The organism is Paraburkholderia sp. BL21I4N1 (assembly GCF_002973525.1).
Taxonomy (GTDB): Bacteria; Pseudomonadota; Gammaproteobacteria; order Burkholderiales; family Burkholderiaceae; genus Paraburkholderia.
In genome coordinates, this window is sequence record NZ_PVEN01000002.1 from 568,701 (window position 1) to 625,697 (window position 56,997).

55 protein-coding genes, 1 tRNA gene and 2 pseudogenes (1 of these 58 cut by a window edge) are annotated in these 56,997 nt (G+C 64.9%); 35 read left to right on the forward strand and 23 right to left on the reverse strand.

Annotation, left to right across the window (positions count from 1 at the left end):
- Positions 1–253, reverse strand: the 5' end (the start) of a protein-coding gene (locus B0G83_RS08905) for a lecithin retinol acyltransferase family protein (RefSeq protein WP_105507060.1). It extends 509 nt beyond the left edge of the window; 253 of the gene's 762 nt are visible here — the first part of the coding sequence; its start codon is at positions 251–253; its stop codon lies off the left edge, out of view.
- 635 nt (positions 254–888) lie between these two features.
- On the opposite strand from B0G83_RS08905, the gene B0G83_RS08910 reads away from it, so the two are divergent.
- Together B0G83_RS08910 and B0G83_RS08915 are read left to right on the forward strand one after the other, a co-directional pair.
- Positions 889–1,152: a hypothetical protein gene (locus B0G83_RS08910; RefSeq protein WP_105507061.1), complete on the forward strand. Its 264-nt coding sequence runs from the start codon at positions 889–891 to the stop codon at positions 1,150–1,152.
- A gap of 563 nt (positions 1,153–1,715) precedes the next feature.
- Positions 1,716–2,144 carry a hypothetical protein gene (locus tag B0G83_RS08915; protein ID WP_105507062.1) on the forward strand — a complete coding sequence of 143 codons (429 nt, stop codon included), beginning with the start codon at positions 1,716–1,718 and terminating at the stop codon, positions 2,142–2,144.
- Positions 2,145–2,320: 176 nt separating this feature from the next.
- On the opposite strand, the gene B0G83_RS08920 is transcribed toward B0G83_RS08915, so the two are convergent.
- The 3 genes from B0G83_RS08920 to B0G83_RS08930 are packed head-to-tail and all read right to left on the reverse strand — an operon-like array spanning position 2,321 to position 4,823.
- Positions 2,321–3,052, reverse strand: coding sequence for a hypothetical protein (locus tag B0G83_RS08920; protein WP_105507063.1), 732 nt, complete (start codon positions 3,050–3,052; stop codon positions 2,321–2,323).
- Positions 3,049–4,587, reverse strand: coding sequence for an HNH endonuclease (locus B0G83_RS08925; protein ID WP_105507064.1), 1,539 nt, complete (start codon positions 4,585–4,587; stop codon positions 3,049–3,051). Before B0G83_RS08925 ends, B0G83_RS08920 begins: the two co-directional genes overlap by 4 nt.
- Positions 4,588–4,589: 2 nt before the next feature.
- Complete coding sequence (locus B0G83_RS08930) at positions 4,590–4,823, reverse strand: hypothetical protein (RefSeq protein ID WP_105507065.1); 234 nt, start codon at positions 4,821–4,823, stop codon at positions 4,590–4,592.
- A gap of 1,867 nt (positions 4,824–6,690) precedes the next feature.
- On the opposite strand from B0G83_RS08930, the gene B0G83_RS08935 reads away from it, so the two are divergent.
- The 6 genes from B0G83_RS08935 (at position 6,691) to mobF (ending at position 17,141) form a co-directional block, all read left to right on the forward strand.
- Entirely contained in the window at positions 6,691–7,176 is a 486-nt protein-coding gene (locus B0G83_RS08935) for a hypothetical protein (protein WP_105507066.1), read from the forward strand.
- Between the two features lie 26 nt (positions 7,177–7,202).
- Positions 7,203–9,797: a hypothetical protein gene (locus tag B0G83_RS08940; protein ID WP_146120193.1), complete on the forward strand. Its 2,595-nt coding sequence runs from the start codon at positions 7,203–7,205 to the stop codon at positions 9,795–9,797.
- A 76-nt stretch (positions 9,798–9,873) separates the two neighbouring features.
- The gene (locus B0G83_RS08945; protein WP_105507068.1) at positions 9,874–10,323 is read left to right on the forward strand and encodes a hypothetical protein; all 450 of its coding nucleotides are present in this window, start codon (positions 9,874–9,876) and stop codon (positions 10,321–10,323) included.
- A 258-nt stretch (positions 10,324–10,581) separates the two neighbouring features.
- Positions 10,582–13,152, forward strand: coding sequence for a type IV secretion system DNA-binding domain-containing protein (locus B0G83_RS08950; RefSeq protein ID WP_105507069.1), 2,571 nt, complete (start codon positions 10,582–10,584; stop codon positions 13,150–13,152).
- 89 nt (positions 13,153–13,241) lie between these two features.
- Positions 13,242–13,610, forward strand: coding sequence for a hypothetical protein (locus B0G83_RS08955; protein ID WP_105507070.1), 369 nt, complete (start codon positions 13,242–13,244; stop codon positions 13,608–13,610).
- A gap of 132 nt (positions 13,611–13,742) precedes the next feature.
- Entirely contained in the window at positions 13,743–17,141 is a 3,399-nt protein-coding gene (gene mobF, locus B0G83_RS08960) for a MobF family relaxase (RefSeq protein ID WP_105507071.1), read from the forward strand.
- A gap of 61 nt (positions 17,142–17,202) precedes the next feature.
- Here mobF and B0G83_RS08965 read toward each other — a convergent pair whose 3' ends face one another.
- Together B0G83_RS08965 and parA are read right to left on the reverse strand one after the other, a co-directional pair.
- Positions 17,203–17,643, reverse strand: coding sequence for a hypothetical protein (locus tag B0G83_RS08965; RefSeq protein ID WP_146120194.1), 441 nt, complete (start codon positions 17,641–17,643; stop codon positions 17,203–17,205).
- A 10-nt stretch (positions 17,644–17,653) separates the two neighbouring features.
- Complete coding sequence (gene parA / locus B0G83_RS08970; RefSeq protein ID WP_105507073.1) at positions 17,654–18,361, reverse strand: ParA family partition ATPase; 708 nt, start codon at positions 18,359–18,361, stop codon at positions 17,654–17,656.
- Between the two features lie 389 nt (positions 18,362–18,750).
- On the opposite strand from parA, the gene B0G83_RS08975 reads away from it, so the two are divergent.
- Positions 18,751–19,257 carry a hypothetical protein gene (locus tag B0G83_RS08975; protein WP_105507074.1) on the forward strand — a complete coding sequence of 169 codons (507 nt, stop codon included), beginning with the start codon at positions 18,751–18,753 and terminating at the stop codon, positions 19,255–19,257.
- Positions 19,258–19,314: 57 nt separating this feature from the next.
- Here B0G83_RS08975 and B0G83_RS08980 read toward each other — a convergent pair whose 3' ends face one another.
- Positions 19,315–19,746, reverse strand: coding sequence for a hypothetical protein (locus B0G83_RS08980; RefSeq protein WP_008647852.1), 432 nt, complete (start codon positions 19,744–19,746; stop codon positions 19,315–19,317).
- Positions 19,747–20,248: 502 nt separating this feature from the next.
- Here B0G83_RS08980 and B0G83_RS08985 point away from each other — a divergent pair.
- From B0G83_RS08985 to B0G83_RS09030, 10 genes are all read left to right on the forward strand, one after another.
- Positions 20,249–20,641: a hypothetical protein gene (locus B0G83_RS08985; RefSeq protein ID WP_105507075.1), complete on the forward strand. Its 393-nt coding sequence runs from the start codon at positions 20,249–20,251 to the stop codon at positions 20,639–20,641.
- 21 nt (positions 20,642–20,662) lie between these two features.
- Positions 20,663–21,415: a hypothetical protein gene (locus B0G83_RS08990; RefSeq protein WP_105507076.1), complete on the forward strand. Its 753-nt coding sequence runs from the start codon at positions 20,663–20,665 to the stop codon at positions 21,413–21,415.
- Positions 21,416–21,470: 55 nt separating this feature from the next.
- On the forward strand, positions 21,471–21,704 hold the full coding sequence (locus B0G83_RS08995; RefSeq protein ID WP_069745000.1) for a hypothetical protein: 234 nt from the start codon (positions 21,471–21,473) through the stop codon (positions 21,702–21,704).
- 57 nt (positions 21,705–21,761) lie between these two features.
- Positions 21,762–22,016 (forward strand): hypothetical protein, encoded by a 255-nt coding sequence (locus B0G83_RS09000; protein ID WP_105507077.1) that lies wholly within the window; start codon positions 21,762–21,764, stop codon positions 22,014–22,016.
- 575 nt (positions 22,017–22,591) lie between these two features.
- On the forward strand, positions 22,592–23,095 hold the full coding sequence (locus B0G83_RS09005; RefSeq protein WP_146120195.1) for a hypothetical protein: 504 nt from the start codon (positions 22,592–22,594) through the stop codon (positions 23,093–23,095).
- 43 nt (positions 23,096–23,138) lie between these two features.
- On the forward strand, positions 23,139–23,618 hold the full coding sequence (locus B0G83_RS09010) for a hypothetical protein (protein WP_105507079.1): 480 nt from the start codon (positions 23,139–23,141) through the stop codon (positions 23,616–23,618).
- A 76-nt stretch (positions 23,619–23,694) separates the two neighbouring features.
- Positions 23,695–24,015, forward strand: coding sequence for a hypothetical protein (locus B0G83_RS09015; RefSeq protein WP_105507080.1), 321 nt, complete (start codon positions 23,695–23,697; stop codon positions 24,013–24,015).
- A 660-nt stretch (positions 24,016–24,675) separates the two neighbouring features.
- Entirely contained in the window at positions 24,676–25,005 is a 330-nt protein-coding gene (locus B0G83_RS09020) for a hypothetical protein (protein WP_105507081.1), read from the forward strand.
- Positions 25,006–25,062: 57 nt separating this feature from the next.
- The gene (locus tag B0G83_RS09025; RefSeq protein ID WP_105507082.1) at positions 25,063–25,401 is read left to right on the forward strand and encodes a hypothetical protein; all 339 of its coding nucleotides are present in this window, start codon (positions 25,063–25,065) and stop codon (positions 25,399–25,401) included.
- Positions 25,402–25,464: 63 nt separating this feature from the next.
- Entirely contained in the window at positions 25,465–25,758 is a 294-nt protein-coding gene (locus B0G83_RS09030) for a hypothetical protein (protein WP_105507083.1), read from the forward strand.
- 90 nt (positions 25,759–25,848) lie between these two features.
- On the opposite strand, the gene B0G83_RS09035 is transcribed toward B0G83_RS09030, so the two are convergent.
- The 6 genes from B0G83_RS09035 to B0G83_RS09060 form a co-directional block, all read right to left on the reverse strand.
- The gene (locus tag B0G83_RS09035) at positions 25,849–27,024 is read right to left on the reverse strand and encodes a DUF3396 domain-containing protein (RefSeq protein WP_105507084.1); all 1,176 of its coding nucleotides are present in this window, start codon (positions 27,022–27,024) and stop codon (positions 25,849–25,851) included.
- 9 nt (positions 27,025–27,033) lie between these two features.
- The gene (locus tag B0G83_RS09040; RefSeq protein WP_105507085.1) at positions 27,034–27,771 is read right to left on the reverse strand and encodes a VRR-NUC domain-containing protein; all 738 of its coding nucleotides are present in this window, start codon (positions 27,769–27,771) and stop codon (positions 27,034–27,036) included.
- Positions 27,768–28,289, reverse strand: coding sequence for a PAAR domain-containing protein (locus tag B0G83_RS09045; RefSeq protein WP_105507086.1), 522 nt, complete (start codon positions 28,287–28,289; stop codon positions 27,768–27,770). Before B0G83_RS09045 ends, B0G83_RS09040 begins: the two co-directional genes overlap by 4 nt.
- A gap of 188 nt (positions 28,290–28,477) precedes the next feature.
- On the reverse strand, positions 28,478–29,173 hold the full coding sequence (locus B0G83_RS09050; RefSeq protein ID WP_105507087.1) for an SOS response-associated peptidase: 696 nt from the start codon (positions 29,171–29,173) through the stop codon (positions 28,478–28,480).
- A 73-nt stretch (positions 29,174–29,246) separates the two neighbouring features.
- Positions 29,247–29,624 (reverse strand): helix-turn-helix domain-containing protein, encoded by a 378-nt coding sequence (locus tag B0G83_RS09055; RefSeq protein ID WP_105507213.1) that lies wholly within the window; start codon positions 29,622–29,624, stop codon positions 29,247–29,249.
- A gap of 280 nt (positions 29,625–29,904) precedes the next feature.
- Complete coding sequence (locus tag B0G83_RS09060) at positions 29,905–30,909, reverse strand: hypothetical protein (RefSeq protein WP_105507088.1); 1,005 nt, start codon at positions 30,907–30,909, stop codon at positions 29,905–29,907.
- Between the two features lie 331 nt (positions 30,910–31,240).
- Between B0G83_RS09060 and B0G83_RS09065 the strand changes: the two genes are divergently transcribed.
- Entirely contained in the window at positions 31,241–32,944 is a 1,704-nt protein-coding gene (locus B0G83_RS09065; protein WP_105507089.1) for a hypothetical protein, read from the forward strand.
- Positions 32,945–32,991: 47 nt separating this feature from the next.
- On the opposite strand, the gene B0G83_RS09070 is transcribed toward B0G83_RS09065, so the two are convergent.
- The 5 genes from B0G83_RS09070 to B0G83_RS09090 all read right to left on the reverse strand — a co-directional run bounded on the left by B0G83_RS09070 (position 32,992) and on the right by B0G83_RS09090 (position 37,403).
- Positions 32,992–33,174, reverse strand: coding sequence for a hypothetical protein (locus B0G83_RS09070; RefSeq protein WP_146120196.1), 183 nt, complete (start codon positions 33,172–33,174; stop codon positions 32,992–32,994).
- 36 nt (positions 33,175–33,210) lie between these two features.
- On the reverse strand, positions 33,211–33,798 hold the full coding sequence (locus B0G83_RS09075; RefSeq protein WP_105507091.1) for a hypothetical protein: 588 nt from the start codon (positions 33,796–33,798) through the stop codon (positions 33,211–33,213).
- A 185-nt stretch (positions 33,799–33,983) separates the two neighbouring features.
- On the reverse strand, positions 33,984–34,496 hold the full coding sequence (locus B0G83_RS09080; RefSeq protein WP_219849010.1) for a hypothetical protein: 513 nt from the start codon (positions 34,494–34,496) through the stop codon (positions 33,984–33,986).
- 511 nt (positions 34,497–35,007) lie between these two features.
- Entirely contained in the window at positions 35,008–36,306 is a 1,299-nt protein-coding gene (gene lplT / locus B0G83_RS09085; protein WP_105507092.1) for a lysophospholipid transporter LplT, read from the reverse strand.
- A 293-nt stretch (positions 36,307–36,599) separates the two neighbouring features.
- Complete coding sequence (locus tag B0G83_RS09090; protein ID WP_105507093.1) at positions 36,600–37,403, reverse strand: inositol monophosphatase family protein; 804 nt, start codon at positions 37,401–37,403, stop codon at positions 36,600–36,602.
- 333 nt (positions 37,404–37,736) lie between these two features.
- On the opposite strand from B0G83_RS09090, the gene B0G83_RS09095 reads away from it, so the two are divergent.
- The gene (locus B0G83_RS09095) at positions 37,737–38,579 is read left to right on the forward strand and encodes an RNA methyltransferase (protein ID WP_105507215.1); all 843 of its coding nucleotides are present in this window, start codon (positions 37,737–37,739) and stop codon (positions 38,577–38,579) included.
- A 199-nt stretch (positions 38,580–38,778) separates the two neighbouring features.
- Positions 38,779–39,633 (forward strand): serine O-acetyltransferase, encoded by an 855-nt coding sequence (cysE, locus tag B0G83_RS09100; protein WP_105507094.1) that lies wholly within the window; start codon positions 38,779–38,781, stop codon positions 39,631–39,633.
- A 137-nt stretch (positions 39,634–39,770) separates the two neighbouring features.
- Here the strand turns inward: cysE and B0G83_RS09105 are convergent, their stop codons facing one another.
- The 4 genes from B0G83_RS09105 to B0G83_RS09120 form a co-directional block, all read right to left on the reverse strand.
- A complete protein-coding gene (locus tag B0G83_RS09105; RefSeq protein ID WP_105507095.1) occupies positions 39,771–40,568 on the reverse strand; it encodes a UDP-2,3-diacylglucosamine diphosphatase in 798 nt (265 codons plus the stop codon).
- A 68-nt stretch (positions 40,569–40,636) separates the two neighbouring features.
- A complete protein-coding gene (locus B0G83_RS09110; protein WP_105507096.1) occupies positions 40,637–41,131 on the reverse strand; it encodes a peptidylprolyl isomerase in 495 nt (164 codons plus the stop codon).
- Positions 41,132–41,255: 124 nt separating this feature from the next.
- Positions 41,256–41,837, reverse strand: coding sequence for a peptidylprolyl isomerase (locus B0G83_RS09115; protein WP_035546312.1), 582 nt, complete (start codon positions 41,835–41,837; stop codon positions 41,256–41,258).
- Between the two features lie 48 nt (positions 41,838–41,885).
- Positions 41,886–42,689, reverse strand: coding sequence for a tetratricopeptide repeat protein (locus tag B0G83_RS09120; protein WP_105507097.1), 804 nt, complete (start codon positions 42,687–42,689; stop codon positions 41,886–41,888).
- 232 nt (positions 42,690–42,921) lie between these two features.
- On the opposite strand from B0G83_RS09120, the gene cysS reads away from it, so the two are divergent.
- From cysS to B0G83_RS09160, 10 genes and pseudogenes are all read left to right on the forward strand, one after another.
- The gene (gene cysS, locus B0G83_RS09125; protein WP_105507098.1) at positions 42,922–44,319 is read left to right on the forward strand and encodes a cysteine--tRNA ligase; all 1,398 of its coding nucleotides are present in this window, start codon (positions 42,922–42,924) and stop codon (positions 44,317–44,319) included.
- 47 nt (positions 44,320–44,366) lie between these two features.
- The gene (locus tag B0G83_RS09130; RefSeq protein WP_105507099.1) at positions 44,367–45,431 is read left to right on the forward strand and encodes a DNA-3-methyladenine glycosylase; all 1,065 of its coding nucleotides are present in this window, start codon (positions 44,367–44,369) and stop codon (positions 45,429–45,431) included.
- Between the two features lie 130 nt (positions 45,432–45,561).
- Entirely contained in the window at positions 45,562–46,533 is a 972-nt protein-coding gene (locus tag B0G83_RS09135; protein WP_105507100.1) for an acetyl-CoA carboxylase carboxyltransferase subunit alpha, read from the forward strand.
- Positions 46,534–46,581: 48 nt separating this feature from the next.
- On the forward strand, positions 46,582–48,159 hold the full coding sequence (gene tilS / locus B0G83_RS09140; RefSeq protein WP_105507101.1) for a tRNA lysidine(34) synthetase TilS: 1,578 nt from the start codon (positions 46,582–46,584) through the stop codon (positions 48,157–48,159).
- Positions 48,160–48,535: 376 nt separating this feature from the next.
- Positions 48,536–49,786: an aspartate kinase gene (locus B0G83_RS09145; protein ID WP_105507102.1), complete on the forward strand. Its 1,251-nt coding sequence runs from the start codon at positions 48,536–48,538 to the stop codon at positions 49,784–49,786.
- A 180-nt stretch (positions 49,787–49,966) separates the two neighbouring features.
- Positions 49,967–50,060, forward strand: a tRNA-Ser gene (locus B0G83_RS09150).
- Positions 50,061–50,712: 652 nt separating this feature from the next.
- A pseudogene (locus B0G83_RS39545) lies at positions 50,713–51,444 on the forward strand (phospholipase D-like domain-containing protein); the annotation flags it as partial.
- 143 nt (positions 51,445–51,587) lie between these two features.
- Positions 51,588–51,827: pseudogene (locus tag B0G83_RS39550) on the forward strand (hypothetical protein); the annotation flags it as partial.
- On the forward strand, positions 51,790–52,212 hold the full coding sequence (locus B0G83_RS39555; protein ID WP_374954904.1) for a phospholipase D-like domain-containing protein: 423 nt from the start codon (positions 51,790–51,792) through the stop codon (positions 52,210–52,212). The pseudogene B0G83_RS39550 and the gene B0G83_RS39555, both read left to right, overlap by 38 nt.
- A 185-nt stretch (positions 52,213–52,397) precedes the next feature.
- Positions 52,398–53,060, forward strand: a complete 663-nt coding sequence (locus B0G83_RS09160; protein WP_105507104.1) for a DUF2278 family protein — start codon at positions 52,398–52,400, stop codon at positions 53,058–53,060.
- 46 nt (positions 53,061–53,106) lie between these two features.
- Here B0G83_RS09160 and B0G83_RS09165 read toward each other — a convergent pair whose 3' ends face one another.
- On the reverse strand, positions 53,107–54,093 hold the full coding sequence (locus tag B0G83_RS09165) for a helix-turn-helix domain-containing protein (protein ID WP_181156787.1): 987 nt from the start codon (positions 54,091–54,093) through the stop codon (positions 53,107–53,109).
- Between the two features lie 446 nt (positions 54,094–54,539).
- Here B0G83_RS09165 and B0G83_RS09170 point away from each other — a divergent pair, with 446 nt between their 5' ends.
- The 3 genes from B0G83_RS09170 (at position 54,540) to B0G83_RS09180 (ending at position 56,996) form a co-directional block, all read left to right on the forward strand.
- Complete coding sequence (locus tag B0G83_RS09170; protein WP_105507106.1) at positions 54,540–56,042, forward strand: hypothetical protein; 1,503 nt, start codon at positions 54,540–54,542, stop codon at positions 56,040–56,042.
- Between the two features lie 72 nt (positions 56,043–56,114).
- Positions 56,115–56,432 carry a hypothetical protein gene (locus B0G83_RS09175; RefSeq protein WP_105507107.1) on the forward strand — a complete coding sequence of 106 codons (318 nt, stop codon included), beginning with the start codon at positions 56,115–56,117 and terminating at the stop codon, positions 56,430–56,432.
- 15 nt (positions 56,433–56,447) lie between these two features.
- The gene (locus B0G83_RS09180) at positions 56,448–56,996 is read left to right on the forward strand and encodes a hypothetical protein (RefSeq protein WP_146120197.1); all 549 of its coding nucleotides are present in this window, start codon (positions 56,448–56,450) and stop codon (positions 56,994–56,996) included.
- The last annotated feature ends 1 nt before the right edge of the window (position 56,997 follow it).

Below are 56,997 nucleotides of genomic sequence, written 5' to 3' on the forward strand. Positions count from 1 at the left end.
TGCGTTGCCGGGCCCGTCGAACGCTTTCCAGGCGCCCGTGCAGGCGATCCGGGTGATCGACGAACCGGACCTTCCGGTCCTTGGCGAACGTGTGGAGGGGCACCTCCTCGATCACACCGGTGTCCCACAGCCCGTCCTTCCCCGAATACTGAATGACCGTGTCCCGCCCCGAGGCGAGGCCGTGATGCTCGTAGCCCAGGCGCTGCACCCACAGGTGGTCCCCGGTGCGAATCTGGCGTTCGTCGTCGCTCATGCTGGTCTTCTCGCTTTTTTGTGTTCGTGTTGTCGGTCCCTGCTCTACGGCAGCGCACCGCTGAACTTTACAGCAGCACGCCGGCGCGCGGGGCGGTGGGCACCACCAGGCCTGGCCGACCGGACCGGGCGGTGAGGGGAAAGGCGGGGAGAGGTGGGCACCCGGGGAAAACGCGGCGGCCATCGACAACCCCAACATCCCTGGGCCCGTGGCCCCAGGTCAAAGCGGTGCTGACGCCGATCGGCGCGGGCCAGCTCCGTTTCGCACCCAGGGCCGGAGGCGGGGTTCCCCGCCCACCCTCCGGGTGGCGTGTTCACGCGGTATGGACGTACCCCAGCTCGCCAGCGACACCACCACGATGACGACCAGCACCATCCGCCTCCATCGGTCGGGCTCGGCGGTCCACCGGGGTCACCACCGGTCACGCACGACCGTAGGCCCATGGGCGGATCCGACCTCACCCCATCGGGCGCGGATGTCCCCACGCCCCACGCCCCAGGTCGTGTACGTCGCCAGCCCCAGGTCGTGGATGTCTCCTCCGGGCCCTAGCCGACCGCTTGACGAAGCCGCCTGACCCGCTAGGGTGGCCTGCAGCGGTCCACGTCGAGGCCCGCACCGACGAGAGGAGAAGGACGATGAGCGAGCGCACGGCGTTGCAGTTGAAGGAGCCGAACCATGACGACCCGAAGGTGGTCCGCCTGACCAACGTCATCGCACGCAAGCACCGCGTGAACGGGGTCAACGCGGCCGGGGAGCGGGTGGCGTACGAGTGGGACTGTGTGACCGGCGAATGGCGGAGGGATTGGGAGTACGGTTCGACCGGGCCAGCTCGCCACACGTTCGGCGACGAACTCCCCCTGGGGCCTGACTTTCGGTTCGACCGATTCAAGGAGGCGTGACCGCTGAACGCGCGAGCGCCACCCCGCGGGTTCCTGCACCACCGCCTGACCGGTTGACCCGTGGCAAAGCACGGACCCACCAGGAGCAACGCCCACCCCACGGTGGGCGTTGTGTTGTGCGGTTGTGCGGTAGGCACAGGGCCGGACTCCATCGCGCTGATCTCCCCCCGCGACGCGCACGACGCACACCACCACCGCGACACCCCGGGCCTCGCCGGCCCCGGCTGCATGCGGGCATGTGTCGCTGCTGCTCGCCGGGCTGGCGCCCGGCACCCCCCGGGGGTACGGTCGATCCGGTCCCATGGAAACCCGCCGGGGCCGGAGGCCCCCGCACTCCAACACAAACCACCACCAGACCTCACCTTGCACCATCCCAATCTCCCAATCCGTGCCCTGGCACCCCGGTTCGACCGCTCGTCGCAGAGGGTCGACCGTTCGTCCGAAAGTCAAAAAATACTTGCAAACGGGTGTCCCAAACAGTTGACCGGCCTGAGTGGTCTTGTATATTGGAAGTATAGGGAACGCGAAAACACCGCCGACCCACCACCTGCCGGAGCAACACCATGAGCACCCTGACCTCGAAGCTGAACAGCCGCATGATGGCCGCCGTCATCCTCGACGACGCACGCGACATCCGCCGTCTCGCTAAGGACGGACTGGACGTGACCGGCGTCAACCTGAACGGGGACACCTGGCTCGACGTGGCGGTGGCCCGGAACTGCATGAAGGCCGCAGCGGCGATCATCATGCTGGCCGGCAGCAAGACTACCCTGATGAACACTGTGGACACCAACGGTGACACCGTGCTGGACAAGGCGGTGGGCGTGGTGAGCGAGAAGTTCCTGGTCATGCTACTGAGCGCGAGCGACAAGCTGGACCTGCTGCGGAAAAACCGCACCAACGTCTCGACCCTGGACCGCCTGATGAAGCTGAACAGCAAGGCGGTGAACGACGCCCTGGCGCGCAACTGGACCATGGCCCTGGCCGCCTGACCATCGAACCGCACAACCGAGGGCCACAACCCTGGACCGACAGAGACCGACAACAACAGGAGGAGCAGGGCCTCGGGGGAGGCGGGGCCCTGACAACATCGAAGGGAAGTACGGAGGAAAGGGAGGAGGTAAAGCGGTGCCACCAGGCGCCGCTTTTCACATGGCCCCTGGCCGGGTCACACGAACACGCACCGCTCCTGCTGAACCGGTTGCCACGGACAGGGAGTCCGGGTCACCGCGTGCACCATCGGGGCCGCGTAGCGCGGGTCGTCTACCGGGAACTCCACACCGTCGCGCTTCCAGGAAAAGGCCGACAGGACCGGGACGATGAGCCAGTCCGCCTCCGAGGCGAGCATGTCCGCGAACGCCTCGACCTCCACGCGGTTGGACCGGAACACCCGGTACTTCCCGAACTGGGACCGCTGCGCGAACGTCCCATCGAGCAGGCACGTCCGCTGGGCGTGCAGCTCCTCGTGCGTCACCAGCCCGTGCTTGCGCATGGTGCGGACCTGCAGGCGCTCCCGGGCTAGGGTGCGGCGGTCGTACTCCGGGTCCTGCGCATGCTCGGCGATGTCCGCCTCCATGGCCTCAACCACGTCCATCCCGTCGGCAGATCCGCGCACCAGCAGCGCGGACCACCGCTCGCTGGGCACGGTGAAGTAGAACGCCACCCGGAATGGCTCCGCCGGTTCCGCATCGCCCGGGCCCCGGTTCGACCCACCACCGGTAACCGGGGGCGGTTGGAGCCACGACACGTCCTCGACCCACTCCGGAACGAACACATCGTTGTGCGGCAGGCGGCGGCCGGCGAGATCGTCCAGCCAGCGGTAAATGTAGAAGTGCGGATCCAGTGTCCGTTCCAACAGGCGAATCGGACGGCGTTTCGCTTTCGTGCTCGTCGTGCTCATGCAGCACCTCCATGGTCGGCAACACCCTCAACACGCACACCCGGTTCGACCGCACCCCAGGGAGCACCACCCGCTCGCGCATCGCCCGTCCGGCCCGTGGCCGCGGTGCTCGTCGTCGGGGTGGTCGTGCTCAACCGGGCGGTCAACCGCTCCCGCATCGCCACCAGGCGGTCCTGCACGTCCCGGGGCAACGGAGCGCGCGTCGGCTCCGCCTCGACCGGGGCCACCGGTTCGACCTCGCGCGGGGGCACAGGCTTCCCCGCACGCAGGGCATCACGGAACGCCGCGTGCCGCGCCACCATCTTGTCGTGACGCTGGGCCCGGGCCGGATTCGACGGGCGGGGACCCAAGACGGTCGAACCATCGGCCAGGCCCGTGGGCACCGACGAACCGGCACCCACCAGGTCCGCACCGGGGGCCAGCCCCGTACGCTCAGTAGGCACGGAGGCCGGGGCCCGCTTTCCCGTGCGCAGATCGTCCAGGTTGGCGGCGAGGCGGGCGAGGGCATCGGTCAACGGCTTCTCGCGCAGCACCTGGCGTTGCTTCGCCAGGGCCACCCGCTGACCAGGCTTCGCCTGCACCGACCACCGGGCGACGCGTCGTGCCTCCTGCACCCACCGGTCGCCGGTGAGCAGCACGTGCCACCGCTCGTAGTGCTCCGCCCACCCGTCGTCCGCCAGGCTGGCCCGGTCCTCGCGGTCGAGATGCAAAGGGCTGAAGGGAGGGAAGGCGGCCCGTTCCCGATCGGTCATGGTCGGACGGACCAGCACCGCGTTTTCCTCCACTAACGACCAGGCCGCCTCGAACCACCGGGCGATGGGCACCTCGTACAGCGCGAACCGGCCCTGCGACATGTCGCGCCCGCCGAACTGAAAACGCAGGCGGGCCCGCACCTCACCGCTCCGCCCGTTCGGCAGACCCCGCAGGTCCCAGCCGAAATACCCGACTTCCCCGAAGACCTGGGCGAGGACACGGAAGCGGGGGAAGGCCCAACGCCGCTCCAGCACGTCCATCGCGGCGACCTTCCCCTTCACCGCGAGCGGCAGCACATGGTTGGCCGCGTCCAGCAGGGCTTCGCGACGGCGGGCCAATAGTTTGACTGGGGCGGTCGCGCGACCGAACCCCAGCCAGTCCATCCCGCCCTTGGCGTTCTGGCATTCCGCGCAGCACAGCACGCGGTTCTCCTCCAGCGCGGACCCGCCCAGGGCCAGCGGCACCAGCAGGTCCGCCATGGCGCGCGGCGCACCGTCGATCCGCTTTCCCGTGACCGACAGGGTAAGACCGCAATAGGCGCACACCCCGTCCTGCTGGTCCGCGAGGTACCGCACCATCCACGGCTCGGTGTGACGCATGGAGTCGCGCAAACCTTCGACGAGCTGGGAGAACAGAAAGTCTTGCAACGACCCGGGCACCACCTGGACCGGCGGAACGTCGACCTCTTGGCCCAGGCCGTCCTCGGCGTCGTACTGCTCGTCGAACCCGTCGTCGTGGTCGAACGCGGTCAGGGTGGCGGGACGCTTGAACAAGCTCGCCATGATCAGCCCTCGCTGGATTCGACAGAGGTAGCGCGGCGCAGGCCCGCACCGTGGACACGCTCGCATGCCTCGACGATGGCGTCCGGCACGCTGATGCCGTTCAGCTTCGCGTACGTCACCAGCAGCGCGTCCAGGTCCAGGGGGACCATGAGGCCACGCCGCTTGTGGGTGGCTTTCGCACGTTTGGCCCAATCGGCGTACACGGCGGCTCGGCGTTCAGGGTTTTTCGACGGCATGGGTCTCCTCCGGTTCGTTATCGAGGCTCATCGCCTGCGGCGTCGGCATGACCCCAACCTAGCAGCGCCGAGGATTTGCGCAAGTCCTACGGACGTGCCCTGGCACACCTCTACAGTCCACAGGGTTCGCCGGACGGCACCTGGAGCTTCGCTCCGGCCTCGCCGGCCGGGCTGTCGGTCGTACGTTCGCGCTCGCCGCGCGGGCGGCTGAAGGTTCCGACCGTTGAGAGAAGATGAACCCCGGATCGGTTGGATGGGTCTGTACAGATACAGGGACACGACGGCTAGGGCCGTGTGAAGGTCTTCCATCCGGGGGAGGGTCGGACGTGCGGTTGGCCCGTGGCGTTGTACCGGGGATCGGGGGTGAAGGGGATGGCCCAGGCGGGCGCTGCTCGACGCGCCGGGCGCGATCGGTTGAGCGCCATGGAAGGAAGGAGGGCACCCCGCGCACGCACGACCGGTCCTGGTCCAGCATCACCGGCACCGCTGCGCGGGCGGGGGACGTGCGTTCGCTTCGCGGCACCTGCGCGGACGGCGCAACTCCTCCCGGTTCCCGGCCCCTGACGGGGCTCGGATACCGGTCGCGTTGACGCCCCATGTCCACGCGACGGTGCCGCTCCGCGACCATGCGCGCTCGACCACCACCACCGGGCAGACGTTCGACCCCAGAGCGACGGCGAGGCTCACCGGGGTACGGCGACCCACGGAACCCGCACCGTCGTACCGCACCGAGGGCGCGTCCCGGTCGTGCGTGCGCACGCCTGGAAAGGGTGACGGAAGGCGAAGGGCATGCGGCGGACGGGGTGCAGGCTTACCCGTGCCAATGCACATGTCATACCGGTCAACGGGGCGTGACCGGGGGCGCTGCGCGCGGGCGCGGTTCGACCAACCCCAGGTCGCACCGCACGACCCGTCCACGCGTTGCGTTGGTGAGAATGCCAGCGTCATACCGGGCACAGGGGCATGACCCGGGGGTGCTGCGGGGCGCGAGCGTCCGGTGTACGTACACGCGGAGCGACGCACCCGAACCCCCGACAGACGGAGGCGGACCCCCTCGCTGACGCGAGCAACCCCAACACCGTAACGTCCGCCCGGACCCGGCGACGCGTCGCCACGACCCGATGGGGCAGGGTCGCGCTGCACGCTGCGCGCGCACCGGCACGTCCAGGCAACGGCGCACAGCCACCCCGGACCCCCACCGTCGTACCGCGTCGGCGTCACGCTGGGCGTTCCGTACCGCACGGCGACGGGCACCCCCACCGGGCAGCGGAGCAACGCTCCCCGGTACAGCAACGGCGCACCCCAACGGCGAGCGTTCGTTCGAGAGGCAGGGGCGGGTCCGAACGCTGAAGGCGACACCGAACGGCGAACACCGATGGAAGGAGGCTGTCCCAGGTGCGAGAGGAAGGGGCGGGCACAGGGACAGCGGAGCGCACAGGTAGAGCGAGGATGTGCGCTGGGGGGGGGAAGCGAGGGGGTACTGCGAGAGCGGAAAAGCGGTGAAGCGTCGTGCGGAGCACTCTGGTTGCGGGGATTGCGACGTCACTCCTCCTCGAGTGGAAAAACGTGAAGACGTACTCGGGGGAGAGACTGCGCAAATCCTGCAACGACACACCCTTCGCACCGTTGGTGTTTAAGAACCTACCCCTAAAACCACCGCCATCGCCTTGCTGGGCTTGGCTCGGCTGCTTATGCAACGCATAAGCAAAAAGCGCAAAGCACCACGCAGAGCCCCGTCCAGCAAGGCTCAATCTGCATAAGGTGCTTATGCAAGTCGACCGTTCGTCGGCTGGTTTCGCCAAACGCTGGACAAACGGCTGGGACCTGCCATGTTGGGTCATCACCACTTCCAACAGGAGCGCCCAACATGCCTCGCACCCGCACCGTCCGAAGCCTCGCTGAAAACAGCCAGAGCGATCGCAGCGCGACGCGCAACGGCAAGACCCTCGGCATCTACGTCTCCAACGCGGAGGCCGCACGTGTCGAGGAGGAGCGCCAGGCGGCCGGATTCGACAGCACGAACCGTCTGTTGCGCGACTTGCTCTTCGGCTACCTCGACGGTCGCGACCAGCTCGAAGGGTTGCGTGCAGATCTGCTGGACGTGGTGACCCACACGATCGAGGGGGCGGTCCCGCTGATGTCCGATGCCGTTTCCTCCAAGACCGAGGAAAGCGTCCGCGTGGCGTTGGGCGACACCAGCCGTTCCGAACGGGACGCTCGGGCCAAGCTGCAGCTCAAAGTCGAAAACCTGTCCAACACCGTCGTGGCGGAGATCGAGAAGATCGACGCGAAGTTCAAGGCGATCAACGACACGTTGGTGGCGATCCAGAAGGCCCTGGCCGCCAAGGCCTAACACCGGCGACATCACGGAGGAGACACGTGAAGACGATCGCACTGGCGGTACTCAAGATGCTGGGCGTTCCCAAAGCCCAGCCCCCGAAGTCAGCAGAACCCCAACCCGTCCAGCCCGTCTTTCCGTTGACGGAAGACCGTGCCCTGGCACCCTTTATCGTTCCCGCCGAGATTGACCTGACCAAACCGATGGCGGGTCAGGTGCTCCTGGCGTACACCAAGCCGGGCTCGGCGGACGGGAAGAACCCGCCCGTCGAACTCCTCCTGACGTTTCGAGACGCGACCACCTCGGTCGCCGTCTTGGGCGGCACCGGGACGGGCAAGACCACCGGCGCCGGCATTCCGCTGCTGAAGCGGCTGCACGACGCACGCGTGGCCATGCTCGTGACCGACGTGGTGAAGGGCGACTACGCGAACGTCTGCCGACGCCTGGACCGCACCGTGATCCTGGGACCGGCCAGCGACACCATGCCCTGCAACCTCCTGGCGGGCTGGTCCGACCAGAAGCTGCGCGACTTCCTGACGCTGTACAGCTCCAAGGTGAAGGGCGGAGAGGCTTACTGGGGGAGCGAGGGCGTGACCGACGCGGTGCTGATCGCACGGTTCATCCGGAACGTGGAGCGCCGGGAGCCCACCTTGGCGGACCTGTTCCACTACCTCAACGAGCCGTTGAAGTTCGTGGCGCGCTACAAGCTGGCCCATCGGTTCCAAGCGCTCTACACCACCGACGAGCAGCGCGAGGCGGCGGCGGACACGCTGGCGGCGCTGCGTTCCCGGGAGACCGGGGCTTACGTGTTCTCGATGCTGCACTTCGCCAAGGACCCGTCGGCGAAGAAGGGCAAGACCACGGACATCATCACCCAGGTGGGCAGCGCATCCCCGACCAAGGTTTCGATGGTGACGACCGACGACGCCAAGATTTTCGAGCAGTACGCTTGGCACGTGGCCAGCCTGCTGACCATCACCCGTCCGTTCTACGAGAACCCGAAACTGCGGCGGGCCTTCTGCGCGGACGTGGCCACCGGGATCGACTGGTTCGACCTGGTGTACGTACAGCAGCAGTTCATCGTCCTGGAAATGCCCACCCACACGTACGGCGACGCGGCGCTGTTCGTCGCCGAGATCCTCCGGATGCAATACCACGACGTTATCCGGTCCTCGCAGGACTTCCGGGACGCCCTAGTGGTGGAGGGCAAGCGCGTGGTGTACGGCGTGGACCGTTTCACCGGCGAGCTGCACGACGAGTTCCAAAAGATCCTCACGGCGGACGGGTCCAGCATGGACGACTCCAACTGGATCGACATTTCCCGGGGCTACGGCCACATCAACATCGTCCTGACCCAGAGCATCACCTCGCTGCACGGCAAGGCCAGGAACCACTTCGCGGTCGAGGCCTTCGTCCAGAACTGCTGCAACGTGGTGTGCCTGCCGACCATCGACGAGCGCACGCTGCACTACGTCGAGACCTTGGCCGGGCGCGCGGCGACCACCGTGCGCGAGCACCTGGTGACCCGCACGGGCCGCGAGGCGTTCGTCTACTTTGCCAGCGCGTCCATGAACGGCGGCGACACCTGGTCGGGCCTGGTGGAGATCGGCACCTCGCGGTTCCCGCACATGCGGCACACCGTCATGCAGGAGATCATGGGTCGCCCGACGCTGATGCGCGCGGCGACTACTGTTCCGGTTGCGCCGATCGAGGAGACCCGGGTTCCCCAATCGACGGACGAGATCACCGGCCGGGTGTTTTGCGTGACCACGGCGGCGATCAACTCGGACGGGTTCCTGGACTTCAAGAAGCGGTTGACCAGAGGCGGCCATACGATCACGGACACCGTCCGGATGAAGGCGGCGAAGGAGGGCGTGGACTCCAGCGGCCACCTGGCGGAGGCGCTGGACCGGCTGGACGCGCTGTATCTGAACAAGGGCGACATCGTGGCGATCGTGCGCGGCGGCGGGGACGTGAAGAACGGGCAGTTCGACACCTACAACGCGCCGGACAGCGTGGCGGCCCTGGAAACCCTGCGCGAACGCGGGGTCTTCGTGGTGGTCGGGGTCGGGCACAGCGCCAACGACGACTGGGCGATCCACCGGGCGTGCGACCACGTGTGCGACGTGCCCTACCACGCGGGCGAGGTGGTGGCGCACCTGCTCGACAAGCTGCAGTCGGCGTCGAACGAGGCGAACGTGGTGCTCGCCCGGATGGGCGGTATCACGCTTACCAAGGGCGTCGCCAGCGACACGCCGGAACCGCAACCCAAGCCGCTGGTGAAGCCGTTGGTGGGCGACCAGGCAGAGGCTGCGGCGGAAAGCGCGCCGGCCACCGCAGCGGTCGAGGAACCCATCGACCCGCCGTGGGACCCGCTCCCGCGCGTCGGGGCGGTGCAGAACGTCCGGCCGGCGGTCCAGCCCGATCCGTTCGACGAACCCGGCGCCCCGTCCGTGTCCAGCCCCGTGGCGGCCCGTGCGGCAGCGGCACCGTCCGTTTCGGCGGAATCGCCCCGTGCCCTGGCACATGCTAAGGTGAAGAAGCCGAGCTGGTACGCCGGGGTGGGCTCACGGGACGACCAGGACATTCAGCGGATCATTTCCGAGCTGGACGACCCGGTCGACGGCAACGACTGACCACCCACCGGCAGGGCGCCCGCTCCCGCGTCCTGCCGGTTCGACCCGGGAGCGTACCTGTACAGGAGGTGTTGCGATGGGCATGTGGAAGAGCAGCGAGCAGGAGGGGCTGTCCGAGGTGCCGACGGAGGGGGAGAGCCCGTCGGTGGTTGAGCTGGAGCACAACCTGGCGGCGCAACTGGGCACGTTGCCGGAGGGGAACCGGAAGGCCACCGCGTCGTTGCTGCTGAACGCGATTCGGACCCGGTCCACGGTCGTGCGGATCCGGGCGTTCGTCGCGATGGGCAAGGAGCACTGGATGGGCCACGACGACCACGTGCGGATCACGCGGGCCCGGTGGCGCTACTGGTCGTTGCCGCGCGACGTGGTGGGGCGCCACGACGAACCGATGACCGTTCAGGACGTGTCCGAACCGTCCGATCGCCAGGCGGAGGAGAGCTGGGCCCACCTGCTGGTGCGGTGCTACGCGCTCCCGATGGGGGTGATCGTGCTGGTGGCGACCCTCGGCTACCTCGCGCTCCGCTGATCCCGCCTTGGTACGGCTGAATCCGTGCCAGGGCACACCTCCCTCCCGTGACACCCCCAACCCCATCCCGGCGCGGGGGCTGGTTTCAAAACCCCTGCTGACGCCCGTTTCCGGCGACCGATGCTCGGCCCGGGCCCATGGGCGTCAGCGGGATCGCCCGGTCCCGACCGGGTGGGGTTTCACCGCCTCCGGGGGTAACTTGCGTAACGCTCCGCGGCGGCTACCCTGGATCTTCCCATACGGCAGGAGGACCAGGGCATGGCCAAGATCGTTCACTGGGCGGCGTTCAAGCCGCCGGCCAACCTGGCACCCGACCAGCCGTACCGTTTGATCGGCAGCGCCGTCGTAGGTGGTGCGGTCATCGGGACCGTGGCGGGGGCTGTGTCCATGGCCGTGGAATGGTTGGTCGCGACCAAGACCGGCGCTCTGGGCGGTGTCAGCCACATGGGCCTGGCCAAGCACGCGCTCTACTGGTTTGAAACCTTTCTGCACCGCGAACTGGGCAACCACCCGTTCGCTGACAACGTGGCCGCCTACCAGGCCGGGCTCGACCAGATGAACTGGTGGTTCATTAAGGGGAAGGCGGCGCTGGCGGCGGTGCCTGGCCTCGCGGTCGGCGCTTACATCACCGCGAAGATGAGCACGATCTACTGCAACAGCCGGCACCTCACCGGCATGCAGTTCCACGACGGGAAGGATGCGGTGAAGCTCGCCGAGCAGGCGGTGCTCGAACTGAACGGCGACCAGCCCCCGTTCCTCCCGCTGCACCCGGGCCTGACCTGGCTCAGCCAACAGGCGTGGAGCACGTCGGCGATCATCATGGGCGCTGCCGGCGCCGGTAAGAGCGCGATCCTGGCCCACCTCACGTACGAGGCGATGGTCCAGAACGTCTTCATGGTCATCATGGACGCCAAGGGCACGCAGTCCCATGTGATCCAGACGATCAACAAGAAGCTCGGGCGCTCGTCGGCGAACGTGGCGACCATCAGCCCGTTCTCCGACCGCGATGCGGCTTGGGACATCGGACGAGACCTCGTGCGGGAGGAAGACGCCACCGTGTTCGCCAACGCGTACGTGCCGGCGTCGAAGGACCCGATGTGGTCCGAGGGCGCGCGGGGCATCCTGCGGGCCATCGTGTTGGCGCTGATCGTCGAGTACCGCGTGGCGTGCGCCCGTGCGGAAGAGCTGGGCGTCGAGAAGCCCAAGCCCTGGCACTGGGGCCACCTCTCGTTCCGGATCATGTCGGCGATGAAGGACATCTACGCCTGGGCGGCGGAGCACGACCCGGGGACCGCCCAGCTCATCGCCGACTACGAGAAGAGCAACACGGTGAAGAGCTTCGAGGTCACGTTCCGCACGTTCTGCCAGGACATCCACAAGCTGGGCAAGGCGTGGGGCGAACCGGCGGAAGGTCAGCCGAAGCGCCGTCGCGTGTCGCTGCGGCTGTTCGTCGACCGGGTGGAGCGCAAGGGCCGCAAGGGCGTGCACCAGATCGTCCTGCGCAACAACCTGGAATACAAGTCCCTGACCAAGGGCTACCTGCTGGCGATGCACGCGTTTCTGACGGCGAAGATGCTCAGCCTGAACGACAACCCTACGGACGGCACCGGCCGCACGCTCCTGTTCATGGAGGACGAGTTCACCAGCCAGGGCAAAAAGGAGTCGATTTTCGACGCGCTCGAACTGGGCCGATCGAAGGGCATGGTCCACGTGATCGCGGTGCAGACTGAGGACGCGTTGATCGAGCTGTACGGTCAGGAGGGCCGGGGCCGGATCTCGGGCAACACCACGATCAAAATCCTGGGACGGGCAGCGGCGCCGGAGATGGGCGCGCAGATGGCCGCCAACTTCCCGAAGCGCACGGTGCAGGTCACGCACCCGGGGCGTCCTGCGGCGAAGGGCCAGCCGGAGACCCCCACCACCTACGAGAGCGTCGAGGTGCCGGTGATCCGTCCGGAGGTGTTGTCGTCCACCCGGGACATGGGCAAGCAGCGCGCGTCCTGGCTGGGCAGGCGCCCGGCCGGCATCAAGGCGGTGGTGCGGATCGGCGCGGACCTCTACCACCTGTTGTGGCCGTTCATCGAGAAGGACAAGATGCCGTCGGCGTCGGACGCGAGCACGCCCCCGTTGGCCGCCTGGTTGGTGGGTGGAAAGGTGCCGGCGTTGAGCGACTACAAGCCGATGATCCAGGTCGAGAAGCTCAAGGCGGACCGCGACGCGGCAGCAGCAGCGACCGCCGAGATTCCGCCCGCCACCACGAGCACCGCTTCCGGTGGTGTGGACCTCGACGCGATGCTCGAGGGGAGCATGGCCACCCAGGGCGAGCGCGGCCCCGAACTCACGGGATCGAGCGACCCCGATTCGACCACTACCCTGGCGTACCGCCCGCTGTCCCCGATGGAGCTGTACGAGCTGGAAATGCAGCGCAAGAAGGAGACGGTGGTGGAGACCGTGGAGGTGGACGTCGAACGCGACAGCGAGGAGTACCAGCACGCCATGGTCGACGCCGCGAACCTGCAGCGGGAGCAGGAACGCCGCGGGGACTGGCACGACCCGGGCGAGATGGACGAGTCGGCCTCCCTCCTGCTCGAAGCGGTCGCGGGCCAGGTGGCGGAGGCGGTGATCCCCGGTGGGCACCTGGTCCTGGAAGGCTTGAAGCTCGCCGAGGGCGCGCAGGGCCCGGCGAAAAACGTGGAGAACGTGATCGACAACCAGACGGGCGAGGTCCGCACGGTGACGGTGGTCGCGCCGAAGAAGCAGATCACCACCGTCCGGCAGGTGTCGGTGCGCACGCAGGCCCCGGAGAACGAGCCCGAGCGCTCGCTCTGAGGCGGGTCGAAAAATCCCCGGGTGCGGGGTTGACGCGCCTGGGGGACCCGCTAGGTTTGGGTACATCCCAACCACCGACGGAGGCGACCATGGCCACCTGGCATCTCATCAACCTGTTCCTGCTGGGCGTCGTCCTGCTGCTCAGCGTGGCGAGCCTTGTGGTCGAGTTCAACCCGAACCAGGAGTACGGGGTCGACACCGACGACGTGCAGCGCATCGTCAGCATTGCGGCGTGCAGCGTGGTCATGGCCTGGTTCAGCCACGGGTGGTGGCAAGCCCCGGTGTCCGTGGCCCTCCTGGTCATCGCATTCTTCACCTACGCATTTCTGGAGAGCGACGTTCGGGCGCTGCGCAATCGGAAGAAGCGCGTGGCCGAGGCGTGGGCCAAGATCCGCGCCGGTCAGGAAGCCCACGAAAGCGCTGCGCAGCATCCGGACGAGGCGACCGAAACCGACTGATCCAGCGGGGCGGGCTCGCGCATGGGGGGCGCTTGACGCCCTCATTTTCGTCAGTAACCTGGATCCAACTCGGCGATTTTGGCCTTCGAACCATCCGTGCCAGGGCACAGACATACTATATAGGAGGGAAGCATGTTTACGTCGACGTCGCTGAGCCCGAAGGGCCATGACAAGAACGGTAACAACATCATCAACTACTTCATGGCGAAGGAGGCGGTCTACTACATCACCGCGGACGGCAAGGAGAAGAACCAGACCGCCTGGTTCGGAAAGGGGGCTGAAGCGCTTAGTCTTACCGGGCACGTCGACCGGGACATTCTGCTGAACCTCCTGAACGGCAAGCTCCCGGACGGGACGAAGGGGGTACAGAACAGCAGCAAGCGAGGGCGCCGGGCGGCGAACGACTTCACGGCGACCGCAGAGAAGGGCGTGTCCATGTTGATAGCGGACCCGACCAACTCGCCGGAAAAACGTGAGGCGATCGTCGAGGCTCATCAGGAAGCGGCTCGGGCGGCCATGCGGTTTGTCGAATCGGAGATCTACACCCGCGTCGGACAGGGCGGTAAGGTGGTTGTCCGCGACGTGGGCATGATCGCGGCCGAGGTGACCCACTTCACAAACCGGGATCTGGACCCGAACCTGCACACCCACTTCATCATCATGAACATGGTTCATTGGACGGATGAACACGGTGAGCAGCACATCACCACGCTCGAACAGAGCACGCTGCTGGCGATCAAGCATGCAGCGGGGGCGGTGTACCGCAACGAGTTGGCCCATCGAATGCAGGAGATGGGTTTCCAGGTCAACAAGCACCTCCAGCTCAATGCGAAGGGCCGTGAGACGGGCGATGTCTTCTACCGCATCGCCGGCATCGACGAGGTGAGCCGGAACGCGCACAGCAAACGTCGTCAGGCGATTCTTCAGTACATGGAAGAACACCCCGAGGTCACCGAGGACCAGGCCGCCGAACGCACCCGCAAGGATAAGAACGAGCCGTCCATCCAGGAGCTGCGGGAAATCTGGACGCAGGAGTTTGAGGAGCGCCGCCGCAACAACCCGGACGCTTACCAGTCCGTCGACCAGTTGCTGGCACCCGGCGTGGTGTCGAACTTGGGCCACAAGGACCTGGAACCCGTGAAGGGCCAGGAGAAGCAGCAGGACATGACCCCGAAGTCGGACGACGAGATCCTCAAAACCGTCCACGTAGCGTCGTCCCTGTTCAACCGCTACGAGCTGATGAAGCAGGTCGCGTTCGAATACGTGGGCCGGCTGGACATGCGCGGCGTGATCGAGAAGACCGACGCCATCCTGGACGACGTGAAACGCGTCCTGGCGTTCGAGCACGACCCGAAGACCGGCATCGCACGGTACGCCTCCCAGGCCATGGTGGACCTGGAGGCCGGAATCATCAAGAAGGCCGGGGCTCGCGCTGACGAGCAGTCCATCCGACTGACCAAGGAGCAGGTCGACGCCGGTCTGGCGAAGTTCCAGGCGAAAAACCCGGGCCTGAAGCTCAACGCCGAGCAGGAAGGCAGCGTCCGCTACATCTGCTCGGACACGGGGGGCTGCGCGATCATCTCGGGACGTGCCGGCACGGGCAAAACCACGTCCTTCACTGCCACGAAAATCACGTGGGAAGAAGCTGGGGGCAAGATCATCGGCGTGTCCGAATCCTGGAAGGCCGCCAAGAAGCTGCAAAGCGAGAGCGGGGTGGAGAGCTACTCGACCCGCACGACCCTGCACCGGATCAAAAACGGCAAGCTCCCGCTGGACAGCAAGACCATGCTGATCATCGACGAAGCCGGCATGCAGACCTCCCAGAGCATCGCCGAAATGCAGGACTTGTGCGACAAGGCCGGGGCGAAGCTCGTGCTCATGGGCGACCACCTGCAGTTGCAGCCGGTGGGGGCCGGGTCGGGCTTCCGGATCATGCAGGCACGCATCAAGGAGCATGCGCTCAAGGAGATCCGCCGGCAGCGCGAGGAGCGCGACCGGATCACCGCCAACATGCTGTACGACGAGCGCGACGGCTCCAGGATTTTCGCGCGATACCTGGCCAACGGTCACATCCGCACCTCGGAGACCGAACCCGAAGCGCGGGCCCTGCTGGTGCACGATTACTTCAAGACCGAGGGCCTGGGCGAGCCGGAAACCGTCAAGCTCATGGTGGGTGGTGAACTGCGCGACGTGGACATGTCCGTTCGTGACAAGGTGGTGTTCGGCGTGGGCGACAAGGCCTTGGGCATCCACGCGAACGACACCGGCGTGGTGAAGGGTATGGAGCTGAACGAAAACGGTGAGGGGTTCCTCGTCGAGGTCGAGGTTACGCCCGCCGATCTGAACCAGAAGAAGCACACGGTGTCGATCGACACCTCCCAGTTCAACGATTTCAACCGGGACTACGCGCAGACCATCGTGATCTGCGGGACCAACCGCGAGGTGCAGCAGATGAACGAGGACATCCGGCAGGGGTTCAAGGAGCGGGGGCTCCTGGGCGAGGACCAGCGCGTGCGGCTGATCGTCAACGACGAATGGCGGCAGGAGATCGTGGCCACCGGTGACAAGGTGCTGTTCACCGAAAAGCACGACGACCTGGGCGTGTCGAACGGCGAGGGTGGGATCATCACCCAGCTTCGACCGTCCGACGACAAAAAAAGTCACCTGATGACCATCCGGTTGGTGTCGGACATCCCAGAGCAGAACGGGCGCTACGTGTCGTTCGACACCAAGGACTGCCCCGACGTCATGCTGGCGTACGCCGGCACCGTCCACAAATCCCAGGGCCAGTCGATCGACAAAGTTCTCCACTTCGTCGGTCCGGCTGGTTTGCACATGGTGAACAACCAGTCGGCGCTCGTGGCGATGACCCGGATGAAGTCCGAGTACGGCATCTACGGCCTGGACGAGGACCTGCTGGGCACCATCGACGAGGACGGCACCCGCCGCGGCGGGATCGCCCAGGCCCTCACCGAGCAGGCGCTGAACGTCACCACGATGGATGTGAAGCAGATCACCCGCGAGGAGGCGAAGGAGATCCGCCCGCAGCAGCGTGGGGCGTCCCGTCGTCTCGAACCGATCAAGATCCCTGCTCATTTGGTGGAGGCGGAGCAGGCCGCGGCTCGGACCGAGGAACGCGAGGCGCTTAAGGCGCGCGGGATCTCTCAGGCGGCGGAGAACGAGGAAGCGTCGCGCCGTCGTCTGGGCGGCGAACCGCAGCATGCGGCGGAGCTGCGCGCCCGTGACGCGGTGAACGAGCGCGAGGCGACGGCCACCCAGGCGCAAAGCGGGTTCGTGGCGTCCATGACCCAGATCAACGCCCGCAAGGCAGCGGCACGGGCCGCGTACGAGGCACGGCAGAAGGCGGAGGCCCTGGCGGTGGCGAAGCGCGCAGCGGAACAGGCGGTGCAGCAGGCGGCGACCCGTGCGCTCCCGCCGACGCCGGCGCAGGAGCAGCAGCGCAAGCTGGAAGCGGATCGCAGCCTGCGCCGGGAGCGGGATTACGACTACGAATACGGGCGTTCCCGCTGATCGTCCGCCCCATGCAAAAGGCCCGGTTTCCCGGGCCTTTGTCGTACAGGGGCGGTGCGCGTCAGCGACGGCGCGCGCTGGCCATCAGCCGCTCGATCAGCCCCACGGTCACGTCGGTGAGGCGGTGCCCGTCGGCGCTGACCTTGGCCTTCACCTGGCGGTAGAGCGGCGTGGGCAGGTCCAGGCTCAACCGTTCCCGGTCCTCGGTGGGCGCGACCGAGGGCACGGTGACGGTCACCGTTCCGGCGAGCCAGTCCTCCAGCAGCCCACGGAACAGCGTCGTGAGCGTGGACCCCGACGCCTCCGCCCGTGCTTCGACGAACCGCTTGTGCGCGATCGGCAGACGCACGTGGAACCGGGTGCTCCCTGCGGCGTTGTTTCCCTTGCGTTCCTCTTCGGGGGTGCGGACCAAGCGCAGCGCGGGCGGGGGCACCACCACGGCGGGCTTCTCGTCCTGGGCCTTGCGGGCGCTGGGGCGTTGAAACGAAAGCGTCGTTTTCACAGGCACCCCCTCACGCCGCGGCCAGGCCGGCGCGGTCGGTGCCATGGCACGTCGCCAGCATCGCCAGGACCTCGCGCGCCACACCGCGCATTTCGGCCTGGGCCTGCGCGTCCGAGTGCTGGAACACCGTCACCCCGTTGGCCGCCGCTTCGACGTAGCTCTTGCGGGCGTGCATCACCGTGTCCAGCACCGGGATCCCCGTTTCCTGCAACGCTTCCCGGGTCAGGCGGGCTAGGCGCGAGCGCGGCGACGCCTGGGTGATCAGAAACGCGGCTTTCGTGCGCCCGTCCGTGATGTCCATCCGGGTGCGCACCAGGTCGACCAGCTTGGCGTTGGCCCACATGTCGAACGCCGACGGCTGGATGGGCAGCAGCACGAAATCGGCGGCACGCACGGCGGCGATCGTCGCCGGGTTCGAGGCCTCGATCCCCGGGCAGTCGAACACCCGCAGATCGCGCGGCTCGCGCACGGTCGCCAGGAACTGGTCGAGCGTGGGGCGCGGGCATGCCAGCACCGGGAACGGACGGGCACCGGCGCCGGCGGCCTCGTGCCATTCGCTCGCGGACATCTGGGGGTCCAGGTCGAAAAGCTGCGCGTCGAATCCGGTGCCCAGCTCCACGCCCAGCTCCTGGGCGATGGCGTCCGGCAGGTTCACGCACGTGGTGGTTTTGCTCGTACCGCCCTTGGTGCTGCATGCAACGATGGTCATCGGTTTCATGAGGGTATCCTTGTTTTTGGGTGTGCCGTGGCACGTCTTAACCGAAACGGAACCGTGCAGTGGCACGGATGAGTCGCATGTAACCACGGGTACGGATATGATGTCAACATGTGCCGTGGCACGGATTAACATGTTCCGAAAGCCTTGAGGGGAAAGGGATTGCCGGAAATGGCGGGTCCGCGTCGCGTGTACGTGAGCGGGAACCCGTGGGTACGCGATGATGGCCGAAGGCGGAGGGATCGGGTGGTGTCCGAGGTTTTGACGCCACGCGACGGTGAGACCGTCATCGTTACGTTTGCAAAAACGGATTTGTGTGCAATCCTGGAAAAACAGTAGGCCCCTGGGCCAGCTCAACCACCTACCCAAACCACCTGTTGGAGGTATTTGAAATGTCGCGTCTTTCGTTGTCGCGTGTGTTTGTTCTTCCCCCGGACAAGGGGCTCGTGGACCTGAACGGCTGGACCCTCGACCAGTGGGACCGGTACGGATTCACCGGCTGGGACGACGGCTGCGCGTCGTACTTCCTGACCCTGCACCCCAGAAACCGGGACATGCCGGCCTGGTCGTTCGGTGATCGGGCGGCGGAGTTCGGCTCGCCCTGGGTCCTGCAACAGGTCCTGCGTGTGCTGTTCGACGTCGACCAGGCGGGCGTGGACGCGGGCTGGTTCGCGTTCAAGCCGGGCATGGCCGAGCGCTTGGCGCAGGATCGGGACACCTACTTCGACCGGCACCCGGTGGCGGAGAACGCCCGGGAGGCGGCGGACGACCTGATCCGCTCGTTCCACGAGGAGGACGCGTCGTTCCAGCCGTACGCGGCACCGCATCCGCTGGACGAGGCGTGGCTGCTGGCCCACGCCCTGGTGGAACCGGCACCGCGCGAGGCGGTCCCGGTATGACAGCGCGTCGGGAGGAGGGCGCACCAAGAACAAAGCGGGCTACGGCCCGCTTTGTCGTTACTGGTGCTCCGCGTTCCAGCGCTGGATCAGCGCGGACGTGACCTCGATCATCGAACAATCGAGCTTCACGCATTGCAGTTTGAAGCGCTTGTACACCTTTTCCGGCAGGTCCGCCACGAACCGCACGCCCACCTTGGCGTTGTTCGGCTTGGGCTGACGGCCCGGCCAGTCGTCGCGCGGCGTCTTGAAGTCCGGCAGCTCGACCACTTCCAGCTCGAACGCCCCGGACAGCCACCGCTCGACCTCCCGGGTGAACGTTTCGGTCATCTGCAGACCGTTCTGCGCCGTCAGGTGCGCGAACGCGTCCTTGTCCTTTTTCCACATGTAGCCGTGGACGCGCTTCACGGGGATGGGCTGACCCCGCGGTGCACGGGTCCGCTTGACAGCCCCCTCGTCGGCCAGGTCCATCGCTTCCGTTGTCGTCGCCATCCCTTGAAATCCCGTTGGTGCTGAAAGCCCGAGCTTCTCAAGATTCGCGGGACGACGCAAGCACTTCTTACGTGCCGTGGCACCCCTTGGGCACGCGCAAGCACCGGCAACAGCAGGGCGGGACCAGCCGGGCCCCTGGTGGGTTCCCGGTGGCCTGGATCCGTGCCACAGCACGGGCAGACCCTACCCCGAACGGCTGACCCCCGAACGGCTCAACGTCCCGCGGCGTTGCTCGCCGCGCCGTGCCGGTCTCCCCCGTGGGCGCGTGGTCCACACCTTTCCGCGGTCGCTGCCCGGTCCGCCTTGAACCGACGTCTAGCCCAACACCGTGCCCCTGGTGGGGCAAGGCACCGCTGCGCTCGTCGTCCTCTCCCGGTCCTTCCCTCCTGGTGGTCGGTCAGGCGTGCGGCATCCGGCGACGGCCTGGCCCCGGGTCCCGGCAGGGCTTGTTCGACGTCAGGCGGCTCCAGACAGCAGAAACCCACGGAAAGGACGAACAGCCATGACCACGACGAACCCACAGACCGGCACGAACAGCGCAAACCGCGACGGTTCCTTCGCCTCCCAGGCTCACCAAACAGCAGGTGTCACGGCAACGGCGCAACCGTTCAAGAACGGGTGCTACGCCACCGAGGTGATCGACGGCACCCCCGAGCGTTTCGACGCCATCGAGATTCAGGGCGTCCGCGAGGAAATCGACCTGATCGACCCGGCGAAGAGCTGCTGCGAGGTGGACAACCAGAACCCGCAGTTTTTCTCCGTCTACCTGCACGAGGTGGAGGGCGGCGTGGCGTGCGTGGCGGACCTTGCGACCCACGAGCTGGCCGTGGCCTACGCCGAGCAACTGGCCGGCCGCTACGACTGGGCGATCTACGACTACCACCTGACCCACTGACCACATTCGAGGACCACGACCATGACGACCACCACCATCTCCGCCGTCTCCCCGACCCGTGGCTGGGTTTTCGACGGCGAGGTGCGCGAGCTGACGATCGACGGCCACACCTACCGTTTCCGGGTCAACGTCGAGAACGACGACGACAAGGGCGCCCCGTGGGACGAGGAGGACGGCCACGGCCCGGTGAGCGACTGGACCACGCGCGACAAGCGCCCGGGCGAGTGGGTCCTTTCGAGCGACCACGGCAGCAAGCGGTTCTACGACGTGGCCGAGGCCAACCGGATTGCGAAGCGTGAGGGCTGGGGCTTGTCCGAGGCGCAGCGTCAGGCGTTGATCGCCCGGCTGGCGAAGGACCGCGTGGTGCGCCGCCCCGTTGGCAAAGCGACCGTGTCCCACCGTTTCGGCGGCCTGATGCAGGAGCACCGCCGCGCGACGGAGACCGTGACGGTCCCCGGGCGTGACCCGAGCAAACCCCTCACCGAGGGCGAGGTGCGCGCCGAGGCGGTGCGTCTGGACTTCGAGCACCTGCGCCGCTGGGCCGCAGACCAGTGGAACTGGGTGGGCGTGGTCGTGACGTTGCTGGGCGACGACGAGGACCTGGACGGCCTCGTGGCGAACGACTACGGGCACGCGTTGTGGGGCATCGAGAGCGACGGCGACGCGTACCTCGAGGGCGTGGCCATCGAGCTGATGACCGAGGCCGCCACCGAGGCGCATCGGGAGACCGAGGAAGCGGCGCACTGGGCATCGCGCGACGTGCAGACCCACTGATTCACCCGGATCCGTGCCACGGCACGGGTCCACCCATCCAACAACGGAGAACACGATGGCACGCAAGAACGCACGCACCACCCGCACGCAGGCCATGCTGGACGACTTCCGCGGCTCCGCCAACGAGGCCCAAATGCTGGCGGGCGTCCTGACGATGGCCCACAAATGGCCGGACGCGGACCGCATCCGGTTTTACCGGACGGTCGACACCACCATGGTCGCCAACCGGTTGATCGAACTCAACCGGCACGCGATCGGCGACGGCACCGCGCCGGCCGCCACCGCCTGACCCCCACGGTCCCCGCGACGGCGGGGGCACCGCACCACCAACCACGAGGACGACCCCATGGCACGCAAGAGCGCACGCACCGCCCGGACCCAGGCCCTGATCGACGGGTTCCGGGGCAACGACAACGAGTTTTCGATGCTCAAGGGCGTGCTTTGCATGGCCCACGGCTGGAGCTACCCCGACACCCAGCGTCTGGGCACGATGATCGACAGCGCGCTGATCGCGCAGCGGATGGACGAGATCAACAACGAGGCCCGGGCCCGCATGCTCGCCGAGCTGGACGCGATGAAGCAGGGCGGGCAGAAGACCTGACGACGGGCGCCCCGCGGTGCGGGGCTGCTGAACGGCGCGGGCAGGCGATTCGGCCACGGATCGCTATCGACGCCACTCCGGTGCTGCATACGCTCAACCGCCGGAGCCCGCGGAACCCAGGGGCGGCCGGGACGGCCTGGTGAGGCGGAACGGCGGCGCTCGAACCGTCCAGCGCGGAGGGCCGCTCCGAGCGGTGAGGCGAAGCATCCGGTCGGTGCTCCGCTGACGTCAACGACCAACCGCTGGGCAATGCAGCGCCCAGCAGCGCCGTGCCAGGGCACGTCGGCGGTGGTGTCAAACGTGGCGCGGTGATCCCTGGGCTCAGGGGTGTTGAAAACGTTCGTTGCTCCCCGGTCCGCCTTTCTCCGACGCATAGGCCAGCCTGTCCACCTGGTAGGGCAAGGGTGCTGCGCAGCGTTGCCACGTCCTCTCCCGTTCCCCTTTCTCCCTCCGGTCGTGCGGCGCGTGCGGCATCCGGTCGTGCCCTGGCCCTGGTGGCCTGTCCGTCCTGGTTATGCGTCAAGGCGGCTCCGAAGAGCAAACGAACTCAACCCACCCTGAGAAGGAGAAACACCATGGCTCACCTTACCGACACCACCGCTACCAACGCACAAGCCACCCCGCGCCGTTCCTCGCGCCCCAAGGCTTCCAAAGAGCAAGTTTCCAACGTCAACACCCAGGAGCAGACCATGACGACCAGCACCGCAGCAGCACCGGCAGCAGACACGACCTTCGCCGACGTGGCGGACGCCACCGCAGGCACGACCGGCACCCCGGGTACGAGCGCTCCCGAAGCGCAACCAGCGGCAGCACCGAAGGCGAGCACCACCGACGGCTACGTCAAGGTCCGCGTGTTCGTCCTGGCGACGACGCAGGACGGCACCCCCGAGTTCTTCACGGCGATGGTCGGCACGACGGCAGAAGAGATCGCCGCGAAGAAGCACCACGGCAAGGCCGCCCGCAAGGCCGCGAACGAGGGCTACAAGTGGCCCATGATGGTCTTCGACCAGAACAGCACCGCTGGGCGTCAGCTCGAAGTCATGGCCGGCCGCCAACGCGATGCGATGAACCGCGCGTAAGGCTTCCCGGCGGGGTGGCGACACCCCGCTGAAGATCAACAGCATGACCACCAACGAGGCGACCAAGCCCATGAAGACGTTCGACATCACCATGACCGTCAAGGTGACGGACCCGAAAGCCCTGCTCGAAGCCGCCATCGCCAGCGCGGTGCGCCCGGGCCCGACGGGGCAGGTGTTCTACGCGAGCCCGGAGGCGGCGCGCGAAGAACTGACGGAGGAGGACGGCACGCCGAACTTCGAGGCGTGCATCCAGGAGCTACTGGACCCGGGCGTGTCGCCGGCGGGGCTGAACATCGAGGAGTGCACCGTCGAGGCGTGGGACGTGCCGCAGGATCAGCCGGACGGCGAGACCGAAACGGCGGACGCGGCGGCGCGCACGGGCGACGATCCCCGGCTGATGCCCCGGGCCGACTGGCAGACCCAGTCGCGCGGCAGCAACGACGCGGAGTACGAGATCTACAGGACGAACGCCGAGTCGCTGGGCTGGCGGGTGAAGTCTTACGACGAGTGGCTCAACAGCTAACCCCAGGCCGTGCCCAGGCACGGCCCGTCCCCGCACGCTACGGTTTGACGGGGACGACCACCACCAGGAGAAACCGATGACGACCAACAGCGCCAAACGCCTGCCGGACGGCACGTACGCGATCCAGATGTACGTGCTGGCGACGAACGCCGAGGGCAAGATGCAGTTCCACCTGACGTGCCTGCGGGGCGTCCCGGAGGAGGACCTGATCGCCGAGAAGCACCACCTGCAGGCGGTGCAGGGCGCGCACGAGGCGGGCCTGACGGGCACGTTCATGGTGTTCGACCAGAACGAGCCGGCCGCGGCACAGCTTGGGGTGCTGGCGCGGCACCAGCAGATGGCCGGTGGCCCCTTGCTGGACCCCAGCCTCTACGTGGACGCGGTCTGGTCCACCTGATCGGAAGCATCCGGCGGCCGGGCGACCGGCCGCTACCAGGTCCCGTTGCGGGTGGGCCTTGGCAGCGGGGGAGCGGAACGCGGGGCGTCCCGCCAACGTCAACACCGCCCGGGGAACCGGGCACGGAACGGCAGGCCTTCGGCCTCGATCGCGGGCACGACGTCATCCCCTGGGCGAGGGCGCGTGAGCGAGCTGCAGGGGCCTCCGGCCCCGGGTGTTCCCCTCGGGTCCGGCACCACCCTCGGACGGGTCCTCGTTCGGCTCGCCCAGCATGACGGCATGCCCGGCCAGGCGTCACGCTGGAGCGCGTTGCAAGGCGTTGCGCCGTGCCTGGGCACGGCTTGGCACCACCACCCCGACCAGCTTTCCACCGTGACCCGGCACGGGCGCACGACCACGGCGTTACGGCATCGCGATTCGTTCCCACGCTGGGTGCGGGTCCATTCCCCTGTTGCGCGACCGCTCCCGTTTCGCCTCCCGACCGACGTGTAGCCCAGCCCGTTCCCCTGTTGGGGCAAGGCACCGCTGGCGCTCGTCGTCCTCTCCCGTTCCCTTCGGGCATGCGGCATCCGGCGACGGCCTGGCCCCGGGTCCCGGGCTGGGCTTTTCCCACGTCACGGCGAAAACGGGAAGCAGAACCCACTCAGCAGGAGAGCAGACATGACCCGCACCCAGCAACGCATCGCGACCACGAACGTCCTGGCCCAGGACGTTCCCTTTTCGATCCCGGCTCAACAAAAAGCAGATGTGGTGAAGCTCGACCGCGACACCTGCCTGCGCTACGACCTGACGGGCGGTCCGGTGTATGTGACTCGCGAGGCTGCAGAAAGCCCATACATCGAGCGGGGGCTGGAGTGGTTCACCGACTGCCCGGGCAGCATCGAGACCGGCATGACGGTGGTCATCGCCCCGGGCCTGGAGTGCCTCTTCGGCTTCGACCCGCACGCCTCGAATCGTGACGCGTTTTTCCTCTACATCTGGAAGAACTGATCCCCGGCCGGGCGCCGCGGCGTCCGGTCCACCCCGACCCCTGACAGACCCACGACCATGACCATCCAGTTCCTTCCCCGCATCACCGTCGAGCTGAGCGCCGACGCATGGGACCTCTACGACAACCCGGGGCGCGACGAGGCGGCGCGCATGCTCAGCACGGCGGCCGGTGAAGCATTGACCCAAGCCTGGGCCTTGATGTCGGGCCTGCACCCAGTGTCGATCATCGACGCGCACCGCTACGCGTTGGAGCAATGGGAGAAGGTGGCCGACCGCCTGGACGGCGTGGGCGCGTCCGACACGGAACCCCGTGCGGTGATGGCGACGCTGGCGCGGGACTACCTGCTCGAAAGCCCGGCCAAGGCGCTGGACCGGCAACGCCGGGCGGCGTGCTGATCGCCGGCACCCAACCATCCCCCCGGGGACGTGCTCCCCGGGATTCATTCGAGGACAACGACCATGACCACCAAGACGACCCGCACCCCCAAGACCCGGACCCTGTACTCGGTCCGCTACTACCGCACCGGCCAGGTCATCGGCACCACCGTCGGGCACAAATGCCGGCTGGTCCCGCTGCGGATCGCGCGACGCATCGCCCGCCGGCTGCGGCGCTGCGGGCTGGAGGTGCAACTGGCGCAGATGGTCGTGCGCGTAACGCCCGAGCAGGTGGGCCACCTGGAACGGCGGTACGGGTTTGCATGGATCAGGGGGAGCCGTGCCTGGGCACGGCTTGACGAGGACCTGCGCCCATGAGAGCCTGGTCGTACAGCAGTGGACCGGCGACCTCCTCCCTCCGGTTCGTTGCTCGAAGGGCCAGCGAAGCGCTGGCCCTTCCCATGGGTGCTACGTGGAACGTCCAGGCAGGCCCATCCGCTCGCGGAGCTTGTTGGTCAGCTCCTCGATCGCGGCGCGCTCGTCGGTCACCTTCGGGGTCTTGTGCAGCTCGACCCACCAGGCGTTGATCTGGTCCTCCGGCACGTCGAACCGGCGCAGCCATCCTTCGGTGGCCACCACGGTGCTCAGGAGCGGGGCGGTGCTGTCGAGCGTCCCATCTTGCAACGTGTCGATCGTGTCGGCCACGATCGGGCGCAACGCCTGGTTCAGGATCACGTACGCGGCCGGGGGCAGGACCGGCTTGCCGGGGCCGTCCGAGATCCCGGTCTCCGGTGCGGCACCCGCCTGGATGATCAGGCCTCCATCGCCCAAGGGCTCGCGGATGAACCAGTCCGGCGGCAGCGCGAGCGACGACGCACCGCCGACCTCGCGGACCAGCTCCGCGTCGAGCGCGTTCAGCCAGTCCACCGTTTTGATCCTGGTGTAGAGCTTGCGGACGTTCGAGCGCATGGGGTCGCCCACGTCGATCCCGGGCCCGAAGCGTCGCGCGTAGAAATACTCGCTGGCTTCGTTGGGCCGGCGACCCATCGGGGGCACGTTCACCGCGAACCCGGCGTGGCCGTGCACGATGGGCAGGGCCTGGGCGAACGCGTTGAACATCGCCTGGAACCGGGCGGGGCGGTGCACGAGGAACGCGCGGGGCACCGTGAAGGAGACCCCGTCCAGACCGCGCTTGCGCTCGGCCTTCCAATCGCTCAGCGCGAACACCGTAAAGTCGTAGAACCCGGTGGCCAGCTTGTGGTCCGCGCTGGTCAGGGCCACGGCCAGGGTCTCGTTCGGGGGCACCGACTTGGCCAGGCGCTCGAATCCCGACGGCTCGTAAGCGGTCGGGTCCTCACCCTCCGCGTAGAGCCAGCGCAGGGGGCCGGTCTTCGACGGTTCCTGGCCAGCGGCCACTTCGCTGGCGTGGTGGTACTCCTCGATCACCGCGCTGTACTGCTCGAAGCAGCTCACCAGGGCCTTGCGGACCTCGGGGCTGGAACCGTTGCGGAAATACAGGACGCCCCGGACCACGAGCGCTGCGCCGGTGATCCCCTTGCGGTGCGGGGGCTCGTAGAGCCCGTAGGGCATGGTGTCCGCGCGGCGCGGATCCTTGGCCCATGCTTCGATTTGATCGTTCGTCATGGCGTCAACTTACCAGAGGGGAGCAGGGAACGGGGCAGGGCCTGGCGAGACCGGCGCAAGCGGTGGGCCTCCCGGCGCGTTGCTGCCACCACCGTACAGCTCGTCGAGGTCGGACTGAGGGGCGCGTTGCTTCGACGAGGACGTTTGCTTTTCCCCGTCGTCGTCGCCGCACCCGCACTCGGTGGCACCGAGGTGGGCGAACTTCGAATGACCGCCCGCGATTTCAACGTAGTCCGCTTCCTGATCCGGACCATACCGGTCCCCGGGGAACTTCATTTCGACGACCGTCTTGATGTTCGATTGTACGGGCGGCTGGGTCGGGTCGTTGACGATCACCACGTCCGGCCGGCGCACGTCCCCGGACTGGTAAGCCTTGCCCTTGCTGGGCCACACGTCCCGGATCCACTGGCGCACGCTCGGGTGCGGCTCGAGCGGGGCGCTGTCGTCCATGATCGGGGACGGCGGGTCCGTGGTCATGTCGTACGGCTGTTCCGGGCGGTATTCCGTCGGGGCACCCGTTTCCATCTTGGACACCTCGTTCGCTAGGCCCAAGCGCTGCTCGACGCACCGCTGCCGCTGTACGCGTCCGGACTTGGTGGCGACCCCGATCTGTCGGCATTTGCAGAACGTGCGGCACAGGACCTCGCGGTCCTTCGGCGAGAGGCGGGACGCGCCGGCGCCGACCTGGGTGGTCTGGCCGTCAGGGCTCATTCCACCGGGCGCCGACCCCGAGGCGTATCCGGTCATGCCTCGGTCCCCGGCTGGTGGAACGACAGGGCCGAGGCTTGGTGCCCTTCGAGCCAGTCGGTGAACCCGTTGGCGTCCGTCTTACCCTGGACCACCCGACCGTCGGAGGCTGTGACGGTGTAGGGATGGCCGGCGAGCGGCTGACGGGTGGCGTCGTCGATCACCTGGAAGCGTCCGCGCTGGGTGGCGTCCTGGCTGGCTTGCGACAGTACGCTCTTGCCCCCGCCGATGGACCCGCCTGGACCGCTGGTGGGTTCCGCGGTGGCGGTGCCCTGGCTGGCGATGAGCGAGGCCCCGCAGGCGGTGGTGTCGCCTTCGGAGGCGACGGGGCGACCGTCGAAGGTCATGCCCAGGTTTTTCACCCCGACGATCGGGTAGACCCCTCCGCACCTCGGGCACGACACCTGGTCACCCAGCAGGGCGAGTGGGCGGCCATCAACGATGTTGGTGGGCGTGCAGGCGAGAACGCGGCCGCCGTGCGAGGTCGTATCGCCTTCACGGATGAACGCAAAACCCATGCAGCATACCTCCCTTCCTTTTGGTCGGAGGAATGTAGCACAGCGGGTTTTCCCGGGGCCATCCTGTCAACCTAGACAGGTATCGCACCGGTGTGGGAAAGTCGCAAACGCGGCGCGAACAGGCCCGGTTCCGCATGGAAGGGCTGCTGCAGCGTGATGAAGGCCGGCATTGTGCCGGCCTTTGTCCGTCAATCGTCGATCGGATCGTTGAACGTGGGGCTGTCGTTCCCGCCACCGCTGCGATTCATCCCGGGCGTCACTTTGTGCCACCGGAACGCTTCCGAGGGCTTCACCGCGTTGTTCGCCAGGTGCACGGCTTCCTCGTAGGTGGTGGCAGGGTCTAGCCACACCTTCGCCTCTTCCAGCGTCAGGACCAACGGGCGCCGATCGTGGATGTCGCCCAGGAGGCCCGAGGCGGCGTCCGTGACGATCACGAACCCGTCGACCACTCCTGGCGAGCTGGGCGGTGGGGCACCTTCGCGCACGCTGGACAGCCCGGCGAAATACGTGGGCGGACCGTCCGTCGTCTGGATGAACCACGGCTGCTTGCGGCCCGGGTCGCCCGTCCACTCGTAATAGCCGTCGCAGGGCACGAGCACACGATGGGCCTTCCACATCCACTTCCAGGCGGAACTGGACGCTTTGTCCAGGCGTGCGTTGATGAGCATTTTTTGCTTGCGCTCGACCGCCCAGGCGGGACGGTAGCCCCACGTTTGCAGACGGGGGCCGTCTGGGGTGATGACCGGCTGCTGGCTCCCGGGGGACACGTTCCAGCTCGGCCGGAAGATGTCCGCGTTACCGCGCAGGCGTGGATCGTTCTCGTCCGTCGCGAGGGGCACCACGTAGAAGAGGTCGCCCTGACCTCGGCTGTACCGTCCGCACATCGCACGACCTCCTGGGGGGCACCGGTTCAGCCGACAGGGTAACGCGCTCGCGCCGGTGCTGCGCGGGTCGGGCTCAGTCCCGGGCGGGGTCCTTCTCTTTTTTCAGGAGCGCCGCCAGGTGGTGGGCGGATTTCAGGACGATCGCGCGCTGGGCCGGGGCCAGCCCTTTCAGCGAGGCGATGAGGGTGCGGGCCTCGTCGGTGGGGTGCACCGAGGCAGAGGTCAGGATTTCCTCGATCGGGACGTCGAGGACGTCGCAGAACATGACCAGCCGTTCGATCGACAAGGCGACCTTCCCGCCCTCGAGGCGCGAGACGCTCTCCTTTTCCAGACCGAGCTTGTCGGCGAGCACCGCTTGGGTCCAGCCGCGGGCGCGACGAACAGCGGCCAGCCGCTGACCGATCCCCTGGACCATTTCCTTGGTGCTCCGCTCGTCAACCGCCTTAGCCAAACCAGAATCTCCCACCACGTCATCGGATGACGTGAAGTGTGGCGTCTGGCCAGGCGTTTGTAGATGACCCAAACTGTAACTGATGACTCAATCTGCATTTTACGGGCGATTTGCGCGAAAAAAAGGTGCAGAAACCCGCGCCCTGGCACGGGCGGCCGGATCGGGACGGGGCGGGGCTGTGAACCGGCCCCACGGGTCGGGTCTGGATTCACCTGGGCAGCACGTTCACCGGGATTGGGGTGAGGGTGCCCTGGCACAGGTTGCCGGCGGCGTGGCGGGATCAGTGCAGGTTGTTGGCGGCCTGCCAGATGGTGGCGAGCTGGGCGTGACCGTGCGCCTTGGCTTGGGCAGCGGCGGCGAGCGCGTTGTGCAGCGGGGGCAGCACCGCGTTGTAGGCGGCGACGGCGCGGGCCAGGCCCTTGCAGGGTCCCATGTCCGGGATCACGTCACCGACCTTGACGGCGCTCCCGTCCAGGCAGGAGCCACGCCACTGGGCGATGCGAGCGTTGAGGGTGTTCTCCGCGGTCGTGGCGTCGGTCTGCACGCGTTCGATCGAATCGTCCGCGATCGAGATCTGCGACTTGTCGACGCCCATCTGACCGACGATGACGCCGGCCTGACCCTGCGCGACACCGTTCCCGGTGGCTTCGAGGCGCTGGGCGCGATCGAGCTTCGCCTGCTCGATGGTCACCGCGTGATCGTAATAGGCCTGGGCCTTGGGCAGGCGTTCGAGGTGCTGGTGGGCGCTCGCGACAAAACCGTTCAGGCTGTCCGTCAGGGCGTTCACCTGGCGGTTGAGCTGACCGACCTGTTGGCCCCGCTGGCGCGCGGCGATGATCGGCTGACCCGCCTGGTTGAGCTGGGTCACCACGGCGTCGAAATCGGAGGGCTGACCCTTGGCGAAGCGCTCGACCCCGGTTTGGGCACCGTTGGCCACCGTGAGGTCGATCCCGCTTCCGGTCACCGTCCCGCTGAAGTCCTGCCCGATGGGCAGGGGCGTTTCCAGGACGGTGAGGGTGAGGCTGTTCCCGTCCACCGAGCCCGACACGTTCGCGCTGCTCGACGTCAGGGTGCCGTCGTTCTTCAGCCCAGCATGGCGGAGCGTGCCGGTGAAACGATGGTCAGGTGTTTCGGTGATTTGGAGGAGGTCGGCCTGGTTGCCGAAGTGGGCGACGTACGACCCGGAAACGGAGCGGTCACCGCACCCGGCGAGGAGCAGGGTGCTCCCCACGATCGCCGTCAGGCACGTGGCCAGGCCCCGGCCTTTGCGTTGCTGGTCCTTCATCCCCGCCCCCGATGTCGATTGTTCCTTCGTGTTGTACGCACAGTATAGCGACAGCGTGCGGCAGAAGGACGCGGATAGGGGGCCTGCCTTGATGCGCAGATACCGATGAACCATCGGCGTATGTGAGCAGGCCCTGACCTACCTGCCCTACTTTGCGGTGCAAAAAGCATCAAGAACTTGGGACTTTCGTGATCGACTAACGGCGGCCCGCGGGCCGCCGTTTTCATATGGCCTGCGGTCTATCGGCCAGGCTGTTGCGCAATCCTGGTAGGCCATTAAACTGGATTCAGCAGTCACATCATCAACCCCTCATCTCCCAAGGATTCACCCCATGGCCTGGAAAGACAAACCGACCACCCCGTCCGAGTTCCGTGATCTCGCCGGCGAAGTTTACGACGACATGCACCTCGGGCAAGAAGAAGAAGCGGTCCGCCAAGCGGCCGCCGGGGGTGAACAGATTCGCACCACTGTCCGGGCCACCAGTCGCAAGAAGACCGAAGAAATCATTATCGAGAGTGGTGCAACGCCCGAGAACGCCAAGGCCATCGTCGGCGTTGCCGTGAAGGATCAAACGCCTCCGCCCAGTTCGCTGTTGTTCGCCCTGATGGCGCGCACGTTGGAGGAACGGAAAGATTTGACCTCCAAGGCCATGCGTTCGCACGAGATGAATCGCTGGATCGACGACGCGAACGGCCAAGATAAAATTTCGATGCTCGATTACAGCGAACTGCTGGAACAAGCAAAAACGGTCGGCGACATCTATACCTGCTTCCTATACGCCTTGAAAGCGTCGAAGCGTGTGTTCAAATCGGAGCTCGGACTCGCGGCTGGTTTATATGCGATGTCTGTCGATTTCGAGCGTGACCTCGAACTCGTCAAGACCGGAAAGGCGCACGTGGGGGTGAGCAACGTTTTCAAGTTGTTGGACAAAGTGATTTCGGACGAGGCTACGCCGAAAGAGATTGACCTTTTCGTGACGTCTCTGATCGCACGAGTCGAAGAGGTCAACATGATGAAGCCGGGCGACCTGCACAAAGCAAGTCGCAATGGAGCCGATGCCAAGGTGTGGTCTCGCACTGCTGATGGCGAACCGCTGCTGATCGCTGGCTACATGACCATGAATGGCACGGCCGAGAAAGCCGAGCAAACCGCCGAATCGCTCACCCGCCATTACCGGGAATACCTGGAACTTCTGAAACAAAGGCCGGGCGCAAAGTTGCAAGTGATCTCCGCAGGATCGACGCCGATCCAAGAGATCGGACGGATGCGCGGCGAGGATGTGAGCCTTCTGGTGACCCAGGCGGATGACCTGGCGGTGATGCGCCATGCGAGTATGCTCTTCAGCGTCATGGACCCTATGCTGATGCAGGATCTGAAAAAGGGGTCAACCCTTTTGACGGCATGGCACTTCGGGGCTGAGGAGATCAACTTCGAAGGGAAAATGGCGCGGGAAATCAAGGGGTCGATCGACCGCCTGATGAAGGCCGGTTACCCTGCGGATGACGAGCGTGGTCGTAAAGTCATGAAACACGTTCTGTTCACGCTGAACGCATGGGCAAGCAACAACCCCGAAACGTTCCCTTACTTCGGAAACCAGAAGGTTATCGACTGGGTAGATGAGTGTCCGATTTTCATGGACAACGTAGAGAAGGCTTTGACGGCCACGTCGGCCCTGCTTCAAGTCCCGAAGGAAAACGCCATTCTTCGGGCTGAAATGAAACGCACAAATCGTGACTCGGCACTTACTCGCCAACATGAAACGAAGACCCCGAAGGGTCATCCGGATGTTGTTGCTGATTTGGAAAAAATCGCCAAGAAAGCAGGCATCCTTGATAAATACCCGCAGGGATCCACCAGCGGGACCGAGCTTCGCAACTTGATCAAAGTCGGGGCGGATTACGCCGTTCGACGATGCGCGGACAAAGTTAATCCCGCCAATCCGCGGACGGAGTGGAAAGCATGGCAGGCGGAGCACCAACTTGTTCAAGATGTGCCGACGGAAACCAAGGTAAAAAACGGGCGTAAGCACCGCTGATTCCAGCCCACCGTCACTACGGCCCACCCACGCGGTGGGCTTTGTCGTTACCGTAGGTCGTAACCGTTCTTCCAGGCTACCCATAGCCACAGGTGATCGCGCAATCCGTCGATCGTTTTTGAGGTGGTCCATGTTTTCCGACCGAGCCGGGCCAGGTCGTTACGCATCTTCGCGAACGTGTGGTTGATCGCGAACAACGGATCGAAACTATCGTCGTGCGGCGTGCTCAACGTCGTGTGCCGCACACCGGGCAGGTTCGCCTTGATCTATTTCCGGTAAGAGGCGTTGCCGTCGGTGGCGATCGTAGCGCTTGGCGCGAGCGCAGGTCGAATCCGAAGCAGAACGCGACGCATGACCTTCGGTCGCTCGTCCACGTGCCACTGGTAAAGCGTCCTGCCCTTGGGCTGATTGCTCGGCTTGCGGGCCACGTCGAACGCCAGCACCTCACCGGTCTTGGCCCGGATCACCATCGGGACGCTCAACTGCTTCATGCGCGAGTGCATGAACGTTTCCAGTTCGTCCATCATCACGTAGGTGGTCTGGATTGTGGCCAGGTGGTCCTTGTGGACGGCCTCGGCCTGTCTCGCCAGGTAGCGGATCTTTCGTGTGATGGTTACTGGGTGGCAATCGAGGATCAGCGCCATCCGGCGGAACGTTACGCCCGAGACCGCCATCTGAAGGATCCGGCGATTCAAGTCCGGCCGGTGGTGCTGCTTGTGCGGCTTGGTCCGAGTTGCGCAGAACGACGTGAGGCAGGTCTTGCACTGGTAGCGAGGCACCTTCTGCCCGTTGTGCTTGGTGACCCGGTAACCCTTCTTCCAGTAGAAATCGGCGGGCGCATCCGTGTGGTTCACGCACGCTTCGTTCGGGCAGGTCGGTCGAGGGTTCCGCATGATGCCCACGATAGACGATGCGGGGCACGATTTCGAGCGGATTTTATCGAAGTTGGCTTAAAAATCTCCAACAACGCTAACCGCCTCGGGTCTTACAACTGCTTTCTTGCACCGCAAAGTAGGGCAGGTAAGGCCCTGACCACCGGTCAGTGGGTGCGGAAGGTGTTCCAGGTGTCCGTGTCGAAGTGCATGGACGCCATCACTTCGAACATGTACAGCTCAAGGTCGTTGTCGATCTGGACGTAGGCGACCGACATTTCCCGCAGGCGGCCTTGGACCGTGAGGAAGACCTCACGGAACTGGTCGTCCTTCATCGCCTGGTCCCGTTTCATTTCGTGCGGGAAATCCTCGCTGGCCATCTTGTAGACCAGGCTGGCGGTGAAGTGCGATTCGAAGTTCAGGTGCTGCACCAGACGTTTGACCACACCGCGCGAGATCCCGACATACACCGGGCGTTCCCTGTCGATGAACACGTAGCAGCCGGGGAAGTCGGTGGAGTGCCCGAGTTTGGCGAGCAGTTCGCGGCGGGCGCTTTTGAACCCCACGAACTCGGTGGCCGGCATCGGTGATTGGAGGGCGGCCTTCAACCGTTCCAGGTGAGCGGGAAGGACCTTGGCGGCCAGTTCGTCGAAGGTGTGGATGCAGTTGTCGATCGGCATGCGGGATCAGCGTGGTGGAGGGGAGACGCCGATCATACCCGGGCGATCGACCGGTCTGAGTGCCCAGTCGGGACACCACCAACGGCTTCGGGGTAATCCGTGATTACACGATTCGGGGCGTGGTTACAAGGCTCACGGCCCCTAAAGTAATCACGGTGGGTTGGTGATTACGGGCGGCGTGGGGCGGAAAACAGCGCCAGGTCCGACCGGTGGGCGGTTCCCGTTTCTCGCCATCAGCGGCCAGGTGGTTGTAACCACGGCGTATTCACAACCAAAATACAGGGGGTGAATACTAGAGAAAATCCTTATAAATCAACGATGAATGATTTTACACCCTGATAATGCTGCATCATCGGCGTGTGTTGTGCGACCTCGCCGGCCGCTGCGCTTTGAATACCCATCCGTGGTGTCTTTTTGCGTTAGCTGTTCAGGGCGTGAGTTTAACCCGCCGACGGGGCGAACGGACCCTGGCCGGATGGCCAATCCGCGCGGCCGGGTCCGCGCGCCGCGCTCACTCTTCCACCATCGCCCGCATATCCACCTTGCGCTCGTTGACCGCGCTGCGCCGTTTCGCAAGCCACATCATGAACGTGATGAAGCAGCCGAACACGACGATGATCCACTGCGCCGGCAGCTTCGCGGTCAGCAGCAACGCATAGACCCCGAGCATCAGCAGGACGGCCAGATTCTGGTTGAAGTTTTGCACCGCGATCGAATGCCCCGCCGACAGCAGTGTCGCGCCGCGATGCTGCAAAATCGCATTCATCGGCACGATGAAAAAGCCCGACAACGCGCCGAGCAAGATCATCAGCGGATAAGCGAACAGAATGTAAAACGGCAGCACATAGGTGCCGATCCGAATGCCCGAGCCCGCCGGGAACAGATCCTTGTTGTAGAACGCTACCGCGATCGCCACCGCGCCGGTGAGAATACCCACCGGCAGCACCCGCAGCGATTTGCGCAACGGAATCAGCGCCGCCGCGGCCGCCGCGCCGACCGCGATGCCGAGCCCGGTGACGCCTTGCATCACTGCCGCCTTCGACAGCGACAGCCCGAGATTCACGTTGGCCCATTTGAGCACCAGCAATTGCAGCGTCACCGCGCCGCCCCACATCAAGGTCGTGACCCACAGCGCGATCTGCGCAAGCTTGTCGGCCCACAACACGTTGAAGCAGTGATAGAAATCGCCAACCAGCTTCTTCGGCTCGGTGAGGCGGTTCGGATAACGCGCGCCGGTGTCGGGAATGAAAATGTTGATCGCGGCGGCGATCGCGTAGGTGACCATGGTCGCGAACATCGCCAGATCGGCGGACGAGCGGATCAGCGGCCAGTGCGCATGCGCGACGAATTTATCGGCGACCGTGCTGATCAACGCGCCGCCGACCATCGTGCCGACAATGGTCGACAGCACCGTCGCCGATTCGAGCCACGCGTTCGCCTTGACGAGTTTGTCGGCGGGCAGCAGCTCGGTGAGGATGCCGTATTTGGCGGGCGAATACGCGGCCGCGCCGAATCCGACCACGCCGTAGGCGATCATCGGATGCACGCCCGCGATCATCATCAGGCAGCCGCTCGCCTTCAACGCGTTGGAGACGAACATCACGTGCCGCTTCTGCATGGCGTCGGCGAAGGCGCCGACGAACGGTGCGAGCAACACGTAGGAGACGGTGAAGAAAATCTGCAGCAGCGGGGTGACCCAGGCGGCCGAGCGAATCACGGAGAGCAGCGCGATGGCGGCGATCAGCAGGGCATTGTCCGCGAGCGACGAAATGAACTGCGCCGCGATGATTGTGTAGAAGCCTTTTTTCATGAAGCGGATTGGAAGCGGTGCGCCAGGTTCGACGCACGGCAGGGCGCAGCGAAAAACGCGCAAAACGCAACCGGCGATCGAGCGGGCCGGCGCGGCATCCCGCTTTGTAGCACGAACGCCCGCGCGATGCAGGCGAGCCAAACGAAAAAGCGGCCGAAGCCGCTTTTCGTATTTCATTGGGTGTGGCCCGAGCCGACACCAAAGACAGGTCGGCCGCGTAATGACGCGGACCTGGCGCGTGAATCTGGCGGCTCAGGCTACGGCATTCGCACCGGATTCAAGCCGTCTTTCGCTTAACCCGCTTGCTGGCGGGTCCGGCTGTAGCGCGACAGGATCGGGATCATCTGCGCGTAGATCTTCGGGTTGCCCGCGACGATTTCGCCAACGTGCAGGAAGTCCGAATCACCTGTGTAGTTGCCCACCAGGCCGCCCGATTCCGTGATCAGCAGGCTGCCTGCGGCGACGTCCCACGGATTCAGACCTTGCTCGAAGAACCCATCCATGCGGCCGGCGGCGACGTTCGCCAGATCGAGCGCAGCCGCGCCCGGACGGCGCAGGCCGGCGCAGGCTTCGGTCATTTCAGCGAATTGGCGGCCGTAGGCGGCAAGGCCGTCGGTTTCGCGGAACGGGAAGCCGGTGCCGATCAGGCCGTCGGCCAGACGGTCGCGCTTGGCGACGCGGATACGGCGGTCGTTCAGGAACGCGCCACGGCCGCGCGAGGCGGTGAACAGGTCGTTGCGGGTCGGATCGTAGACCACGGCTTGCGTCACGACACCCTTGTGGGCAAGCGCGATCGACACGCAGTAGTACGGGAAGCCGTGAATGAAGTTGGTGGTGCCGTCGAGCGGATCGATGATCCACTGATATTCGGATTCGTTATCCGACTTGCCGGATTCTTCGGCGAGGATCGCGTGATCGGGATAGGCGGTCTTCAGCGTGTCGATAATCGCCGCTTCGGACGCTTTGTCGACCTCCGTGACGAAATCGTTGTGCTGTTTCTTGCTGACCTGGATCAGATCCAGATCGAGCGACGCGCGGTTGATGATCTGGGCTGCGCGGCGCGCGGCCTTCACAGCAATGTTGAGCATGGGATGCATGAGACTGGATCCTTGTGCCGGGGCAGCACGGCTGCCGGCCGGTAAATAAGCGCTAAACCTGCGCTGACAGGGCGCCTGCGAGGCGCGAAAACAGCACGGAACGCTCGCCCGGTACAGGACCGGTGCGCATTCCGCCGACGGAGACGAATTGGATAAGAACGAGGCGCCGGAGCTTTCGTGGACAGACGAAAACCGGACGCGAATCTCACTATTTTACCTGAATTTTGCCCAGATCCGGGCGGCGAGGCGTGGTTTGCCCGGATATACAGGTAAACCGGACCGCTGCCAGGCTTGGCGCTACCATACGCGTCTTTAGTCTTGCAAAACGCCATCGTGGACCACACTCACCATTCCTCCGATCCCGCCGTGGCCGAGTTGCGCGGCGGCTTCACCTCGACCCGTTTCGTCCTCGTCGAGCCGAGTCATCCCGGCAATGTCGGGGCGGCGGCGCGCGCGCTGAAGACCATGGGCTTCTCGCGGCTGGTGCTGGTATCGCCGCGCGTGCCGAACGTGCAAAACGATCCGGAAGCGATCGCCATGGCGAGCGGCGCGGACGACGTGCTGGCCTCCGCGCACGTCGTGCACACGCTCGCCGACGCGCTGAGCGGCGTGCACTGGTCCGTCGCGCTGACGGCGCGGCTGCGCGAATACGGGCCGCCGCAAGGCACGCCGCGCGCCGCGGCCGGGCTCGCGCGCGACCAGGCGGCGCACGGCGAGATTGCGCTGGTGTTCGGCAACGAACGCACGGGCCTGTCGAACGAAGACGTTGAACGCTGCAGCGCGCTGGTGCATATTCCGGCCAACCCGGCCTACAGTTCGCTCAATCTCGCGCAAGCCGTTCAGGTGCTGGCGTATGAGTTGCGCACCTCGTATCTGTCGGCGGACGGCGTGGTGTCCACGCCCATGCAAACGGCTGCCGCGCAAGCTTTCGCGGCGTCGGGCGAGGTAGCCGAACCGCGCGCGGCAAGCGACGAAATCGAAAGCATGTTCACGCATCTCGAAAGCGCGCTGGTCGCGCTCGAGTTTCTCGATCCGGCCAATCCGAAGAAGCTGATGTCGCGCCTGCGTCGGCTGTTCGCGCGGTCGGGGCTGGAGCGCGAGGAAGTGAACATCGTGCGCGGCATCGCCAAGCACATTCTGCTGAAAGCCCGCCACCCGAACGGCGACGCCTCTTAAGGCCGCGTAAAGCTACGTAAAGCCGTACGTTCCAATCGACGACCTTGCCGGCAGCGTGGGCTTCCGGCAGGTTTCGCGCAATCGACCTACAATCGCTCGAAACGTTCTAAGCAAAGCTGCCGGTCTTCTATGCGGCAAGCATGCCGCCGCATGGGGTGTTCCACATCGGCGTTATTTTTCCCACGACACTATCCCTGCCATGTTCACGAGACTTCGCGAAGACATTGCCACGATCCGCGAGCGCGATCCCGCCGCCCGCAGCGGCTGGGAAGTCATCACGTGTTATCCCGGTCTGCACGCGCTCGTGCTGCACCGGCTCGCGCATGCGTGCTGGCGCGCGCGGCGCCGCTGGCTGGCGCGCTTCGTGTCGCAGATGGCGCGCTTCATGACCGGCATCGAAATTCATCCGGGCGCGACGGTGGGGCGGCGCGTGTTCATCGATCACGGCATGGGCGTGGTGATCGGCGAAACCGCGCAGATCGGCGACGACTGCACGATTTACCAGGGCGTGACACTCGGCGGCACGTCGCTCACGCGCGGCGCGAAGCGGCATCCAACGCTCGAGCGCGGTGTGATCGTCGGCGCGGGCGCTAAGGTGTTGGGCGGTTTCACGATCGGCGCGGAAGCGAAGATCGGCTCGAATGCGGTGGTCACGAAACCGGTGCCCGCGCGGGGGACGGCGGTGGGTAATCCGGCGCGCATCATCGTGCCGGCGGCCGCGGCGGTGTCGGCAAGCGGGGTCAACGCGTCCGGCGCGGCGCAAGGCGATGCTGGCGCAGACGCGGCGCGGGAGGCGAAGCGCGCGAGCGCGAGCAGTGCGTTCTGCGCCTACGGCATTACGCCGAACGCGGACGATCCTGTGTCGCTCGCCATTCATGGGCTGATCGATCACGCGGCCACGCAGTCGAAGCGCATCGACGAAATCGTCGGCGCGTTGGAGCGGCTGGGTACGAGTCTGGAGGGGCTGCAAGGCGCCGACGCGGCGTTGCTCGATTTGCGGCGCCTGTCCGCCGCGATCGCGGGGAAGGTGGAAGGCGTAGCAGCAGAACGTTAGTCGGCGCGACAAGCAAGGGGCCGGCGCTTGCCGGTCATTGCATCGTCAAATCAGGCGGAAATTGGCCATTGGCTAGGGTGCCAGCGCCGACCGTGCCGGTCGTACGGCGTGCCCCGACATGCTCGACCGCGCCCACATCAATCCAGCGGCAGCGCGCGAATTCCTTCGGCATCGATCCGCAGATAACCGCCACGGCGCTCGCCGTGGTCGAGATCCCAATCCGGCAGCACCCAACGCGTGCCCCCAAGCTCGCGATGCCGTGCCGGACGGTGCGTGTGGCCGTGAATGAGTGTCGCCGTCTTCGACGATTTGAAAAGCGCGGCGACGGCTTTCGACGTTACGTCGTACTTCGGCGAGACGGGCCGCGCACGTCCTTGCTCGCTCTTCGAGCGCATGTTCTCGGCAAGCGACTGACGCCAGCGAAACGGCCACGCCAGAAACAGCATTTGCGCGAAGCGGCTGCGCGCAAACCGGCGAAACGCCTGATAGCCGGGATCGGCGGTACACAGCCCGTCGCCATGCGCCAGCACGACCCGTGTGCCGAACGCAGTGATGACGAACGGATCGGGCAGCCAGATCGCACCGGCCGCTTTCATGAAGCGCTTGCCCAGCAGAAAATCGCGATTGCCATGCATGATGTAGAGCGCGATGCCGCGCTCCGACAGCGTGTGCAGCAGCGCCGCGATGCGCCCGGCGAACGGCTCGACGAGCATGTCGTCGCCGATCCAGTACTCGAACAGATCGCCGAGAATGAAAACCGAATCCGCCTGCTCGGCGGTGACGCGGATGAAGTGCTCGAACGCGGCGACCGTGTGCGGAATCGCCTCGCTCAAGTGAATGTCGGAGAGGAAAAAAAACGGGCGTGCGGCGTGCGGGCGTTTGCCCTCGCCAGGCACGCCCGCGGCGACGCTTCGCAGCGGCGTTTCTTGCAGCATTGAAGGTGCCTGTATCAGTTCGAACGAGTCGACGCGTGCAGGGCGCGCGTGGCGCGCGCCACGGCCGCTTAGTCGACGATCACAGCCTTTTCGATCACGACGTCGTCGACCGGCACGTCCTGATGGAAGCCCTTCGAACCCGTCTTGACCTTCTTGATCTTCTCGACGATGTCGAGGCCGTCGACGACCTTGCCGAACACGGCGTAGCCCCAGCCCTGCGGCGTCGGCGACGAGTGGTTCAGGAAGTCGTTGTCGTTCACGTTGATGAAGAATTGCGCGGTTGCCGAGTGCGGGTCGTTCGTGCGCGCCATTGCAACCGAACCGTTGACGTTCTTCAGACCGTTGTTGGCTTCGTTGTTGATCGCTTCGGCCGTCGGCTTCTGCTTCATGCCGGGTTCGAAACCGCCGCCCTGGATCATGAAGCCGTCGATCACGCGGTGGAACACCGTGTTGTCGTAGTGACCGGCCTTCACGTAGTTGAGGAAGTTCTCAACCGACTTCGGTGCCTTCTCAGCGTCCAGTTCGAGTTTGATGACGCCGTGGTTCGTATGCAGTTCAACCATGATGGGATCCTTTGATGAACGAGGTGGGTAAAAAGCGCGGCCGCCCGTCATGCGATGCGATGACGGCGGCCCGCGCCGGGGCGTGGATTGACCGCCTGCTGCTGCCTGTTTTTACTTGCTTGCGTTACTTGCCGACCACCGTGGCCGACTCGATCACGACGGCTTTGGCCGGCACGTCGCTCATCGGGCCGCGCGACGTGGTGGGCGTGCCTTCGATCTTCTTCACGACGTCCATGCCGCTCGTGACCTTGCCGAACACCGCGTAGCCATTGCCGTCCGGATTCGGATAGTCGAGGCCGGCGTTGTCCACCGTGTTGATGAAGAATTGCGCGGTGGCCGAATTCGGGTCGCTGGTGCGGGCCATCGCGAGCGTGCCGGCGGCGTTCTTCAGACCGTTACGGCTTTCGAGCGGAATCGGCGCGCGCGTCGGCTTTTCGGCGAAGCTCTGCGTGTAGCCGCCACCCTGAATCATGAAGCCGCGAATCACGCGATGGAAAATCGTGCCGCTGTACTGGCCGGACTTCACATAGTCGAGGAAGTTGGCGACCGTCTTCGGCGCTTTCTCAGGATACAACTCGACGCGGATGTCGCCTTCCGACGTCTTGAAGAGGACGGACGGATGCGTGGCTTGCGAACCGGACTGGGCAAAGGCGGGGGCGTTTGCGATCAGGGCGGCGCTGCCGAGCGCCAACATCAACCATTTCATGAAGATCCTCAGGGTTGGAAAAAACGATGTGCCGAAAACAGCGCGGCGTTACTTCGACGGCGCCATGTAGGGCGGCATGGCGAGCGAGCCGTTCGAGCCGCCGAACTGGAAGCTGGACGAGTCGGTCATGTTCGAGGTGGCGCGGGCCGTGTAATCGTCCGGCGCGACGGCCGCCTTTTTCACGGCGGGCGTTTTGGTCTGCGGCGGTGAGACGATCTTCTGGATGTCCGCGAGGCGCTGCGTGGTCGTGGCGCTCGCTTTGCCGAGGCTTTGCGCGCGACGGTAGGCCTCGTTGGCCATGCGCAGATAGAGGTCGCCGAGGTTCTCGTACGCGAGACCGTAGCCGGGATTCACCTTGGTTGCCGTTTCGAGCGCGCCGCGTGCTTCCGTATACCGGCCTTCTTTCGCGTACAGCGCCGCCAGGTTGTTATACGGCTCGGGCAACTCGGGGTACAACTGCGTCAGTTCGGTGAAGGCGGTGATCGCCTCGTCGTCGCGATTCAGGTGGGCCAGCACCGTGGCGCGCTTGAATTTGGCCTGCGCGTCGCGCGGGTTCGACGCGATGCGCGCGTCGAGCTGGGTCAGCGCGGCCTGCCAGTTTTTCTGCGCGATCGTCGTGTCGATTTCCGGCGTGTTGTCGCGCACCGCGGGGCCTTGCGGCAGGGTCGACGCCTTCTGCGCGAACGCTGCGGCGCCCGGTACGACCGCGAGCGCCGCCGCGAGGGTGACGCGCAAGGCGAGGGCACGCGTGGAGTCACGAAGGACGCCACGCGACATGCCGCGCACGACGCCACCAAAGGCTGTCGCGGCGAGGGTCGCAGCGCTGCGCGCGCGGCCGCTGGAAGGTTTCATAGGCTCAGGTCTGGATGTTATACTCCGACCCATTCTAACAAAAGGTCTGCGCGTTCCGTCGAACCGCAAACTGTCTTTTCGCCACTCGTGGTCGTCTCCGCCTTGATCGCAGCCTGACCGCCGCACCCGCTGCACCGGTTTTGCTGTACGCGACGCACCCGCCGTCAGTTCGCGGGGCGCGGCGCGCATGAAAACACATGGCGGATTTCTTTCGGCCCACGCACCGTTCTCTATGGAATCACTGCGCATCTACAACACGCTCGCGCGTGACAAGCAAAATTTCGTGCCGCTGCAGCCTGGCGTCGTGCGGATGTACGTCTGCGGGATGACCGTGTACGACTATTGTCACGTCGGTCATGCGCGGGTCATGGTCGTGTTCGACATCGTGCAGCGCTGGCTGCGCACGCTCGGTTACGAGGTGACCTATGTGCGCAACATCACGGATATCGACGACAAGATCATTCGGCGCGCGGTCGAGAACGGTGAGACGATCAAGTCGCTGACCGACCGCTTCATCGCCGCGTTGCATGAAGATGCGGACGCGCTCGGCATCGCGCGGCCCGACGTCGAACCGCGCGCCACCGACTTCATTCCGCAGATGCTCGGCATGATCGAGAAGCTCGAGTCGAACGGTTACGCCTATCAGGCGAGCGACGGCGACGTGAACTACGCGGTGCGCAAGTTCGCGGGCTACGGCAAGCTCTCGGGCAAATCGATCGAAGATCTGCGCGCGGGCGAACGCGTCGCGGCAAACGACGCGAAGCAGGACCCGCTCGACTTCGTGCTGTGGAAAAAAGCGAAGCCGGAAGAGCCGGCCGACACCGGCTGGGACTCGAAATTCGGCCGCGGCCGTCCCGGCTGGCATATCGAATGCTCGGCCATGGGTTGCTCGTTGCTCGGCGACCATTTCGACATTCACGGCGGCGGTCAGGACCTGCAGTTTCCGCACCATGAAAACGAAATCGCGCAAAGTGAAGCTGCGACCGGACAAACGTTCGTGAATTACTGGATGCACAACGGCTACGTGCAGATCGACAATGAGAAGATGTCGAAGTCGTTGAACAACTTCTTTACGATTCGCGAAGTATTGGCGCAGTACGATGCCGAGGTCGTGCGTTTTTTCATTGCGCGTGCGCACTACCGTTCGCCGTTGAACTACAGCGACGTGCATATCGACGACGCTCGCAACGCGCTCGCGCGTTTGTACACCGCGTTGAAAGACGTGGCGCCGGACGGTGCCGGGCTCGACTGGAACGAGGCGTTCGCGCAGCGTTTCCAGACCGCCATGAACGACGACTTCAACACGCCGGTCGCGGTGTCGGTGTTGTTCGAACTGGCCACTGAAGTCAACCGCACGCGCGACCCCGCGCTGGCCCGTCAACTGCGCTCGCTGGGCGCGGTGCTCGGGTTGCTCGGCCGTGAGCCGCGTGCATACCTGCAGCAGGCCGCGGGCGTCGCCGCTGAAGGCGCGCTCGAGCCCGCCGCGATCGAAGCTCGGATCGCCGCGCGCGTGGCCGCCAAGCAGGCGAAGGACTATGCGGCAGCAGACCGGATCCGGGCCGAATTGCTCGAGGCCGGCGTTGCACTTGAAGACAAACCCGGCGGGTTGACCGAGTGGCGGCGCGTGTGAGCGCACCTCGTACTTCCCTCTGATCGACTCGCCAGGCAGGAGGCAGGATGGCAACGGCCACGAAGACGCCGGCTAAACGAGCCACGTCTCAGACAAACGCGGCAGCCGCGGCAAAGTCGACTCGAACGTCGGCTCGCGGCGGCAGCGGCGCGGTAAAAAAAGCATCGTCGAAAGCCGGTGGAGCGGCGGCCAAGAGCGCAACGGGCGCGGCGAAAAAGCCGGCTGCGAAGCGTGTGCTCAATGGCGCATCGGCACCCGCGTCGGCGTCTGCATCTGCGTCCGCACAGCGCGCCAAAGCGCCGCGTGTGAAGAGCAATGGCGCACTGCCTGCCGAACTCGCGGGCGACGTGCAGGAACTCGCCCGCGTCACGCAGGAAGGTCACGAAGGCGAAGTCGTGCGCAAGACGCGTGCGTCGTCGAGCGCGGGCGGTGAAGGGGCGAGCGCGAGCGAAGTCGCGGTGCCGGTACAGATCGGCGGTCTCACGCCCGAAGAGACGCGGCCCGCGTATTGGGACAAGGCGTGCGCGGACCTCGTCAAGCGCGATCGCATTCTGAAGAAGCTGATTCCGAAATTCGGTCCGGTGCATCTGCTGAGCCGTGGCGATCCATTCGTCACGCTCGCGCGCTCGGTGGTCGGGCAGCAGATTTCGGTCGCGTCCGCGCAGGCGGTGTGGGCCAAGGTCGAGGCCGCGTGTCCGAAGCTGGTGCCGCAGCAGTTCATCAAGCTCGGTCAGGAGAAGCTGACCGCGTGCGGTTTGTCCCGGCGCAAAGCGGAGTACGTGCTCGATCTCGCGCAGCACTTCGTGTCGGGCGCGTTGCACGTGGGCAAATGGACGACCATGGAAGACGAGGCGGTGATCGCCGAACTCACGCAGATTCGCGGCATTGGCCGCTGGACCGCGGAGATGTTCCTGATCTTCAATCTGTCGCGCCCCGACGTCCTGCCGCTCGACGATCTCGGCCTGATCCGCGCGATCAGCGTCAACTATTTCAGCGGCGAGCCGGTCACGCGCAGTGAAGCGCGCGAGGTCGCGGCAAACTGGGAGCCGTGGCGTACTGTCGCGACCTGGTACATGTGGCGTAGTCTCGATCCGTTGCCGGTCGAATACTGATTACTGAACCCAAGAAGCGAGCCATCTCGAAAACTATCGGTTCTTTGTGTTCGATAGTTGCGAGGGGGGTTTAGACATTGGCGCGCGCGGTTAGAATACGCGCTGCCGGTAAGTCCAAGGATTACAACCAATGAAGACCACGTTTCTGGATTTCGAACAGCCGATCGCTGAACTCGAAGCGAAGATCGAAGAATTGCGCTTCGTGCAGGACGATTCGGCCGTCGATATTTCGGAAGAGATCGAGCGGCTGTCCAAGAAGAGCCAACAGCTCACCAAAGATCTTTACGCGAACCTCACACCGTGGCAGGTTTCGCAAATCGCCCGTCATCCGCAACGCCCGTACACGTTCGACTACGTGAGCGAGCTGTTCACCGATTTCCACGAACTGCACGGCGACCGCAACTATGCGGACGACCTGTCGATCGTCGGTGGCCTGGCGCGTTTCAATGGCCAGGCCTGCATGGTGATCGGCCATCAGAAGGGCCGCGACACGAAAGAGCGCGCGCTGCGCAACTTCGGCATGCCGCGTCCGGAAGGCTATCGCAAGGCCGAACGCCTGATGCGTCTCGCCGAAAAATTCAGCCTGCCGATCTTCACGTTCATCGATACGCCGGGCGCTTATCCCGGCATCGGCGCGGAAGAGCGCGGCCAGTCCGAAGCGATCGGCCGCAATCTGTACGTGATGGCCGAACTGAAGACGCCGTTGATCGCCACGATCATCGGTGAAGGCGGTTCGGGCGGCGCGCTCGCGATCGCCGTGGGCGACAGCGTGCTGATGCTGCAGTTCTCGACCTATTCGGTGATCTCGCCGGAAGGCTGCGCATCGATTCTGTGGAAGAGCGCCGCGAAAGCGCCGGAAGCCGCGGAAGCGCTGGGCCTGACCGCACATCGTCTGAAAGCGCTCGGGCTGATCGACAAGATCGTCAACGAGCCGCTCGGCGGCGCGCACCGCGATCCGAAGGGCATGGCCGCCATGTTGCGCCGTGCGCTTGCCGACTCGCTGCGTCAGTTCCAGGGTATGAGCATCACCGACCTGCGTCAGCGCCGTTTCGAACGGCTCATGGCGTACGGCAAATTCAAGGAAACGACGCCGGGTGCGTAAGCCCGCGCGCGTTTTCTCTCGTCCAGTAGCGCAGCCCGCGCTAGCGACGTGACCCGCACCGCCGATTCATCCGCCGACCGCCTCGTTCTCGAGGCGGTCGGCGTTTATATATCCGCACCGCAAAAAACCTCTCCATTGCAATTGCCATTGCCTGGCGACGCGCGGATTGCGATCGCGTTTAGCGGCGGCGTGGACTCCAGCGTTCTGCTCGATGCCGCAGTGCGAGTGGCCGGTGCATCGCGTTGCGTTGCGCTGCATGTGCATCACGGTTTGAGCGCGCACGCCGACGCGTGGCTTGCGCACTGCGAAGCGTTCGCGCGGGAACGTGGCGTCGAATTCGAAGCGCGGCGCGTCGACGTCTCGCGCGATGCGGGAGTCAGTGTGGAGGCCGCCGCGCGCGACGCACGTTATCGCGCGCTGGATGCAATGTGCGCGGCGCACGGCGTTCATACGTTGTGGCTCGCGCAGCATGCGGACGATCAGGCGGAGACGGTGTTGCTGCAGTTGCTGCGTGGCGCGGGCCTGGCGGGCCTGGCGGCGATGGCGCCGGAGTCCACGCCTTCTGGCGCGGCGGCGGTGCGGGTGCGGCCGTTGCTCCATCTGCTGCGCGCGCAGCTCGAACAGTACGCGAGCGAGCGCGCGTTGCGCTGGATCGACGACGAATCCAATGCGGATACCCGTTACGCGCGCAATGCATTGCGTCACGAGGTGACGCCCGCGCTAGCCGTTCACTTTCCCGGCTTCCGCGACGCGCTTGCACGCACGGCGACGCATGCGGCGTCGGCGCAGCGCTTGCTCGACGAGCTCGCGCGCCTCGACATGAAGTCCGTATCGCGCGATGAAGGCCGGGCGCTGTCGCACGACGCGCTGCTGGCGCTCGACGACGATCGCGCGCTCAATCTCTTGCGTTACTGGATGCGCACGCTGGGCTTCGTCGCGGCATCGACGGCGCGACTCGGCGATGCGTTGCGTCAGTTGCGCGAAGTCGGTCATGCGGACGAGGGCCACCGCTTGCGGATCGACCACGCGGGGCAGGCGTTGCGCAGTTATCGCGGGCTCGTGTATTGGGAGGCCGGCGACAGTCGCGAGCCCGCCGACGAGACGGCGCTCGTCGCACGTGAGGCGAGTGAGTTGGCGTGGCAGGGCGAGTCGATCTGGCGTTTGCCGCAGTGGCGCGGGACGTTTGTGTTTGCGGTGGTGGAGCAGGGCGGAAGCGAAGCGCCTGAACATCGACACGAAGGCGATTCCACGCCGCGCGCAAGCAACGGCACGCATGACGAGCCCCAAGGCAACGCCGATTTCGAGGACGCTCGCGCATCCGCCTACGATCGCGACACGGTCCCGCTCAGCGTCCTGAAACGCGCGTTGCTGACCGCCCGTTGCCGCGGCGGCGGCGAACGCATGCGCGTGAATCCATCGCTCAACGCGCCCAGCCGCACCCTGAAAAACCTCTTCCAGGAACGCGGCATCCCCGCCTGGAAGCGCGACGTGCCCTTGCTCTACCTCGGCGACGACCTGCTGTTCGTGCCCTTGCTCGGCGTGAACCGCGCGACGCTCGTCGATCTCGACCCCGCAACCGAAACCCGTATTCGTATCAGCTGGTGTGAGGATCTGACGATCGCCTGACCGACCGGTCGGGCATAACGGTTATCCAACTGGTGAATTGCGCGTCGACGCGCCGATCCGCACCGGACAAGCCTTTGCAGCCGGCATTCGACGTCTTTCCACGGCCTTTCCAGCTTGTCTTTTTGCGCTCGATCGGGTACGTTAACTTGTTTGCCCGGCCCGCTTTTGCCGTCGCTTGTGTCGGTTTTCCGATCGTGATCCGAGATTCCCGGTAAGCCATTAGCGATCAATCACGGGCAAATCCGCGCGTGCTGCACGCGCGCTGCATTTACGCCGCCACACACTTCGCCGCCGTTCACGAGACGTTGCGCCCCTGTGCTTTTGTGCGGTCGTCTCCAGCGCGCCAGCGCGGTTTCTCCTTCAGTTCAGAACGACAATGGCACTCATCGTACATAAATACGGCGGCACCTCGATGGGCTCGGTCGAGCGCATCAAGAACGTCGCCAAGCGCGTCGCGAAATGGCATAAGGCCGGCCACAAGATGGTGGTCGTGCCGTCGGCAATGTCCGGCGAAACCAACCGCCTGCTCGGTCTCGCGAAAGAAATCACCACGCAGCCGAGCCCGCGCGAACTCGACATGATCGCCGCCACCGGCGAGCAGGTCAGCTCGGGCCTATTGGCCATCGCGCTGCAGGAAGCCGGCGTCGACGCGGTCAGCTATGCCGGCTGGCAAGTGCCGGTCAAAACGGACAGCGCATTCACGAAGGCACGCATCAGCGAGATCGACGGCGAGCGCGTGTTGCGCGATCTCGAGGCGGGTAAGGTGGTGGTGATCACCGGCTTCCAGGGCATCGACCCGGACGGCAATATCACCACGCTCGGCCGCGGCGGTTCGGACACGTCGGCGGTGGCGGTCGCGGCTGCGCTGAAGGCCGACGAGTGCCTGATCTACACGGACGTCGACGGTGTCTACACGACCGACCCGCGCGTGGTCGAAGAAGCGCGCCGGCTCGATCGCGTGACGTTTGAGGAAATGCTGGAAATGGCCAGCCTGGGTTCGAAGGTGCTGCAGATCCGTTCGGTGGAATTCGCCGGCAAATATCAGGTCAAGACGCGCGTGCTGTCGAGCCTGACCGATCCGCTCATCCCGCTCGACGCCGAAATGAAGTCGGGCACCCTGATTACTTTTGAAGAAGACGAGACCATGGAAAAAGCAGTCATCTCGGGCATCGCGTTTCAGCGCGACGAAGCTCGTATCGCCGTGATGGGTGTGCCCGATAAGCCGGGTATCGCGTATCAGATTCTCGGCCCGGTGGCGGACGCGAATATCGACGTCGACATGATCATCCAGAACCAGAGCGTCGAAGGCAAAACGGCCTTCACGTTCACCGTGGGCCGCGGCGACTATCAGCGCGCCATGGATATCCTCACGGGCCAGGTGAAGGGCCACGTGCAGGCTGAACAGGTGCTGGGCGATCCGAAGGTGTCGAAGGTCTCGGTGGTCGGCGTCGGCATGCGCTCGCATGTGGGTATCGCGAGCACGATGTTCCGCACTTTGTCGGAAGAGGGCATCAACATCCAGATGATCTCGACCTCCGAAATCAAGATTTCGGTGCTGATCGACGAGAAGTACATGGAGCTCGCCGTGCGCGCGCTGCATAAGGCGTTCGAACTGGATCAGGCGTAATTTGCTGAAAAACGGGGCGCTGAGAAGCGCCCCGTTTTGCTTTGCGCAACCCATGTGAACAGATCAAGTCGCGGATGACGAAATTGGCACAAAAAATGTTCGTCAGACATTGACCTGCGCAGTTCGGCCCGCTATTATCTTGGCTTCGTTGCGCTGACTCCCTGCGCAACCGAAAGTTTGGGAGACGTGGCCGAGAGGTCGAAGGCACTCCCCTGCTAAGGGAGCATCTGGGCCAAAACCTGGATCGAGGGTTCGAATCCCTCCGTCTCCGCCAAAAGCGGGACAAAAAGCCCCGTAAGTTGAAAGACTTACGGGGCTTTTTCCTTTTCGTGCCACGCATCGACCTACATGCCAACCTGCACGGTGTTTTCTTGCGGCAGGAGGCGATCTTCGTCTTTGCTTCTTCCGCTGGTCTGGGATGCGGAAAGCCAAAATTCATTTGACCGCATCACAATCAATCATCTCAGTGGCGCTGCTTTTTGCGCTCGAATCGTTCCGTTGATTGTGGCGGCATCGCATCGTGTTATGGGTGTTTTAATAAACGCATCGCTTACCCGAGTAAGCATGTCGCTATCTCGTCGTCGGTGACAGGCAGCAAGCCGAACCCTCAATAACGCTCGCCATTCCCTTCGTAGCACTGATCAGAAAAACGGCCAATCGGCATTCGATGCTGATTGGCCGTTCTGTCATGAAGAGTTCATTCAACCCAATCGCACGCACGCTACCATCGACAGCCAAAACTAGGTGCGGGGGAGATCATGCGAGTCAAAGCCAAATCAGGTGGTCTGGTCGTTCAGGCTGTTGCTGGAACGCATGTTGTCCTCCTTGGCTGGGATATTGAAGGCCCTGAACTCGAGGCTGGATTGCTCGGGTTTTCAATCCGTCGTACTGACGAAACGGAAAACGAAACCTATTGGCTTCGTGGCATGAAAACCTTTCCCGGCACCCAGCCTCCGCTTCCACCGGGTGGCACCGCATCGAGTCAGCAGGCACCGTTTCAGACATTTCAATGGGGCGATTACTCGGCCAAACCCGCGCACGAATACACCTATACGCTCACGGCCCTGTACGGCCGACCAGGTGCGCTGGTCGAAGGCGTTTCGGTAACGATTGCAATCGCCACGGAGAAGGAAGAGGACGGCACGCATAGCGTCTATTTCAATCGCGGTGCCATCGCGTCGCAGGAATATGCCCGCCAGTTCCAGGACAAGGCGCCCGACGTAGTGGGCGACGCCGCGTATGCGTGGTTGTCGCGAGGCCTTCTGGAGGCGATCACCGGTTTTGTGGCGAAGGCGCTTGACCCGAGCTTCGGTCTCCGCGTGGCCATCTATGAGTTTCAATGGCCCGCGATTCTGGACGCGTTGCACGCCGCCGCCGGCCGCGGTGTCAGCGTGAGCGTGATCTTCGATGCAATCGAAAACGCTCAGGAAGATCCTGTCAGAAAAAACGAAGAGGCGATCGAGAAGGCAGGAATCGGGACGCTCTGCCGGGGATTCACCCACGGCAAGATCATGCACAACAAGTTCATGGTCCTGTTAAAGGATGGCAAGCCGGTCGAAGTACTCACCGGATCGACCAACTACACGGAAAACGGCATTTTCGGTCATCTGAATTGCGCGCATGTCGTTAGCGATCCGGAGGTCGCTCAGGTGTACCTCGATTACTGGAGCCAACTTTCGGAAGATCCGGAACTGGCGACAATGCGGCGCTGGGATGACGAGAAGACGCCGTCGCCGGCCAATCCGCCTGCGGTGGGCGTCGCTCAGGTCTTTTCGCCGCAGACCGGCACGGCCACCCTTCAGCGATATGCGGACATTGCAGCATCCGCCCAGCATGCTTTATTCATGACATTCGCTTTCGGCATGAACAAGGACTTTTTGCCGGCCTACGGGCAAGACGACGGCGTCCTGCGATTTGCGCTGATGGACAAGGTCGGGACCGGCAGGAATCTCGCTCAAGCCCAGCAGCAGATCGACGCCATTCGCAAAATCCCGGGCACCGTCGTGGCAATCGGCCAGAACATCACCCTGAACTCGTTTGATCGATGGCTGAAAGAGCGCGACGGTCTGGCGCCCGGCGAGCATGTCCGCTGGGTCCATACCAAGTTCATGCTGGTCGATCCGCTGTCGGACGACCCGATCGTCATCACCGGATCGGCCAATTTTAGCGACGCGAGCATTGAGACCAATCACGAGAACATGCTCGTGATTCGAGGCAACACGCGAGTAGCGGATATATACCTCGGCGAGTTCATGCGGCAATTCTCAAGCTATGCGTTTCGCGACGCTGCCTACGACGCTCAGCACGGCGGTCAAGCCGCAGATTTCAAACCCCAGGACCTGGCGACGGACGCATCGTGGATCAACCGCTATAAGCAGGCGGGTTCTTCGGGCGCATTGCGCAAAACCTATTTTTCGGGGGAATGAAAGTCTCCGAAAAAAGGTGCCATGCCAGTTTGCTTCCTGCCCCGGAGGTCGGCGTGAGCCCAACCCGTATCATGTTCATTCGTCATGCAGAAAAACCGGAGGACGGCGTTTCTCCCAGATACCCCGGTTTTTGCTTTCCGGCGATTTATCCCGTCCTATTGCTTGATCCACAGGAGTAACGATCAATGGCGCTGCCCTACGGTTTCGTGAAAGCCACGCTCGTGTCCGACCCGGTGATGAAGGGTTCACGCCGGTCCCACGAAATCCAGTATCACCTGCATTTCAGTCTGCTGGTCGACGGTGCGAACTGGGATGTCGCTGTCAACGTGGGGACTAGCGACGCCGACGATCTGCTGAAGTTCAAGCTGGTCTATGATTTTCGGCATCCGATCATTTCGACACTGGCTGACGCCGGCGCGGGCGCTCAGGTGTTGACCGGGCAGAACACGCTGCCGGCACTGGATTTTCTGCGCAGCGACATTCTGGCGAATACGGGCAACTGGCGTGACAGCGACGTGATGGATGGTTCCGATCTGCCCGAGCCGGTCGCATCGCTTAAGCGACTTCTGGAAAAAGCCAGGCAGGCCAATTCGAATGTCTATATCTTTGGCCGGTTCTTTGCCGAAGGAAACGGTATTCACGATACGCACATGAATCAGGGATCGACGAAAAGCTTCATTCACGAAGCCGGCAACGACACGAACGATCACAACGACATCTGGCAGGACGGCGCAGTGATGGTCGATCTGGGTACACCTGAATGGGCCGCGTATTTCGCTGCCTTTAACCAGCAACTCGTGCCCACCGACGATCTCGGCAACCCCGTTCCCGGTGCCCAGACCATCTGAGTGGCGGCCGACCGCAGGGCGCGGTAAGTCTTCTTATCGCGGTCTTCTAGTGCGTCCCCGTCTCGCGGCGCTGCCGGAACTGTTCGACGGTCTCGCGCGGCGTATGGCCGAACTCCGCCTTGAAAATGCGGTAGAAGTATTTTTCGTCCGTGAAGCCGTGGCGCCACGCAATGTCCCGTATACGCTCGTCGGGACCCTGTGGCGACGACAACACCTGATACACCCGCTGCAGCCGCCGGTGGCGGATTTCCCGCATGACGCCGCCCGCGCTTTCGAAAAGCCGGTAGAGCATGGCGCGCGACAAACCCACGTCGCGGCAGATCGTAGCGGGTGTCAGATCGGGCTGCAGCAGGTGCTGATCGATATAGCGGCGGATCCGCTGAAGCAGCAGATCGCGAATCGGCGTTTGCGCGGCGCTCAGCGTGTCCAGCTCCGGATGCAGGCTTGCCTTCAGCAACTCGGCCGTGGCCCGAACGATGTGCGGCACATCATGACGAGTAAGTTGGGGAAGCGTGTTGTACAGCGACAGAAGGTAGTCGCTCAACAACGATCCGACGCCTCGCGTCAATGAAGCACCGTGCAACTTCCCGGTATCGGCGGGCAGCCAGTCCCTGGGCACGGAGAGGGAGATTTCGCTCCCCGGCGCAATGACGCGTTCGAACGGGCGCGCGAAATCCAGCAGATACAGATCCCCAGGCCGCTTGACCGTTGTCGAACCATCGGATCGCAGCGCGGCCGTGCCGTCGATCTGCAGACTGAAACTATGGCAGTCGCGTTGATCGGCGCGTATGCGCGCCGGCGTCCGTTTTGCGTCGTAGGCGAGAGACGGATCGGGATGTCGCCATGTTCGGCTGGCCAGAATGAGCGGGCCGAGCGAGACGTTGGCGCGCTGCGCGTCGAACGGCAAATCCGATCGATACGTGGTCACCATATCGCAATAGGTGCTGTGCGCGGCCCACGCGTCGAAGCGTTCGTCGGCGGGCGCGGAGTCCGTCGAAAAACGACGCACGTTCAACGCTTGATGGTCGGACACGTTGCAGCTCCCGGCAGGGCGTACGTCACCCGTCATTGGCGTCTGACGTCGGAAAGGGGAAATAGCCGTATTGTCATTTAACGTGACGGGGCGAATAACCGGGGTTTATACGAATGGTATGGCGGAACCCCGATTTCTTCTTTTACACGACGTGATTCGATGCCGATTAATAGTCCGGCCAGCTTGGACAAGCTGAGCCGTCACCGCAAACAGTCTCTCCGCGCAACGCAAATCCACTCCAAATAGAGACGCCACGGCACCCTGCCTCGGCGGCCGCCATCCTAAGATGTGCCCTGCATTAACGCTTTGCCTGCCGCTGATTTAACCGTTATCCAGCATGCCGGTTTTGTGCAAAACCGATTTAACAGAAATGGCGTCGGTAATAGTCACCGCACCGCCATTTAAATCAATAGCGCGAGCGAGACCTTTTCAATCCGGGGGCATCCATGAAATCCATCGCAGCGGTTGCGGTCGCAACCTGCCTGATGTTGTCCGCCTGTGGCGGCGACGACGTGTCCAATTCAACGGGCGGCTCCGCGTCGGGATCGACCGGCACGACCTCGACACCGGGTAATCCGACCAATCCGACGGGGGGTGGCAGCGTCAAGGCGGGCTGGTCGGCGCCCGCCGCGGTGGACGGCAAGGGCCCCGAGTTTTTGCCCGCCGTGACCGTCGATGCGCAAGGCAACACGCTCGCCCTGTGGATGACGAACGGCCCCAGTGGCTCCCTCGGCAACGAGATGTGGTCGAGCCGCTATGTGCCCGGCACAGGCTGGGCGACGCCGGTGCGCGTCGATACATCCGACGGCTCCTACGCCATGAACGCGCCGGGCACCAGCGCGCCGGTGCTGGTGGGCAGCGCCGATGGTCACGCGGTGGCGCTGTGGCAACAGTTCCTCGCGGGCACCGGGTACGGGCTGTGGGCGCGGCCCTACGATCCGGCGAGCGGCTGGGGAACGGCCGTGGAGTTATCGCCGAACGAGACCAGTTACGCCTGGACGGCGGGCATCGACGGCAAGGGCAATGCGCTCGTCGCCTGGCAGCAGAAAACCGATGTGGACGATACGCGCGTCTTCACGAGTCGCTTTACCGTCGGCGGCACGTGGTCGTCGCCCGAACAGATCGTGCAACCGGTGCAGACCGGGCCAGGCGCGATCACGGGCATCGGCGGAGAGGGTATCGACAACGTCGAACTGAATCTCTCGGTGACACCGTCCGGCAATGCGGTACTCGCGTGGCGGCAGAAAGACAACACGCAATCGGCGTTGTGGGCGACGACCTACGACGCGACCCACGGTTGGGCCAGCGCGAATCCGGTGGTGCTCGAACCGAACGGTGCGGCAAGCAAATCGGTCTTCGCGCCGGCCGCCGGCATGGACGCGAAAGGCAACCTCATGCTGGTCTGGGGCGAGGTCGATATCGACGGCAACGGCCCGCACACCACCACCATGTCCGAGCGCTATCTCGCCGGCTCGGGTTGGCAGGCCGCACTGCCGGTGGCCCCGTTCATCGGCACGACGGACACCGGCTATTACCCGCAACTGGCCGTGAACGACCAGGGCCTCGCGGTCGTGACGTGGATCCGGCCGGACGGCACCCTGCAGGCCAGCGCGACCGATGCGAACGGTGTCTGGGGGTCGACGCAACAACTGACCGCGCATGTGTACCAGTTGAACGCGCGGCAGCCTGCGATCGTGATGGATGCCGCGGGCAATGCGACGGTGGCCTGGCAGGACGTAAGCACGCCGAATTCCACGGACGTCGTCACGAATCGCTATGCGAACGGTGCGTGGGGCACGGCCACGCTGTTCGGTCAGCAGCCGCAGGATGCGAGCTGGCCCGCGATTGCGGTCAACGCAGCAGGTGTGACGGCGCTCGTCTGGGAGTTTTACAAGGACGGCACCGTGGGCAACGTGCTGCAGGCGAGTTTCTATACGCCGGGTTCATAACTCGCCTGATCGCGCCGCGTCGCGGCGTGAAATCGATCGTTGATCCAATCAATAAAAAACGGGAACAGGAAAATGGCTATTCACCAGGCAATCGGGCGCGCTTTGGCGATCGCTGCGAGCGGTCTGATTCTGTCGGCTTGCGGGACGACACAGATGAACATGATCAATGTCCAGAACTCGACCGCGAAGACGCTGGGGCTCGGTTCGTCGGACGAGATCACCATCGCCAACATCCAGTACGGGCAAAAGAACGCGCTCGGCGGGCAGCAGGTGAAGTACGACGCGACGACCGGCAAAGGACGGCACTTCACGTGCACGGTTTTCATGATTCCGGGACTCACGCCGATCAATCCGCCCACCTACAACGACTGGGAATGTCATCCAAAGTGATGACGGGGAGGCACGATGAAAGCAGCCGCAAGCGGATGTCTCTCAGCCCTGTTCATCGCGACCGCACTGACGGGCTGTATGGTGCCGCCGCAAAACCGGGCCGCGGTCGGCGCACGGTCCGATGCTTCGGTGACCACAGCCGACTGGGCCAAGGTGGTTGAAAACGACCGCGCGTCGGTACGTGCGGGGCAGTTGCCGAAAGAGGTGATCCAATACGACCTGGAGATAGAAAAGATGATTCCGGAAGGTCAGGCAATCCTCGCTTCTCACGATCAGGTCAAGGGACGCATCTGGTCGAAAAAAATGAACGCGATCATAGAAGCGAGAAACAAGGCCACGGAAAAGTTCGTGGCGAAAGAAGTGGCCAGGAACAACGCCATCGCCAACACGTTCGGGAATGCAAAGCCGGATCCTTGTCTGTCGCCGATGGGCAAGAATACGTGTTCGGCGTCGCCGGCACGACAAGGGGACAGCGTGAATTACACCGTCGGTCCGGGTGGCCTGGGGGCGACCATCGGTCATTACACCGTGGGGCCGGGCGGCATTGGGATGGGCGGCTTCTGAC

Bases quoted from the DNA above. Each gene is read 5' to 3' on its own strand.
- B0G83_RS08910 (WP_105507061.1), top strand. From the start codon at position 889: ATGAGCGAGCGCACGGCGTTGCAGTTGAAGGAGCCGAACCATGACGAC.
- B0G83_RS08915 (WP_105507062.1), top strand. From the start codon at position 1,716: ATGAGCACCCTGACCTCGAAGCTGAACAGCCGCATGATGGCCGCCGTC.
- B0G83_RS08920 (WP_105507063.1), bottom strand. From the start codon at position 3,052: ATGAGCACGACGAGCACGAAAGCGAAACGCCGTCCGATTCGCCTGTTG.
- B0G83_RS08925 (WP_105507064.1), bottom strand. From the start codon at position 4,587: ATGGCGAGCTTGTTCAAGCGTCCCGCCACCCTGACCGCGTTCGACCAC.
- B0G83_RS08930 (WP_105507065.1), bottom strand. From the start codon at position 4,823: ATGCCGTCGAAAAACCCTGAACGCCGAGCCGCCGTGTACGCCGATTGG.
- B0G83_RS08935 (WP_105507066.1), top strand. From the start codon at position 6,691: ATGCCTCGCACCCGCACCGTCCGAAGCCTCGCTGAAAACAGCCAGAGC.
- B0G83_RS08945 (WP_105507068.1), top strand. From the start codon at position 9,874: ATGGGCATGTGGAAGAGCAGCGAGCAGGAGGGGCTGTCCGAGGTGCCG.
- B0G83_RS08950 (WP_105507069.1), top strand. From the start codon at position 10,582: ATGGCCAAGATCGTTCACTGGGCGGCGTTCAAGCCGCCGGCCAACCTG.
- B0G83_RS08955 (WP_105507070.1), top strand. From the start codon at position 13,242: ATGGCCACCTGGCATCTCATCAACCTGTTCCTGCTGGGCGTCGTCCTG.
- mobF (WP_105507071.1), top strand. From the start codon at position 13,743: ATGTTTACGTCGACGTCGCTGAGCCCGAAGGGCCATGACAAGAACGGT.
- parA (WP_105507073.1), bottom strand. From the start codon at position 18,361: ATGAAACCGATGACCATCGTTGCATGCAGCACCAAGGGCGGTACGAGC.
- B0G83_RS08975 (WP_105507074.1), top strand. From the start codon at position 18,751: ATGTCGCGTCTTTCGTTGTCGCGTGTGTTTGTTCTTCCCCCGGACAAG.
- B0G83_RS08980 (WP_008647852.1), bottom strand. From the start codon at position 19,746: ATGGCGACGACAACGGAAGCGATGGACCTGGCCGACGAGGGGGCTGTC.
- B0G83_RS08985 (WP_105507075.1), top strand. From the start codon at position 20,249: ATGACCACGACGAACCCACAGACCGGCACGAACAGCGCAAACCGCGAC.
- B0G83_RS08990 (WP_105507076.1), top strand. From the start codon at position 20,663: ATGACGACCACCACCATCTCCGCCGTCTCCCCGACCCGTGGCTGGGTT.
- B0G83_RS08995 (WP_069745000.1), top strand. From the start codon at position 21,471: ATGGCACGCAAGAACGCACGCACCACCCGCACGCAGGCCATGCTGGAC.
- B0G83_RS09000 (WP_105507077.1), top strand. From the start codon at position 21,762: ATGGCACGCAAGAGCGCACGCACCGCCCGGACCCAGGCCCTGATCGAC.
- B0G83_RS09005 (WP_146120195.1), top strand. From the start codon at position 22,592: ATGGCTCACCTTACCGACACCACCGCTACCAACGCACAAGCCACCCCG.
- B0G83_RS09010 (WP_105507079.1), top strand. From the start codon at position 23,139: ATGACCACCAACGAGGCGACCAAGCCCATGAAGACGTTCGACATCACC.
- B0G83_RS09015 (WP_105507080.1), top strand. From the start codon at position 23,695: ATGACGACCAACAGCGCCAAACGCCTGCCGGACGGCACGTACGCGATC.
- B0G83_RS09020 (WP_105507081.1), top strand. From the start codon at position 24,676: ATGACCCGCACCCAGCAACGCATCGCGACCACGAACGTCCTGGCCCAG.
- B0G83_RS09025 (WP_105507082.1), top strand. From the start codon at position 25,063: ATGACCATCCAGTTCCTTCCCCGCATCACCGTCGAGCTGAGCGCCGAC.
- B0G83_RS09030 (WP_105507083.1), top strand. From the start codon at position 25,465: ATGACCACCAAGACGACCCGCACCCCCAAGACCCGGACCCTGTACTCG.
- B0G83_RS09035 (WP_105507084.1), bottom strand. From the start codon at position 27,024: ATGACGAACGATCAAATCGAAGCATGGGCCAAGGATCCGCGCCGCGCG.
- B0G83_RS09040 (WP_105507085.1), bottom strand. From the start codon at position 27,771: ATGACCGGATACGCCTCGGGGTCGGCGCCCGGTGGAATGAGCCCTGAC.
- B0G83_RS09045 (WP_105507086.1), bottom strand. From the start codon at position 28,289: ATGGGTTTTGCGTTCATCCGTGAAGGCGATACGACCTCGCACGGCGGC.
- B0G83_RS09050 (WP_105507087.1), bottom strand. From the start codon at position 29,173: ATGTGCGGACGGTACAGCCGAGGTCAGGGCGACCTCTTCTACGTGGTG.
- B0G83_RS09060 (WP_105507088.1), bottom strand. From the start codon at position 30,909: ATGAAGGACCAGCAACGCAAAGGCCGGGGCCTGGCCACGTGCCTGACG.
- B0G83_RS09065 (WP_105507089.1), top strand. From the start codon at position 31,241: ATGGCCTGGAAAGACAAACCGACCACCCCGTCCGAGTTCCGTGATCTC.
- B0G83_RS09080 (WP_219849010.1), bottom strand. From the start codon at position 34,496: ATGCCGATCGACAACTGCATCCACACCTTCGACGAACTGGCCGCCAAG.
- lplT (WP_105507092.1), bottom strand. From the start codon at position 36,306: ATGAAAAAAGGCTTCTACACAATCATCGCGGCGCAGTTCATTTCGTCG.
- B0G83_RS09090 (WP_105507093.1), bottom strand. From the start codon at position 37,403: ATGCATCCCATGCTCAACATTGCTGTGAAGGCCGCGCGCCGCGCAGCC.
- cysE (WP_105507094.1), top strand. From the start codon at position 38,779: ATGTTCACGAGACTTCGCGAAGACATTGCCACGATCCGCGAGCGCGAT.
- B0G83_RS09105 (WP_105507095.1), bottom strand. From the start codon at position 40,568: ATGCTGCAAGAAACGCCGCTGCGAAGCGTCGCCGCGGGCGTGCCTGGC.
- B0G83_RS09110 (WP_105507096.1), bottom strand. From the start codon at position 41,131: ATGGTTGAACTGCATACGAACCACGGCGTCATCAAACTCGAACTGGAC.
- B0G83_RS09115 (WP_035546312.1), bottom strand. From the start codon at position 41,837: ATGAAATGGTTGATGTTGGCGCTCGGCAGCGCCGCCCTGATCGCAAAC.
- B0G83_RS09120 (WP_105507097.1), bottom strand. From the start codon at position 42,689: ATGAAACCTTCCAGCGGCCGCGCGCGCAGCGCTGCGACCCTCGCCGCG.
- cysS (WP_105507098.1), top strand. From the start codon at position 42,922: ATGGAATCACTGCGCATCTACAACACGCTCGCGCGTGACAAGCAAAAT.
- B0G83_RS09130 (WP_105507099.1), top strand. From the start codon at position 44,367: ATGGCAACGGCCACGAAGACGCCGGCTAAACGAGCCACGTCTCAGACA.
- B0G83_RS09135 (WP_105507100.1), top strand. From the start codon at position 45,562: ATGAAGACCACGTTTCTGGATTTCGAACAGCCGATCGCTGAACTCGAA.
- B0G83_RS09145 (WP_105507102.1), top strand. From the start codon at position 48,536: ATGGCACTCATCGTACATAAATACGGCGGCACCTCGATGGGCTCGGTC.
- B0G83_RS09160 (WP_105507104.1), top strand. From the start codon at position 52,398: ATGGCGCTGCCCTACGGTTTCGTGAAAGCCACGCTCGTGTCCGACCCG.
- B0G83_RS09170 (WP_105507106.1), top strand. From the start codon at position 54,540: ATGAAATCCATCGCAGCGGTTGCGGTCGCAACCTGCCTGATGTTGTCC.
- B0G83_RS09175 (WP_105507107.1), top strand. From the start codon at position 56,115: ATGGCTATTCACCAGGCAATCGGGCGCGCTTTGGCGATCGCTGCGAGC.
- B0G83_RS09180 (WP_146120197.1), top strand. From the start codon at position 56,448: ATGAAAGCAGCCGCAAGCGGATGTCTCTCAGCCCTGTTCATCGCGACC.